The following is a 46,068-nucleotide window of genomic DNA, read 5'->3' on the forward strand; positions in this document are numbered from 1 at the left end:
ATTATATAATATGCACAAACCCATACAGAAATTGCTTTGTCAAAAATGTTCCACCGGAACGTTTTTGAGGGTAAATGTGTTTGAGCGCTTTACAAGGGGAGGCGGTCGTGTCCGCCTCCCCTCGAAATGCTGTCGCATTTCTCACCCCTTGCTCCGTTTTGAAGGATAAAAGGAGATTTCGCCCTCTGCGGAGGGCGACCAAAGGGCGCCGCCCTTTGGAAACCTGCAAGCCTTTGGAAAAGGCTTGAGCGAAACTTTTAGTGTTATGGTTATTTGTGCAACTTTTTTCATTTCTCCACTTTATCGACAAGCTGAAAGGACGGTTCGCTTTGAACCGTCCTTTTTTGCGGCTGCCGACCCGCAGCAGTCACGCTTAGGCAGTTCGCTTATTGTGGCACGTTAACTTTTATCCGGCTGATACAGCAAAAAATGTCTCACTATGCCTGTGGCAGAGTGAGACATTTTCATAATTTACTTGCGTGATCTGATATAGCTGTGAATAAGGTCTGCGGCGGCTTCAAAGGGCAGCCTGTCGCTTTGTATGCACAGCTCGTAGCTGTCGGAGGAGCCCCATTTTGTCTCGGCGTGATAGTTGTGATAGGAGGCTCTTGCCTTGTCAACTCTGGCAATCTTTGCATAAGCGTCCTTTTCGGAAATACCGTCCATTTCCATTACTCTTGCGGCTCTGAACTCCTTTGAAGCGGTAATGAACACGCTTACAACATCGTAATCGTCCTTGAGAATGTAATCGGCGCAGCGTCCCACAATAACGCAGGGACCCTTAGCGGCTGCAGCTCTGACGGCGTTTATCTGCGCCTCGTATGCCACAAGCTCAATGGGCTTTCCCATATAAAAGCCGCCCTGCTGAGCGTTCATTACAAGGGAATACAGCAGGCTGGCGGTGGGAGTTTCCTCGAAATTCTCCATAAATTTGTCGCACAGTCCGCTCTGCTTTGCAGCTTCGGTGATAAGCTCCTTGTCGTAAAAGGGCAGTCCAAGCTTCTCTGCAAGGGTTTTTCCTATTATCCTGCCGCCGCTTCCGCAGCGCCTGCCGATGGTGATTATCTGTGTTTTTTCCATATGATATGCCTCCTCCCCGAAAGGTAAAACGGGTATTTATACTATAATTATAGCATATTGCTTTGGAAAAATCAATAAGAAATAATGTTTCTGAGTGCAGTTTTTGTCGCTATTGTACATATAAGAGGGCTATTTTCTTTTTATGGTAATATTCCCAAGAGAAAATCCCGATGAGTCCGAGGTGTTATAGGTAACGTGGGAACGGCTGCGGAAGGCGCTCATCTTTTCGCTGTCGCTCATATACCGCATTATTTCGGCGGTGTTGCGGGCGTCGGCAAGGGCGCCGTGCTCTGTGCCGTCAAAGTAGATGTTCAGCGTTCCCAGAGCGTTTGTGAGACCCATTGACTTGAAAAAGCCCATCTGCCGCTGATATATTTTCTGCAGGTCTATCCAGTGGACGAAAAACATATCATAAGCTCCGTCCTCGGGGCATTTGTAGTCGATCTCGTCAAGCATTACGTCCATATCCGAAAGACTCCAGGAATAAAAGGAGCAGGGGGCGTCTCCTATCCACTCCATAAATTTGTGCATTACTTCGTCAAAGCCGTTGCAGGGGGCAAGCTGCTCGTTTGTGATACCCGTAAGGCTTGAAATTTTCTCCTCCACCGTATTATACTGCGGCTTGATGTATTCGTCGAAGGAGCTTATTTCCTTGAGAGAATCGTCCAGCTTTACTGCGCCTATCTCGATTATTTCGTGGCGCATTTTTTCACGTATTTCCGGGACTCTTACGGGGTTAAATTCCAGGTCAAGAATAATTTTGCTGTGATCATTTGGCATTTATCTCATTCCTTTTCTGTGTGTTATCCGAAAGCACTCTGTCAAGCGTTTCCTTGAAAAGCCTTGTGAAAAATTTAACGCAGACTCCTGTGAACAGAGCAGCAATTACCGTACCCTCTCTCAGCCCCACTATTTTAAAATCGAACAATGCAAGAGAAAGTACCGCTGCAAATGTCACGTTTGATATGTCGAAAATTATCTTCACGTTTCCGAATTCCTTCCCCGAAACGTCCGACACCGCCTTCACAAAGGCTTCGCCCGAGTTCATTATGACGTTTGCCGCAACTGACAGGGATATGCCGAAGCCCAGTATCACCGTGCCGCAGACCACTGCCATAAGCCTTGATATGTAGCCCGAAACGGGGAGAAGGCTTGCAATCCGCATTCCAATATCTGTGAACCACCCGAACAGAAAGGACAAGGGCGCCTGCAAAAGCTGTATCAGCTTGAAATTTTTTCTCAGCAGGGCTATCTGACCTGCTATGAGTATTAAGTTCCAGATAATGAGCCAGCTGCTCAGAGACAGGGCGGTAAATTTCATACTCATCACATTCGCCGCCGAGGATATGGGTGACACTCCCAGCTCGCCTCTTTTGGTGACAGCCACACCCAGCGCCGAAATAAACAGGCTTATTATAAACAGCCCATACCGCTTTAAAAGTTCTCTGCGGCTCATTTTTTCTCCCATAAAAGACCTCGCAAAAAGGGCGGACAGAAAAAACTGACCGCCCGTTATATTATTTTGTATTGGTGAATTTCCAGCGGAATGTGGAAATTCGCTGAGCCTTTGTGTTATCATAGGAAATGTTGCTGCAGGCAATGCTAAGATCGTTGTATCGGTAATCTGTTTTTGCTGCCTTTGAGCCGAACAGCGCCGCAGCACCTTTAACTGCATCAGAGCCGTAATTTCGGGACATTACTGCGCCGATCTTATGGTCGTTCCGGAGAGTTTCCACGATCTCCTTTGCCTGAATGGGTTTGGAGTCGCATACGTTATATACTCCCGGGTATGAGATCCCCGCAGGACAGGTGAGTATGCCGTTTATGAAATCTACGATATTGTAAAGGCAGGTGAAGGTATAGCCATAATCACCATAGCCGTAAACAAATGCACAGCCGTCCTTGGGGTCGTATACCTTTGCCTTGAGGTTATCGGTGAAATCCTTTGTATAAATGGGGCAGACACGCATTATTACACCTTTGGTGGAAGCCTTCTTCAAAGCTGCCGCCAGCGCCTTTTCCGAGTCGGCCTTGAGCTTTGCATATATGGTGGTGGGCTTTTCGGTCATAGTCTCTCTTATAGGCTCTCTTGTTTTCTGAGGAGCATATATCTGATGGGTGCTTATCATTATGATATCTGACAGGTTAGCGCCAACAGCCGCTTTGTACAGATATTTATCAACGGCGGCGCTTTCTTTTTCTTCATCGGAGGAAAGAACCGACGGGAAATCATTGTCAACGGTACAAGCCAGATGTATCAGAATGTCCACCTTGCTTCCGTTTAATATACCCGTTATTTTGTCCTTGTCGCTTATGGGACACTGGATATAGCTTAAATTGTCGTTTCCGCCGAAAGGATCGGGAGCTTTATCCGTTGCTATTACGTTATAACCCTTTGAGAGCAGCATTTCTACAACTGCCTTGCCGATCATACCTGCGGCGCCGGTTACAAGTATAGTTTTCATCAAAATTCTCCTTTCCGACGCAATATAGTGAAGCGGGCATAAATATGCACACTTCGTTACTTATAATAATTATACCACACCCTCAGAAAAAATCAATAGTATTTTTAAATACATTTATTAAATTTATACTAACAGAGTGATAAATCATACCCGGTACTGCACTATTTTTTATGAACAAACTGTTTACGTACCCGGAATATTCCCAGATATCCTAAATAAAGCCATATTTTTGGGATATTTTCATCAAAAAGACGATTGACATTTTGTAAAAAATGTTATAAAATAAAATATGTAATGCATTTCTTGCCGTAGGGCATTTTTGGGGGGCCGTAAAGCGGACGAGATCGGCATTAAGCGTGATATCAGAAAGGAAAGATATTAAAATGAATAAGCTTTTTAAAGCTCTGACAGCTTCGGCGGCAGGCTTGTTTGCGGCGGCGGCTCTGACGATTACCGTCTGTGCGGAGGATTACACATTTGAGATCTCCGAGCCCGTTCAGACGAACGGAGACTGGTCTCAGTCCTTTGTTTATTACACCGCCAATGACGAGGGTCATCCCGGAAATTTCGACGCCACCTGGATGACTTCCGACTCAGAGGTCATTGTAGAATATACATATGAGGGCGACAGCTCCTCAAGGGCTCCTCTCGAGCTTATCTGGCAGACCTGGGAAAACGGTCCTGTGGAACCTAATCCCGATGTAAAGAGAAGCTGGAACAAGATCACTCCTTATGAATACGACGAGACCACAGCAAAATTCTCCTTTGAGGATATTGCTGCTAAGTACGGCACCGACGATTTTGCTACCGTATATGCCATTAACGTAGGCGACACGGGCGTTAAGCTCACCGTAACGGGCGTTACCATAACAAACTGCGATATTCCCGAGGAAGAAGCAGAGGCGGAGACTGAGGTCGGTGAGGAAGATACTGAAGCCGAGTCTGAGGAAGAGGCTGCCGAAGAAGAAACCGAGACTGAAAAGGTGACCGAAAAGGAAACCGAAGCCACTACTACCGTTAAGGAGACCAAAGCTCCCGAGACTGAGGCGACTACGACCGAAGCAACCACAAATATCGCCGATAATGCTCCGAAGGAGGGCGGCGGCGGTGCTGTTGCGGTAACTGTTATCATAATCGTTATCGTTGTAGCGGCTGTTGTTGTGGGAATTTACTTTATGATAAAGAAAAATAAGGGCAAGTATTATTGATACAGAAAAAAATGTGACCCGCTCTCAGTAAATGAGAACGGGTCTTATTTTTTGCCGTATCACTCGCCGTCGGTTTCCTTTGTGAGACGGACTCTGTTCTTTTTAAATTCCTGCTTGAGCTGGCGGGGGAGGAAAAGCTCCATACCGTCAAGTATCTTTTCGTTGGGAGTAAAGATGAGGCGGACATTGCCCTCGGTCTTATGGACAAAATCGGCATAATAATCCTGCCCCGAGCCGCTGGAGGCGAGAACGGTGGTCCCGCTGAAGTCGGGAGCTTCACTTAAAAGTCCGAAAGCGGTAAAATCCCCTATGGAAGCGCTTACGAGACGCTTTCTCTTTCTCTTGCCGATTATCTTGTCAATATCGAAATCGCCGTTGGTGAGGATATACTCGTATTCGGCGTCAATGCCGGTCATTAGGTAATATGCCCCGTAGAATACGCCTGCGATGATGAACAGGCTTATGGGGAAGAATATAAACCAGAACGCCGCAGCCGCAAGAACAGCGGTGCCAAGCCCTATAAGCACTCTTTTGACCATATCGCCTCCTGTGGGTGCTTTGCTTACGAGACATTCTGCATAAAAATCATTGTTCATTTTTGTATCGTCCTTTCGATTATCATTGCCCCATAAATTTTATTATAGCATATTACATCAAGTATTTCAAGCACAAATTATAAACACTTTCAAAAGCCGAAAAAATGTTTTGAAAAAGCTTGACAAATTGATACAAATGTGCTATAATATATACAAAGAAAAAACCCGAAAGATTTTTCTTTCGGGCAGGCTTTTCTTTTCGGTACTGATCACTGATTGTCCTCGATGTACTTAACGATATCGCCGACGGTCTTGATGTCCTTGACTGCTTCGTCGGGGATCTCTACGTCGAACTCTTCCTCAAGGGACATTACCAGGTCAACTACGTCCAGAGAATCTGCACCCAGGTCGTCCTGAATGTTTGCCTCTGCTACTACCTTCTCAGCATCAACGTCAAGCTGATCTGCGATGAGCTCCTTAACCTTATCGAATACCATTTGTTTTTCCTCCTTGTGATTGTGTATCATAAAGACTATTGTCCTTACTTTGTGGTTTTTATCGGCGGTTTATTCCTCTGCGGATGCATTTTCTGCGAACACACCGATTTTTCTAAATTTATTATATCGTTCATTCAGCAAAACGTCAATATCTTTTTTCATTTTACTGTTCAGCGATTTCACCAAAAAATCAGAGATATTTTCGGCAGTTGTTTCGGGATCGTTGTGTGCGCCTCCCTCAGGCTCGGGGATTATTGCCTCCGCAATGCCTAAATTAACGGCGTCTTCGGCGGTCACACGCATTATATTGCAGGCTTCACGCTCTTTTGAAGCGTCTTTCCATAAAATGGAAGCAAAGCCTCTTGGTGAAATTACCGAATAAATTGAGTTCTCAAGCATTGCAAGTTCGTCGCATACTCCGAGAGCAAGTGCGCCGCCGCTTCCGCCTTCGCCTAAGACTACTGAGATAACGGGAGTCTTTAGAACCATAAACTCCGCAAGATTTCGGGCAATTGCTTCGCCCTGTCCTCTTTTTTCCGCTGCCACTCCGCAGAATGCGCCGGGAGTGTCGATAAAGCATATGACCGGGCGGTGGAATTTCTCCGCCTGATGGGCAAGTCTTAATGCCTTGCGGTAGCCCTCGGGGTGGGGCATTGCAAAGTTTGAAGCCTTGTTTTCAAAGATATCTCTGCCCTTGACCTCGGCTATGACGGTGACGGGGATATTGCCAAGTCTGCCGATACCGCCGAGAATTGCTCCGTCGTCACCGAAAAGACGGTCGCCGTGAAGCTCGAAGAAGTCATTGAAGATAAGGGGGAGATAGTCCCTGATAGTGGGACGCTTTTTGTTCCTGATTATCTCAAGGCGCTCATAGGGCGTGATCACGCCGCTTGTAATATTTTCCTCAGACACGGATATCCACCTCCTTATAGGGCTTATGGAGACGGATAAGGTGGGCTATGGTGCGGCGGAGGTTTTTGCGCTCCACGATCATATCCGCAAATCCGTTTTCAAGTGTAAATTCCGCAGACTGGAAATCCTCGGGGAGCCTTTGCTTTATGGTTCCCTCAATAACTCGTCTGCCTGCAAAGCCCACCAGCACCTTCGGCTCGGCGATTATGATATCGCCAAGTGAGGCAAATGACGCTGTTACGCCGCCTGTGGTGGGGTCGGTGAGGACGGTTATGTAAAGTCCTCCCGCCTGGGAAAGCTTTGCCGCTGCGCCGCTGGTCTTTGCCATCTGCATAAGGGAGACAAGTCCCTCCTGCATTCTTGCTCCCCCCGATGCGGTGAAAAGCACCAGCGGCAGCTTCTTCTCTGCGGCGGCTTCAAAGGCTCTTGTGACCTTTTCGCCTACCACGCTGCCCATTGACGCCATCATAAAGTGGGAGTCCATTATGCCGATAATGCAGCGCTCGCCCTTTATCGTACATTCGCCTGTGATCACTGCTTCGGTAAGTCCCGTTTTTTCCCTGAGTCCTGCGATCTTTTCCTCGTAGTCGGGGAAATCTATGGGATTAAGGCTTGTCATATCCTTGTCGTATTCAACGAAGCTGTCCTTATCTGCGGTTATGGAAAGACGTTCCCTTGCGCTTATCCTGCTGTGATAGCCGCAGGAGGGGCATACCCATTTGTTGTTCTCAAGCTCGTCGGCGGTGCAGCTCTCGGAGCAGCGGGGACATTTGAACTGCTTTTCGGCAGGGGTATCGGGTGCTTTTGCGCTGTCGTCCACGTTAAAGCGGGCGGTGACGACCTTGAACAGATCCTCTAACAATCTTTTCGCCTCAATTCGTTAGCTTATTTTCCCTTGACAGCTTTCTGCCCAGATAGCCGATATCGTATGTTCCGCTTTCAAATGCGCTGTCTCTGATAAGGGAGAGCTGGAAATCTATGTTGGTATCCACTCCCTCGACGATGAACTCCGCCAATGCCCATTTCATTTTGGCAATGGCTTCCTCTCTTGTGGGGGCGTGGACTATGAGCTTGGCTATCATACTGTCGTAGTAGGGGGGAATGGTGTAGCCCTGATATACGGAGCTGTCCACACGTATGCCGGGTCCTCCCGGAATGTGGAGCGCAGTTATCTGTCCGGGACTTGGGCGGAAATTGAAATCGGGATTTTCCGCATTTATACGGCACTCGATGGAATGGCCTGTGATGGAGATATCCTTTTGTGTAAAGGGAAGTCTTGCACCGTCGGCTATCTTTATCTGGTGCTTGACCAGGTCTATGCCTGTTACGGCTTCGGTTATGGGGTGCTCCACCTGGATACGGGTGTTCATTTCCATAAAGTAGAAGCGTCTGCCCGAGTCCACAAGGAACTCGATGGTGCCTGCGTTGGTGTAGCCGCATACTCTTGCCGCTGTCACCGCCGCACGTCCCATTTTTTCACGAAGCTCGGGAGTCATAATGGGGGAGGGGGTCTCCTCCAGCACCTTCTGATTTCTCCTTTGCATTGAGCAGTCACGCTCACCTAAGTACACGGTATTTCCGAATTTGTCGGCGAGTATCTGCACCTCGATATGCTTGGGATTTACGATAAATTTCTCCATATAGATGCTGTCGTCGCCGAAGAAATTCTTCGCTTCCTGCTTTGCGGCGATTATGGCGTCCTCAAGATCCTCGGGGCGTTCAACGAGACGTATGCCACGTCCGCCGCCGCCTGCGGAAGCCTTTACCATAAGGGGACAGCCGATCTCGGCGCAGAGCCTTTTGGCGGTCTCCATATCGGGGACTGCTCCGTCGGAGCCGGGGATAACGGGTACTCCCGCCGCTTTCATTGCCTTTTTTGCAGCCGCCTTATCGCCAAGCATACTGATAGACTTGGGACGGGGGCCTATGAAAACTATGTTATTTTCCTCGCACATACGGGCAAAATCCGCATTCTCGGAGAGAAAGCCGAAGCCCGGGTGGATAGCCTCCGCTCCTGTCATTTTGCAGGCTTCTATGAGGGCTGCGGCGTTTAAATAGCTGTCCTTGGTGGCAGGGGGACCTATGCATACGCTTTCGTCGGCGATCTGAGCGTGGAGAGCGTGCTTGTCGGCGGTGGAATAGACGGTGACGGTGTGTATTCCAAGCTCCCTGCAAGCTCTGATTATTCTGACGGCGATCTCGCCTCGGTTAGCTATAAGAACTTTTTTAAACATTTTTACTCAGAGCCTTTCGGGTTTACTTTATGGCAAAGGTGATCTCGGCGGTAACTGCTTTTTCGCCGTTTACGGTGCATATTCCCTTTCCTACGCCGATGGGTCCCTTGACCTTGATTATCTCAACTTCGATCTTGAGCCTGTCCCCGGGGACTACCTGTCTGCGGAATTTCGCTTCCTTTATTCCGCCGAAAAAGCCTATCTTGCCCTTGCTTTCGGGGAGGGTGAGCATTGCCGCACAGCCTGCCTGCGCCATCATCTCTACCATAAGCACGCCCGGTACTACGGGATAATCGGGGAAATGTCCCTTGAACCAGAATTCCTCGGGGGTCATATTTTTATATGCCACCACACGCTTGCCCGGCTCCAGCTCCTCTATCTCGTCAATGAGGAGAAAGGGGTCACGGTGGGGGATAAGTTCCTTTATCTGTTCCTTGTTGTAAAGCATTGCACGTCCTCCTTAACCGATTATCATTACAGGCTGGTCAAACTCCACAGCCTCGCCGTTTTTCACAAGAAGCTTCTTGACGGTGCCGTCAACGGGGCAGGGTATCTCGTTCATTATCTTCATAGACTCGATTATCATTACGATATCTCCACGTTTTACCTTCTGTCCCACCTGGACGAAGGGGGGCTTGTCGGGGGCGGGGGAGGAGTAATATGTGCCTACTATGGGGGCTTTTACAGTCTCGCCTTCGGCTGCCTGCTCGGAGGGCTTAGCTTCCGATTTGGCAGGAGCTGCTTCGGCTGCCTGAGCTGCCATAGGTGCGGCAAAGACGGGCTGTGCAGGGGGCGGGGGAGGAGGGAGAGGACGTCCCTTGATAACGAGCTTTGCGCCGATATCCTCGTCCTCAAGGCGTATCTCGCCCAGATCTTTTTCTTTTATGATGTCCGCAAGAGCGGCAATATCCTCTATTTCAAGGTCAAAGGGCAATGTACCCATTTCTTTTCAGTCCTTTCGGGTTTCGCTTATTCTGCGTATTTCTTGAAGCAAAGTGTGGCGTTGTGTCCGCCGAAGCCAAGGTTATTGGTGAGGGCGGCGTTTACCGTCATATTTCTGTTTCCGTCGGTGCAGTTGTCAAGGTCGCACTCGGGGTCGGGCACTTTAAAGCCTACGGTCTTATGCACAAAGTCCTCCTTGCAGGAGAGGGCAGTTACTATTGCTTCTACTGCGCCTGCGGCTCCTAAAAGGTGACCTGTCATTGACTTGGTGGAGTTTACCACTACCTTCTTTGCGGCGTCGCCCAGAGCAAGCTTTATTGCTGTTGTTTCGCAGAGGTCGTTTAAATGTGTGGAGGTGCCGTGAGCGTTGATATAGTCGATATCCTCGGGGGCAAGTCCTGCTTCTTCATATGCCTGTCTGATAGCTGCTGCGGCTGCTTCGCCTGCAGGGTCGGGAGAGGTCATATGGTATGCGTCGCAGGTTGCGCCGTAGCCTGCTATTTCGGCGTATATCTTTGCGCCTCTTGCCTTGGCGTGCTCCATTTCCTCGAGAATGAGCATACCGCTTCCCTCACCCAGAACAAAGCCGTTTCTTTCGGCGTCAAAGGGAATGGAGCATCTCTCAAGGTCGGTGGAACGGGAGAGGGCTTTCATATTATTGAAGCCTGCAAGGGCAAACTCGTTTACGCAGGCTTCTGCTCCGCCTGCTATGCACACGTCAAGATAGCCGTCCTTTATTCGTCTGAAGGCTTCGCCCACAGCGTGGGTGGAGGAGGCGCAGGCGGTGGTGGTGCAGTAGTTTGCACCCTTGAATTTGGTCTTCATCGAAATTGTGCCTGCTGCCATATTTGCGATCATTGCGGGGATATAGAACACGGAAACTCTTCCGGGACCCTTTTCCATATACTTTGCATATTCCTGCATTGTAAGGTCAAGTCCGCCTATGCCTACGCCTGCGATAACGCCCGCTCTGTAGGGGTCGATATCCTCAAACTTGGTGCCTGCGTCCGACAATGCCTCAAGTGCGGCATAGACTGCAAACTGGGTAAATCTGTCAAGCCTTTTGGCTTCCTTCTTGTCAACATATTTTTCAATGGAAAATTCCTTTACGGGAGCGCCGATACGTACCTCGAAGCCCTCGCTTATCATATCGTCAAGAAAGCTGAAGCCCAGCTTGTTTGCCTTGATATTGCTCCAGAATTCTTCAAGGGAGTTTCCTAAGGGGGATACGACTCCCATTCCTGTGACTGCAACTCTTCTCATACATCCGATCCTTTCGTGGTTGATTTTACGTGTATACGGCAGCTGTTACATTGAAATGCCGCCGGAAATTTCGATGACCTGTCCTGTTACATAGGAGGCGTCATCGGAGGCGAGGAAGGATACAACTCCTGCGATCTCTTCGGGCTCGCCGTAACGCTTCATTGCTATCTGGGCAAGCATTGCGGCTTTCTGCTCCTCGGTGAGCTTATCGGTCATGGGGGTGTGGATAAAGCCGGGTGCTACGGCGTTGCAGGTGACATTTCTTGCGCCCAGCTCCTTGGCTACTGTCTTTGTCATACCGATTATAGCGGCTTTGGAGGCACTATAGTTTATTTGTCCGGGGTTGCCGTAAAGTCCTGCTACGGAAGCGAGGTTGATGATACGTCCGCTTCTCTGGCGCATCATTACATTGCCGACAAATTTGGTCATATTGAACACGCTCTTCTGGTTTACGGCGATGACCATATCGTACTGTTCCTCCGGCATTCTTGCCATAAGTCCGTCTCTGGTGATGCCTGCGTTGTTTACGAGGACGTCAATTGTGCCGAAACGCTCCTTGACTGCCTTTACCATTGCTTCGCACTGGTCGAACTTTGACACGTCTGCGCAGAATATCTCCGCTTCTACTCCGAGAGCCTTTACCTTGTCAACGATATCATTGTTTTCAAACATTGTCATATTGAGGTCGTTGAATGCGATGTTCATTCCGTCTTTTGCAAGTCTCAGAGCAATGGCTGCGCCTATTCCTCTGGACGAGCCTGTGATTATAGCTGTTTTTGCCATTTTTGATCCTTCCTTTCTTGAGAGTTTTGTGGTTTCCGTAAGGAAATCTTTGTCGTCAGACAAAGAAACAAAACTCGGATTGAAAATCTTTGATTTTCAATCATTCCTCCGTATATAGAAGTGTTGTTATTGTATTTATTGACAGAAAATGGGTGTGTCAATCAGAAATCTACGCCGAGAAGCTTGCCTGCCTGCTGGGAAAGCTCGGTCATTATCTGCTTTACGGGCTTTACCTCGTTTATCATTCCTGCGATAAGTCCGCAGAGCATTGAGCCTTCGTCGGTGTTGCCGTCAACAACTGCCTTTCTGAGAGAGCCTACGGTGAGTGCTTCGAAATCCTCGGGGGGAGCAGCTTTCTTTTCCATTTCCTGGAGCTGCTTTGTGTACTTGCTCTTTATGCAGCGGCAGGGGCTTCCCGAATAGAAGCCTGTGATGGCGTTGTCGGTGTCCTTTGCCTTGATAACGGCGTTTTTGTAGTTCTCGTGTATCTGACATTCGTCGGAGGCAAGGAAGCGTGTGCCTATCTGAACGCCCTCTGCGCCAAGCATAAAGGATGCGGCAATTCCTCTGCCGTCCGCAATTCCGCCTGCGGCGATAACTGGCACGCTTACTGCGTCGACTACCTGGGGAACAAGGCACATTGTGGTATTCTGACCGATATGTCCGCCCGACTCGGTGCCCTCTGCGATAACTGCGTCTGCGCCGATGCGCTCAAGTCTTTTTGCAAGGGCTACGGAGGGTACTACGGGAATTACCTTGATGCCTGCCTCTTTCCAGGCTGCGATGTACTGTCCGGGGTTTCCTGCGCCTGTGGTGACGAAGGACACGCCCTCTTCAATTACCAGCTTTGCAAGCTCCTCTGCGTTGGGGGACATAAGCATTATGTTTACGCCGAAGGGCTTGTCTGTAAGCTCCTTGCACTTTCTTATCTCGCTTCTCAGGTAGTCAATGGGTGCGCTGCCGCCTGCGATTATGCCTGCGCCGCCTGCGTTAGATACTGCGGAGGCAAGCTTGCTTTCTGCTATCCACGCCATTCCGCCCTGGATTATGGGCTTTTCAATTCCGAGAAGCTCGGTCACTCTGTTTTTCATATGTGATGTTCCTTTCTGAGTTTATTTCTTCTTTCCTTTAAAATGCCGTATCAGCAAAACTGCGGCGGTTATAACTCCAATAACAAGAATTATGGGCAGGAGAGATCCCGAAGTGTCCATTTCAATTACAGGGTCGTCTACAACGTCCGCAAATCGTGTGTAATATATGCCGTTCATACGCTTTCCTTTCTCAATACTCGATTATTACCGAGCCGAGTGTCAGTCCTGCGCCGAAGCCTACGAGACATACCTTCATTCCACGTTTCAGCACGCCCTTTTCGACTGCCTCGTTGAGGGCGATGGGAATGGAGGCGCTGGAGGTGTTGCCGTGCATATCAATATTCGTGAAGAATTTATCCATCGAAACGCCCAGATTTTTTGCGGCGGTCTCGATAATTCTGATATTCGCCTGGTGGGGAATGAAAAGGTCGATATCCGAAATGTCAAGGCTTATCTTGTCCGCTGCGTTCTTTGCGGCGGTGGGGAGCGCCTTGGTGGCGAATTTATATACTTCCTTGCCGTCCTGGATAAGAAGTCTGTGGTCAACGGAGGGGTCGGTCTCGTCGTCAACGGTGAAATGATCTTCGGTGGTGAAGGGGCTGTGGGGATACTGGTTCTTGGCGTAGAGGAATTTTGCACCCGTTCCGTCAGCTCCCAGCCAGCTTGTGAAAAGCTTGTCAGATCTTTCCAGTATCACCGCTGCTGCTCCGTCTCCGAAAAGCACGCAGGAGGAACGGTCGGCAAAGTTTGTGATATAGGAAAGGTTCTCGTTGGCGGACACAAGCACATATTTAAGGTTCTCGTCCGTTGCAAGGAAACGGCAGGCGGTATCTACCGCATACACAAAACCCGAGCAGGCTGCTCCAAGGTCAAATGCCGCTGCATTTACCGCACCTGTTTCACGCTGGATAAGGCAGGAGGCGGAGGGGGTCACAAAATCGTTTGTGATGGTGGAGGAGATTATAAGACCGATATCTTTGGGGTCTATACCTGCTCTTTCTATCGCCTGCTTTGATGCCATTGCTCCCATATACCAGGTAGGCTCGCAGTTGGACATTCTTCTCTGTCCGATGCCTGTTCGTGTTCTGATCCACTCGTCGTTTGTTTCAACGATCTTTGCCATATCGTCGTTGGTTACTGCAAGCAGGGGAGCGTAGCCGCCTGTTGACACAATATTTATTCCGCTCATCTGACTTATCAATCCTTTCGGGTCACTTGCCCGGAGCTATGGAAATCTGATTTTCCGGGCGTTATACTATTGTAATTTATGATAAAATATGTTATTATAATTAGTGTGGCGAATATCTCCCCACACACAGTACAATACATTATATATTGTAATATATTTTAACGGCTCTTGTCAACTGATATTTTGGTAATTTTGAAAAAATTTACTGATGAATGTTCAAGTGATACAAAGAATTTGGCCGAAATTTGTCACTATCGGCATTTTTTATACGTGGCGTAAAATTATATTATAATAATACTTATTGTGATATCAATAAAATTTTCGGAGGTTTTGCAGATGACAGCGGAAAAAACAGTTTTTTTATTTTCGGGACAGGGTTCTCAGTATGCGGGTATGGGCGTTTCTCTTATTGAAAAATATCCCGAGCTTAGAGGCATTTTTGACGAGGCAAGCGATATTTTAGGCTTCGACCTTTTTGACAAGTGTGCAAATGCGCCCGAGGAGGAGCTTGCAAGGACGGTAGTTTCTCAGCCCGGTATTATGGCGGTGTCCCTTTGCGCTGCCGAGGCTCTTAAAATAAACGGCATCAACGCTTCTGCGGCGGCGGGTCATTCGCTGGGCGAGTATGCGGCGATGGTTTATACGGGAATGGTTTCACGTGCCGACGGTTTCAGGCTCATCAAGGCGAGAAGTGAGGCTATGCAGAAGGCTGCCGAAGCAAACAAGGGCGCTATGTATGCCATTATCGGCAAGAGTGTAGAGGAAATTGAAAAGGTTTGCTCCGAGACAGAGGGCTATGTTCTTCCCGTAAACTACAATTCCTCCGTTCAGACGGTAATTGCAGGCGAGGAGGACGCTGCAAAGGCGGCTGCGGACGCTCTGGCAGCTATGGGCGCAAGGGCTATAAAGCTTAATGTGGCTTCTGCGTTCCACTCAAAGCTTATGCAGAGTGCGGCTGATGAGTTCAAGCCTGCGGCGGAGAAAATTGTATTTTCTGAGCCGAAGATAAAGATGTTCTCCAATATTACGGGCAAAGTGCTTGATGATATTTCCGATATGCCGGGACGACTTGCAAAGCACATCGTTTCTCCCGTAAGATTTACGGACGAGCTTGCAGCTCTCAGCGAGATGGGTTATGACACATTTATTGAGTGCGGTCCAAACAAGGTGCTTGCGGGTCTTGTGAAGAAAACTCTCAAGGGCGTTGATATTTATAATGTTCAGGACGCTGACAGCCTTGCTAAGGTTATTGGATAAATACCATATATAGTAAATTTTTACAGGTATACTATTATATATAGTATTTCACTGAAAGAAAGGATCGAAAAAATATGAAGCATTACGGTCTGCTGGGATTTCCTCTGAAGCACACTATGTCTCCCCCAATTCATCAGAGACTTTTTGAGCTTGAGGGCGTTTCCGATTTTGATTACACTTTAAAGGAATACTCTCCCGAGGAGCTTGAGGGCAAAATTTCCGATGTTCTGGCTCTTGACGGATTTAACATCACCATTCCCCACAAGGTGGAGATCATCAAGTACATTGACGAGCTTGCAGACTCTGCCAAGAGATATAATTCCGTTAACTGCGTTGCACGAAAGGACGGAAAATATATCGGCTATAACACCGACTGCGACGGTTTCCTCCGTTCTCTCGAGGCTGCGGGGGCAAGACTTGATGGAAAAGTCCTCCAATGCGGCTGCGGCGGAGTGGGCAGAATGATAGCTATTGAAGCTGTGCGGCACGGCGCTGAGCTTACTGTGTCCGTTCCCGAGGGCTTTGAGGACACGGTGGAGCCTGTTAAGGAATATGCGAGAGCTAACGGATTTTCCGATGATATAAAGGTTGTCCACCCGGGTGAGATAAGCGGAAAGTTTGACCTGCTCATAAATGCTTCCCCTGTGGGAATGTTTCCCAAGGTGGAAAATTGCCCCGTTTCTGAGGACGTTATCAAAAACTGCGGCTTTGTTTTTGATGTTATCTACAATCCCGAGCGCACAAAGCTTATGCAGACTGCCGAAAGCTTTGGCATAAAGACCTGCGGCGGTATGGCTATGCTTGTATGGCAGGCGGTGGTGGCTCACGAGATATGGAGCGGCGCAAAATACAATGACAGCGATATTGCAAAGCTTATTTCCGATATGCATAAGCTGATGGCGGAAAAGGAATAATATGGGCAGGAAATTCTTCAAGGGCGGAGCGCTTATTGCTCCCGTTCCTGCGGCTCTTGTGACCTGCGGAAGCGAGGACGGGAAGAGAAATGTGTTCACCGCCGCCTGGACGGGCATTGTGAACACCCGTCCGCCTATGGCTTATGTATCTATCCGTCCCGAGAGGCATTCCCACGCTATAATTATGGAGACGGGGGAATTTGTCATAAATCTCACCACCTCCAAAATGGCGAAGGAAGTTGACTTCTGCGGAATGAAAAGCGGAAGCAAATTAGACAAATTCGCAAAATGCGGCTTTGAGACTGTGAAGGGCGAGACTGTTTCCTGTCCCGTTATCCTTGCGTCTCCCTTATCCCTTGAGTGCAAGGTGAGAAGCTTTGAGGAGCTTGGGAGCCACACTATGTTCATTGCTGACATTACGGGTGTGACGGCGGACGAGAGGTATATTGACAGCAAGGGAAAGATAAATCTCCAGCAGGCGGGGCTTATGGCTTATGCTCACGGGGAATATTTCGCTCTTGGACGCAAGCTTGGGGATTTCGGCTTTTCGGTTAGTAAGAAAGGAGCGGGAAAATGAGGATAATCGACTCTCACGCTCATTACGATGACAGCGCATTTGATAATGACCGCTATGACATTCTTGATGAGCTGTTTTCCGGGGATATATGCAAACTCATAAATGTGGGCTGCTCGGTGAAAAGTTCTTATTCGTCAATTGCTCTTGCGGAAAAATACCCCGGGATATATGCGGCGGTGGGGCTTCACCCCGATTCGGCGGACGAGATCGACCGAATTGATGAGATACGGCAGTTATGCGGAAGAGAAAAAGCTGTGGCTGTGGGCGAGATAGGGCTTGATTACCATTATGAAAATCACAGCAGAGAGGTCCAGAAGCGGGCTTTCCGGGAGCAGCTTGAGCTTGCGGCAGAGCTTCATATGCCTGTGATAATCCATTCCCGTGACGCTTGGGAAGATACTATGGATATTCTGCGGAAATACCGTCCCAAGGGCGTTATGCATTGCTTTTCGGGGTCTGCCGAAATCGCACGGGAAATAGTGGATATGGGTATGTACGTGGGCTTTACGGGAGTGGTCACCTTCAAAAATGCCAAAAAGGCTCTGAAAGCGCTGGAGGTCATTCACGAAGACCGGCTCCTCGTTGAGACCGACTGCCCCTATATGGCTCCCGAGCCGAACCGAGGCAAGCGGAATTTCAGCGGATATCTTCCCCATACGATCGCTGCTATGGCGGCTGTCAAGGGGGTATCTCCCGAGAAAATGGCGGAAATTACAGCAGAAAATGCCGAAAAGCTTTTTAATATTTAATGAAAGGAAAGAAAAAATGATCAAATTTCATATTGCAGAATCTTCAAAATCGGTAAGCCTTAACGTGTCGCTGGCAGATATGATGCGGCTCGACCCCAAATATTTCAGAGAGGACACCAAGATCGCTTCTTACTTCGGCAGTCCTGCGGTAAAGTGGAACGGCGGAAGAATGCTCCTGGGTCAATATTATCCCGACAGAGCAAAGGCTATTCTGGACGGATATAATTCAAGAGGTATCCCTTACAGATTTACATTCACAAATCCTTCTCTGACGGAAGAGGATCTTTACGACAAGGACTGCAACGAGCTTCTGAATATGGCTGACAACGGTCTGAACGAGGTCATTGTCAATTCTCCGCTCCTTGAAGAATATATCCGAAAGACCCATCCCAATATGAAAATGACATCATCTACCTGCAAATGTATACGCACTATCGAAGAGGTAAAGGCGGAGCTTGCAAAGCCCTACAGCCTTGTAGTGCTCGATTTTAATTTCAACAATGATTTTGAGGCCCTCGAACAGCTTACTCCCGAAGAGAGAAAGCGCTGCGAGATACTTGTTAATGCACATTGTGTCCCCAACTGCCCCAGAAGAAAAGAGCATTACAAATATATCGGAGATATTCAGAGACAGATAAACGAGATAAGAATGATGCCGCCGCAGAAGAGAGCGGAGATAAAGGAATGGGACTGTGAATACAGAAAGTTTAATCCTTTTGAAGAAGAGCCGACTAAGCTGCAGATATCACCCGATGATATTTTCGGAAAATATGCCGAAATGGGATTTGAAAACTTCAAAATAGAAGGCAGAGCAGCTAATCCGGTGGTGCTCTGCGAGCAGGTGGTAAGATATCTGGCAAAACCCGAGTGGGTCGATGCGGCAAGATATGTGCTGATGCTCAATGTAGTTGATATGGCGTATCTGAATTTCTGATAAGCCGGCAATGCCAAAATTCAGGTGAAAATCATATGAAAATTTGTGCATAAAATCAATTGAAATTAAGTTTAAAATGAGGTATAGTTATAGCATACCACAGAAGAAAACCGCTTTTCGGAGCGCTGAAGCACTCCGAAAACGAGGTTTTTGGGCAAAAAGTGTGCATAAAGGATAAAAAGAATAATTTAAATTTGTTGTTTATGTACATTGACATATCTGCCTGCAGGTGGTACAATAATATCGTGATACAACGTGAGCAGAAGCACAGTATCACAACTATATTTGATTTCCATACATATTTGGAAATAAATAAAGAAAACCAAAACAAAACAAGGAGGAATTTTTCATGAACATGAAAAAGTCAATTGCCGGCGTAATGGCTGGCGCAATGGCCGTATCTGCAATGGCTACTGTTGTATCCGCTGACCAGGATGCAATTTCTCTCACCTATGACCTCAAGACTTATGTTCTCAACAACAACAAGACCAAGGCTAAGGTAACAGTTGTAGCTAGCTACGAGGGCTCCCTCATTTCTGATGATTCCGTTAAGGCAAAGATTATCACTTTTGGCGTTAACAACGGATACATCACAGGCTCTGATACCGTTTCTTACGACTGGGATGGCGATGGAGTTAAGGAAACATCCTACAACATCCTTCGTGATATCTACAACAAGAACGGCGCAAAGATTGGCGATGCTTATGTGTCCAAGATGAAGGAATTCGAGTTCACAGCTCGTCCTTACAAGGATCTCACAAGCGACGTTGAGGAGAAGTACCAGACATTCAAGGCAACAGGCGACGCTAACAATACTGACGGTGCTTACTACGACAAGCGGCTTGTAGACGGCGTTGTTGAGTACGATATGGGTATTGCTTTCGACGACTACACCAGCGGTAAGTTCGACCTCAGAAAGTATGATCTCAATGCTCTCGGTTATTCTACCGGTGAGGCTGCAGCTGCTATCGGCTACAAGGACTACACAAATGGCTTCTCTGCAGGCACATACGGCGTAAGAGATGCTGTTGCAAAGATGACATATGAGGTTCCCAATGTTGTTAACCTCAACAGAGCTAACGGCTGGGGCTGGAATGCAAGCGTTAATGAGACTCAGATCGACGGTGTAAGCAAGGAGTACTTCTATGATACTCTTTACGGCGATGTTACAATGACAGCTGAAGTATTCTCCGGCGGTTTCTTCACAAGCGAAGGCACTAAGAAGGGTATGAAGACATACAACGCTTATACTTGGGTTTGGGATTCCAGCCGCGACAATGGATTCGGCGTTTATATGCCTACAGCGCTTGTTTCCGATCCTACAACAGTTGCCGTTGGCGCATTCAAGGAAGGCGGAGCTGAAGAGGCTGTATGGCCCTTCAAGACCACTCTCAAGCCCTCTTTAACAACAGACAAGATTCCTTCCGGCTACGTTAAGAACACAAAGAACAATGAGAACGATGTAATTGCTGCTCTCGAGTCCAGAAAGGCTGGCGGCAACCACTACACAAGACCCATTGCAGTTCTCAACGATGCTATCGCTAACCACGACAACGTTGTATTCACATTCACTTCTTACAACGGCTACGTTGGTACTGAGAAGTCCCACCTCATCAACCAGTGGGTAAATGTTGACCAGGGTTACACCTCCGAGACATCCGGTAAGGGTTATGACTGGTACAATCCTACATTTGGTCAGCACCTCTACACCAATGTTCAGGATAAGTACAGCCTCTTCGATACTACTGAGTACGATCACTACGGTTCCTACAGCTCTGCTTGGGGCATCAACCTCTTCACAGGTGCTGTTGTAGTTAACAGCGGCCTCACAATGCAGCTCTCCGATACTGATACATTCAACTGGGGCAACAACACCCTCTCCTTCGACTGGTTTGATATCACTGATGAGGGCAAGATTACAGACGCTAAGACATTCCTTAAGTCTATGCTCCTCTACACACCTGTTGATTGGTACTGGGATAGCCTTACTGTAGTAGTTTCTGACGATGAGGACGAGTCCGTTGACGCAAGCACAGGTCTTGACGGCGAAGGCGACGTTATCGAAGACGAAGAGCCCGCTGACGTTGAGATCGAGGAAGAGCCCGAGGTTGAGGAAGAGCCCGAGGTTGTTGAGACTGAGGCTGCTCCCGTTGAGACTGCTCCTTCTCCTGCAACCGGCAACGCTCCTGTAGCTCTCGCAGTTATCCCTGTAGCTCTTGCTGCAGCTGCTGTAGTAGCTAAGAAGAGAGGCTAATCTCTTAACGAGATGATCCGAACTTCGGCGTAAGCTAAATAAGTTCAGCCGCCATCTGAGTAATCAGATGGCGGCTTTTTTATTTCTGAAGGTGTATTTCATAAGAAAGATCAAGTTTCCGGAATAATTTAATTCGGGAGTTTTTTATACAGTTTGAATAATTTTGCCCCTCGAAATATGAGCAAAAAAATATACTAAAAGTAAATTTCGCCAATAACTTAATCGTTTAATTGTGCGAAATTGCCAAAAAAGCAGGGGCAAATTATATACAAAAATCTGCATACTATCTTGACAACAGTTAGTGAAATTGTTATAATTATTATACGGGTCCATAGTTTTTCATTGTTCTCACTGAATATTTTTGTAAAATTACCATAAAGCTGTCACTTTGGGTAAAATAGCAAGTCCGTTGGTAGTCGTTTACATAACGATCCATAGCTCTCGGTGATGATATGATAAAAATATCAAGAGTCCCTATTCTATACGAAAGGTGGTCAATCTTTTGTCAAGGAAATCAAGTCTAAAAAGGCTGCTGTCCGGTCTCACGGCTTTGATAATGTGCGCAACGGCGTTCCCTGCAACCGTTTTTGCCGAGAACGATGTGCTCAAAGAAGCTTCGGAAGCATATGAAACTCCCGTTATTACATACGAGAAGCAGACGACCTACAGCGAGTATTTCAACGAGCATTCCGACAAGGCAAGACCCAGAGACGAGGTACCTCTCGAATATGTGTCCTGCTCAGATGGAGCTGAGGTCGAGGTCGGCAGCTACGAGGGCAAAGACGACGTAATTATCTGGTCAAACGAAGACGGCTCCCTTGATTTCAGCGTTAATGTTGAAAAAGCAGGAGCATATAATGTGGAGGTCTGCTATTATCCTATCACAGGCGGCAATACTACCTCCGAGATGTCCGTACTTATCGACGGAGAAAGCCCTTTTGACACCGCAACCCGCATCAGTTTCCCCAGAACCTGGAAGTCCGCTTACGCCATCACACCGAATGAGCGTGACAACGAGACCCGCCCCCCTCAGATCGAGACTCCTATGTGGATAACAACTCCGTTCAACGACTCTGACGGTCTGTTTAACGAGCCTCTTTATTTCTATTTTGATGAGGGCGAACATAAGGTAACTCTTACCTCCGAGAAGGCTTCTGTTGCTATTGCTTACATCAAGCTCTATCAGTATGAGCCTGCTCCCGCATACACGGCTCCCACAGAGGACGAGCTTAAAGCAAATGCAGGCGCAGAACCTATACGTCTCCAGGGTGAGAATTACATTTATACGAATTCTCAGACTATTTTCCCTACCTACGACAGAGGAACATACCTCACCGAGGACCACACCGGCAACCAGTCCCACCCCGTTAAGGAACGCTATAACACCGTTGGTGACGGCACCTGGGACACTTCGGGTCAGAAGGTGACCTGGGAGATGGACGTACCTGCTGACGGATATTACAAGATCGGCATCAAGGGCAGACAGGACGTTATGAGAGGTCTTTACTCCAACCGCCGTATTTATATCGACGATGAAGTGCCCTCCGAGCCTTTTGAGCAGGTAAAGTTCCCCTACGATACCAACTGGATAATGGTTTCACCTACCGACAGCACAGGTGAGGACGCTTATGTTTACCTCACCGCAGGCAAGCATACTATTACTCTTGAGGCTATCCCCGGCGAGATCGGTGACTCTATGCGCCGTCTTGATGATATTGTTTATACAGCAAACCAGTACTATATGAAGATACTTATGATAACAGGTCCTAACCCTGATAAGTATACCGATTATTATGTACATAAGGAGATACCCGAGCTTCTCGGCGTATGCGCCGACCTTTCCGAACGTCTCAAGGAAGAGCAGACAACCATCGAGACCCTTTCTCAGCAGACAGGTTCCGAGGCTACTGCACTTGCAAGACTTGCAGATGTTTTTGACCGCTGCATTGAAAAGCCCAACAAGATCCCCACATATATTTCCAACTCCTCCATAAAGGATAACATTACATCTGTTTCCTCCTGGATGAGAGAGTACAGAGACCAGCCCCTTGAGATAGATTTCATTGAACTTATCCCCAAGTACGACGCCAGCGGCAAGGAAAATGAGTTCACCAGCGTCAAGGAGAATTTCTTCAAGGCTATGGGATTTGGTATAAAGGGATTTGTAGGTTCCTTCTTCGAGGATTACACAGTTCTTTCCGACTCAACTTCCGAGTCAATCGTTGTATGGTGCGGTCTCGGACGTGATCAGACAACTGTTGTAAAGCAGCTCACCGAGTCCGAATTTACTCCCGAAACAGGCGTTGACGTTTCTATCAACCTGGTTCAGGGTACTATTATGGAAGCCGTTCTCGCAGGCAAGGGCCCCGACGTGGCAATGTTTGTCGGCGGTGAATTCCCCGTTAACCTTGCTATCAGAGACCTTCTCGTTCCTCTGGACGATATGGAGGGCTTTGACGAGGTGGCAAGCCGTTTCCAGGAAACTGCTCTCGTTCATTATCAGTACGACGGCAAGACCTACGGTATTCCCATTCAGCGTACATTCCCAATGATGTTCTACAGAAAGGACACTCTTGCTGAGCTTGGCATTGACAGTCCTCCCGAGACCTGGGACGACCTTATTGATATGCTTCCCGCTCTCCAGCGTAAGTATATGCAGCCCGGTCTTATCCTTCCCGGAAACGTAAACGGTACTGCTGTTGCTCCTTCCACAGAGGTAGGACATACATTTGCAATGCTTATGCTCCAGTCGGGTCTTAACTACTATACTCCCGACCAGACAGCCACCAATTTTGACACAGTTGAAGCCGTTGACGCATTCGATATGTGGACAAAGTTCTATACTACTTATAATTTCGACCAGACCTACGACGCTTTCACACGTTTCAGAACAGGTGAGGCTCCTATCGTTATCCAGAACTACTGCAGCTTCTACAATCAGCTGAACGTAGCGGCTCCCGAGATCAAGGGCGCCTGGGATTTCTGCCCCGTTCCAGGAACAAGACGTGAGGACGGCACCGTTTCCCACGCTGCAAACTCCTCAGGTTCAGGCTTTATCGTTCTCAAGGACTGCAAGAATGTAGAAGGCGCTTGGAAGTACATCGACTGGTTCACTTCCACCGATACAATGGTTGAATACGGTCAGAATGTTGAGGGCGTAATGGGTCCTCTCGGAAGATTTGAGTCTGCAAACGTTGAGGCTCTCCAGAAGCTCAACTGGTCCAAGTCTGACCTTGCAAAGATCAACGCTCAGCTTGCAGAGCTGGATGAAATACCCATAATTCCCTCGTCCTATGTTGTGACCCGAAGCATTATGAATGCATTCCGTACAGTTGTCAACGACAACGACAACGCTCGTGAGACGCTGCGTTGGTACAATAAGGACATCAACGCTGAGATCACACGTAAGCGTAAAAATCTCGGCCTTGACGATTAAAATGAAGGAGGGCAATTACTTTGGCTGAAAATACCGTTAAAAAAGAAATTCTGCTCCCTTCGGAGAGGAAAATGTCAAGAAAAGAAAAGTGGCATTACACCCTGCACGAGATGAAGCGCAACTATATGTGCTACATAATGCTTGCGCCCTTTATGCTCCTTTTCCTTGTATTTACTGTTATACCTGTTGTAATGTCGCTGCCTATGGGCTTTACCGACTTCAATATGGCAAGTCTCCCCAGGTGGGTAGGTTTCCAGAATTTCTACACAATGTTCCTTGAGGACGATGTTTTCATTCAGTCCATCAGAACAACGCTTATCTTCGCAATATTCACAGGTCCCCTCAGCTATGCAATGAGCTTCCTGCTTGCGTGGCTCATCAACGAGCTTCACCCTACGCTGAAGACCCTTTTCACGCTGGTATTCTACGCACCTTCAATGGCGGGAAATATCTACTTCGTATGGCAGCTCATTTTCTCGGGCGACCAGTACGGATACCTTAACGCTTTCCTTATGGAGCTTGGAATTACCTCCAGCGCTATCCAGTGGCTCACCGACGCAAACTACGTTCTTCCCTGCGTTATCGTGGTTCAGCTGTGGGTATCTATGGGCGCAGGCTTCCTTGCGATGCGTGCAGGTTTCCAGGGCATCGACAAGTCGATGTACGAGGCAGGCGCTATCGAGGGTATAAAGAACCGTTGGCAGGAGCTTATCTACATCACCATTCCCGCAATGGGTCCCTCCCTTATGTTCGCAGCAGTAATGCAGATCGTATCCGCATTTACCGTTGATATCGTTGGACGTATGCTGGCAGGCTTCCCCTCCACCGACTATAAGGTACATACTATTATGACTCACGCCTTTGACTACGGCTGGGTACGATATGAAATGGGATATTCGTCCGCCGTATGCTTCGTTTTGTTTGTTGTAATGCTTGTCTGCAATAAGCTCGTCGGCAAGCTGCTCGGCAAATATGTAGACTGAGTAAAGGGGTGAGCTGAAATTGAAGAAAAACAAGAAAAATCTTAAGCCCTCAGAGCTTGCCGCTTTGCAGGCGGAGGAAAACGCCGCCGCCCTTGAAGCGCTGAGAAAGCGCCGTGAAAAAGAGCATAAGAAAATGCTCAGATCCAAGGGCTCAAACAAGCGTGTAGGCAAGTCGTGGAAAAACGATATCGGAATTTTCCTCCTGCTTACATTTATGGGACTGTTTATGATATTCCCTATCTATCTGGCAGTCGTAAACTCCATCAAGCCGGTTCAGGAAGTATTCCTTATGCCTCCTAAGCTCTATGCAATGGATCCTACTCTTAACAACTTCCAGGATCTGTTCAAGATCGCAAACAATTCCTGGGTACCTTTCTCAAGAAACGTGTTCAACAGTATTATGGTAACAGTAGTCGCTACTGTTCTCCACGTGCTGTTTGCTTCCACAGCGGCATTTGTGCTTTCCAAGTGCAAGTTCCCCGGAAATGCGATGCTCAATGAAATTGTTGTAGTAGCCCTGCTGTTCAACTCTACCGTACTCTATATTATGCAGTATATGGTAATGGCAACTCTGGGTATGATCAACACCTATTCCGCACTTATCCTGCCCATAATCGCAACGTCAATGGGTCTCTACCTTATGCGTCAGAGTATGACTACCATTCCCGACGCAATGATAGAAGCAGCCAAGGTTGACGGCGCAGGACTTATGCGTATATGCTGGGGCATTGTAATGCCTAACTGTAAGCCTGCTCTTATGACCATCATCATCTTTGAGTTCCAGACTTCCTGGAACCAGGCGGGAGGCGGTCTTGTATACGACGAGGCTCTCAAGACTATCCCTGTCGTAGTTCAGCAGATCGCCGCAGCAGGTATCGCTCGTCAGGGCGCAATAGCGGCTTCCGCAGTCGTACTGATGATCCCTCCCCTGCTGGTATTCGTTCTGGCACAGAGAAACGTTATGGAAACAATGGCTCACGCAGGTATGAAAGACTGATTTCATACTGCCACAACTTAAAGAAAAGGGTGATGATATGAAAAGCTTGAAAAAGCTGATCGCCGCAGCAGGCGCAGGCGTGATCCTTGCGTCAACACTTGCGGCAAATGTGACCGCTATGGAAAGCTACGACCCTTACAGCTATGACAGATGGGGCGACGCAGTCGCTTCACAGGTTGGATATACCGCAGAGAAATTTGTGGACGGACAGTCCATAAAGGGTCTTACCGACTATGTGTCCTCAATGGAGGGCTTTGAAGCGGGCAAAGCGGACTGGAAGGACAAAATGGGGCTTAAAGAGCCTGCCGACCTTTATCTTGTGGAGGACACAGGCTTCCTTTACAAGGAAAATTCCGAGAAAAACCCCGGGATCTATATGTTCATAGCCGACAAGGGCAACGACAGAATAATCGTGACAGACCTTGATTTCAATATGGTAAAGTATTTCGACAAATTTACCTACAACGGCGAGGAGCTTACCCTGAAAAAGCCCGAGGGCGTTTTCGTGGATAAGTACACAGGCTATATTTACGTCTGCGACACCGAAAACAGCCGTGTTTTAAAGACTGACATCGACGGAAATGTGGACTATATCTTTGAAAAGCCTACTTCCGAGGTCTATTCCCAGGACCTTACCTACAATCCCCGCAAGGTGGCTGTTGATAAGGCAGGAAATGTTTACGTAGTTGTAAAGTCCGTTACCAAGGGCGCAGTAATGTATGATATTCACGGCGATTTTCTCGGCTTCTACGGCGCAAACCGAGTAGAGGCGACCTCCGAGATCATTATGAACGCTTTCTGGAACACTATCGCAACCGAGGAGCAGAGAGCACGTTCCACAAAAACAACGCCTATCGGCTTCTCAAACTTCGATATTGACGATGACGGCTTTATCTACACCGTTACCGAGTCCACCGAGGTTAAGACCGATACAGTCAAGAAGCTGAACCCCAGAGGAACCAATATCCTCTCCTCTATTACAGCTGGCGAGGTAACATTCGGAGATATCTCTCCCGCATACTACTCCATCTACACCAAAGAGTCCACTCTTACAGATATCGACATCGGACCCAACGGCGAGCTGAATATCCTTGACTTTGCCCACGGAAGAATATTCCAGTACGATAAGCTTGCAAACCTTATGTTCGTTCTCGGCGGTACAGGCGAGCAGCTGGGAACCTTCCGAAGTGTTTCCGCTATCGAGAGCTATGACAATATGCTCTACGTTCTCGATTCCAGAAAGAACAGCATTACCGTATTCAGACGCACCGCATTCGGCGAGATCGTTACCGAGGCTACAAACCTCTATAACGCAGGTTATTATGAGGAATCCGAAGAGCCTTGGAGAAACGTTATCAAGTACGACGGAAATTACCGCCGTGCATACATCGGTATAGGCAACGCCCTTCTCAATAAGGAAGAGTACAAGGAGGCAATGAAGTATTTCAAGATCTCCATCAGCCGAAACCGCTACAACAAGGCATATGAGGGCTACAGAGACCAGATCCTTCAGAAGTATTTCACTCCTGCGATAATCATTATCCTTGTTATAATTGTTGCGTGGACGGTGCTCAAAAAGCTTAATCAGAAGGGGATAATCACATTCCCCTGGCAGAGAAGGAGAGGTGCGTAAAGTATGTTGGATCTTACCCAGGGACAGTTTGTCAAGCACGTAGTTATGCACCCCTTTGAGGGCTTCGAGGATCTGAGATGGAAAAAAGCAGGCTCTATGAAGATCGCCATCGGCATTGTCTGCCTGCTGTTTATCCAGTCGCTGGCATACAGCAGACTGTACGGTTTCCAGTATTATTCGGATTACGACAAGATTTTCAACATTGTTCCTTATATATTCCAGAGTTTCGGAATATTCCTGCTCTACGTGGTCTGCAACTGGGCTATGTGTACCCTGTTCGACGGCGAAGGCTCTATGAAAAATATTTTTATAGTCACGGCATATTCGCTGATACCGTATATTGCAGGCTATCTGATAGGAACGGTCCTTTCCCATTTTCTCATCAGAGACGAGTATATCTTCATACAGTGCTTTGAGATAATCGGAACGGCGTGGACGGTGGTGCTGTTCATATCGGCAATGAAAGCCGTTCATCAGTTCTCCTTCGGAAAGACCATAGCGCTTATCCTGCTCACAGTAGTGGCGATGGTGCTGGTAATTTTCCTGCTGGTGCTTCTTCTTACTCTTTTCCAGCAGGTAATAATCTTCATCTTTACTATCTATACTGAGCTTTCCTACAGATTGAGAGTATAAAATTCATAAGGAAAAGTGGTGAAAACAATGCATTCAAAGCTTAAAAAATCTCTTGCGTTTCTGCTCTGTTTTTCAATGCTTCTGACAACGGGAGCCGCAAGCGTGTTCTGTGAGGACGCCCCCGAGGAGGAGGCTGCTGCTTCCGAAGAAGCGGAAAGCTCCGACGACAAGGAGGACAAGGAGGAGGAGAAAGCTCCCCGAACAGAGGAAGAAGCATTTGAGCTTATGGAAGAGGTCGACTCCAACGAAAACCTCAAGCTCTATATGAATACGAAAGAGAATACCATAATGCTGGAGGATCTTAAAACAGGAGAGAAATGGTGGTCAAACCCCGTAGATCTCCAGACCTCCAACGCAAAGAAAGGTCAGAAGGACGAGCTTGCCTCGGGAATGACTCTGACCTACGCTTCCCCTGCCGACCGTGCAACTACGATCCTTAACAGCAAGGGCAAGGGCAAGACAAAAATGAAGAAGTCGGGCAAGAATATCGAGATAACCTATACCTTCTCCGACCCCGGCATTACCGTTCCCGTTACCATATCCCTTGAAAAGGATTATATGAAGCTGTATGTGGATACATCCGCCATAGTTGAGGAAAATCCCTCCACAGTCAGCGGAAAGCTTACAAGCGACCTTGCGTTTATGACAACATTCGGCGCAGCAGGCCTTGAGGAAGAGGGATATTTCGTGATTCCCGACGGCAGCGGTGCAATAATCAACTTCAATAACGGCAAAACGGGACTCAAGACCTATGCAGGTAAGGTCTACGGCAGGGACATAACCGCCGTAAAGACCCAGAAGCAGGCAACAACACAGAAGGTAAACCTGCCAATGTACGGCATTGTTAAAGGAAACAGCGCAATGATGGTAGTAGCCGATAAGGGCGATACCTGTGCAACTATCAACAGCTATGTTTCCAACCAGAACAATACCGATTACAACTCCACTTACTTCGATTTCGAGCTTAGAACTCAGGACGAATACCTGATGGGCGGTGAATCCAGCCCCCTCAAGGTATTTGAAAAGAGAGGAATACTTATCCCCGAGATCGAGCTTCGCTACTATCCCATTTCAAAGGACGACCAAAGCGAGGTGGACTACACCGATATCGCAGAGCGATACAGAGATTACCTTGTAAATGAAAAGGGCGTCGAGGATAAGGACCTTACCGATAAAAACTCCCTTTATCTTGACATCTACGGCGCAACTCTGAAAAAGGAGTCCATCGCAGGTCTTCCTGTGACCGTAAAGCAGCCTGTTACCACATTTGCCACTACCAAGTACATTCTTGAGTGCTTAAACGGTATGGGTGTAGACGATATGGTCGTAGCTTACAACAACTATAACGACGACAATATCGGCGAGAAGATCGCAGATTCCTTCAATCCCTCTTCAAAGCTGGGCGGCAAGAGCAAATACAATGCTCTGAGCGAATATGCATCTGCAAATAATATTGCACTCTTCCCCGTTGTGGACAATCAGCAGTTCAAAACAGGAAACGGCTACTGGAATATGACAAATACTTCCATCAGAGTGTCCAATGCATATGCACAGATACCCGTGTTCGACCTTGCTCACGGAATTGAGAACAAGTACTACAAGTCACTTTCCCTCTTTACCCCCGCTTCCTATGACAGGGCGTTCGGCAAGCTCATCAAGAGCTATAACAAGAAGAATGTTACAAACTTCTCCTTCGGCTCCCTTTCAAATACCATATACGGCGACTACGGCAAAAAGGCTGTTTCCCGTGAGAATGCAAAGGGAATCGTTCAGGGAATATACAGCAGCGCAAAGCAGACAGGCTCCGTACTTTCGGATAATCCTGCGGCATACGTTCTTCCCTACACCGACTACATAACGAACGTTCCTCTCTGCTCCAGCAAATTCGACATTTTCGACGCAGATATTCCTCTCTATCAGATGGTGCTTCACGGCGTGACTCCTTACTCCTGCACCGCAGTAAACGGCGATGCAGACCTTGATATCGCTTCCCTTATGGCAATAGCCTCGGGCAGCAATATCGGCTTTGATATGGTGGGCACGGAAGCCAGCGAGCTGAAGGATACCAAGCTTGACAAATACTTCTACGGCTACTATGCAAACTGGGTAAATGAAGCCGCAGGACTTTACAGGCTTGCAGACGATGTCCTCTCACCCGCAGCGGATTCTTCCATCGTTTCCTACACAGTTTCGGAGGACGAAAACGAGATCACAACGGTTTACGATAACGGCTATACCACCGTTGTTGACCTTGACGCACGCACCATAAAAGCAGACGGCAAGACCTATAAGCTTACCGACTATATCGGAGAGGAGGTAATCGGCGAATGAGACTGAATTTATCCTATGAGAAGAAAAAGGGACTTTACGGCTACGGCTTCATAGCCCTCTGGTTCATCGGTTCCCTGATGTTCTTCATCGTTCCCGTTATCAAGTCCTTTATTTACTCGTTCTACGATGTAAAGCCCGACGTAGGAGCCCTTGTAATGAGCCCTGTTGGTCTTGACAACTACAAGAGAGCCTTTATGGTAGACCCCGACTTCCGCAAAAACCTTATGGAAGTGCTGGGAGCGACCCTCTGGCAGACGCCTATCATCATCATCTTCTCTCTCTTCGTTGCGATAATCATCAATCAGAAGTTCAGAGGACGTACCTTTGCAAGAGCGGTATTCTTCCTTCCCGTAATCATCGCAACAGGTCCTGTATACGCTATCATCACCAACAACCTGGACACCAGCGGAACAGCGGACGCAGACCAGTTCTCCACAATGTTCTCCGCAGATATGGTAGACCAGCTGCTTGAGTTCGTGGGAATTTACGGCTTTAACGACCAGCTGACGGATATGCTGTCCACAATGACATCGGATATCCTGAACCTTGTATGGAAGTGCGGTATCCAGATAATCATCTTCCTTTCAGCCCTCCAGGGAATACCCACATCGGCAAAGGAAGCGGCAGCCATCGAGGGAGCGACCTCCTGGGAATTTTTCTGGAAGATAACGCTTCCCTACGTATCCCCTATGATCCTCGTAAACCTTGTTTACACCATCATCGACACATTCACAGACCCCACCAACGTGGTAATGGAGCAGGTGCTGTCGGTACAGGACGACTGGAAATACGGCTTCTCGGCAGCAATGGCTTGGAGCTACTTCGCCATAGTTCTTGCGGCGGTAGGAGTTATATTCCTCATTATGAACAAGATAGTTTACTACGATGACTAAGTTAAGGAGTTGGAAAAAATGGCAGAAAATACAATAAAAGCAACAGCTTCCGACTTCCTTAAAAAGGTCAAGCCGGAGAAGCCTCCCAAAGAGGTAAAGCGTTCCCGCAAAGAGGAGCGTGAGCGCTTCAAGAAGCGTCTTTCCACCCTGACCCCTGCAGAGCAGAAATATCTCAAAAGGAAAAGAGCCTTTGAGACACTCTGGCCCATCTGCCGAGGACTGCTGGTGTTCGGACTCTGCTTCGTAATCATCTATCCTCTCATCTATATGATAACAGCGGCGTTCCGTCCCCGTGCGGAGATGAACGACCCCACTATCATCTGGATATCAAGGACGCATACACTCCAGAACATCAAGGACGTTATCCGAGTAATGGATTTCTGGCACACATTAGGCAATACCCTGTTTATAAACATCGGCTGCTCCATAGTGCAGGTCATCACCTGTGCCATCACAGGTTACGGTTTCGCAAGATTTAACTTCAAGGGCAAGAATATCCTCTTCGGCGTGGTCATTCTTATGATCCTTATGCCTGCGCAGATCATTCTTATCCCTCAGTATATGTTCTTCCGCTACTTTAACCCCCTTGGCATATGGCACGCCATTACAGGCGATTACATCAACCTCATCGACAACGCCCTGACAATGTATATGCCCGCACTTATGGCAAACGGACTTCGTGCAGGTCTGTTTATCTTCCTTTTCCGTCAGTCCTTCAGAGGACTGCCCAAGGAGCTGGAGGACGCCGCATATCTGGACGGCTGCTCGCCTCTGGGCACATTCATCAAGGTAATGATACCCAACGCAGGCTCCACATTCCTCACCGTATTCCTGCTTTCCGTTGTATGGTACTGGAACGATTACTACATTTCAACATCGTTCTTCACCAACAACAGCACCATTGCTCTCCAGCTTAAAAACCTGAACGCATCTCTTACACGAGTTCTGTTCAATAACGGTACCGTAAAGGTAAACGCAAGAGAGCTTATCGTATGGATGGAATCGGGCTGTCTGCTTTCCATCACGCCTATCCTTGTAATGTATATCTTCTTACAGAAGTACTTTACCGAGGGTATCGCCCGTTCGGGTCTCACAGGTATGTAATACTCCCCGAGTTGAAAACGGCGTATAGTTAATTTGCTTCAATACCAATTCTTCGGCAGCAATTGCTGCCGAAGAATTGTATACTTTTCGCTTTGACGTTTGCAGCAGCGAAAAGTATAAAAGTGAATAAAAAAGAAGTGCCGATTTAACCGTTATTTATTTATGCGATTAAACCGGCAGTTCTTTTTTATCCGCATAATTAATAAAATTCCATAAATACTATCTTTCCGGAGGTAAAATATGAAAATTGAGAAGAGTTCATTAAGCCCCTCAGCCGACCTTTGGTACACCCGCCCCGCCGCAAACTGGGACGAAGCGCTCCCCGTAGGAAACGGACGAATGGGAGCAATGATATTCGGAAAGCCCTCGGACGAGCTTCTGCAGCTGAATGAAGACTCCATATGGTCGGGTAATTTCCGAAACAGAAACAACCCCAAGGCATACGATAACCTTGAGAAAATACGTCAGCTTATAAACGAGGAAAAGACCACCGAAGCGGAAGAACTCTGCTCCGACGCTTTTTACGGCACCAATGAAAACCAGCGTCACTATCAGCCTTTAGGCGACCTGCACATCTGGCAGAACGCACCCGACTGCAGCGAATATAAAAGAGGACTTTCACTTGAGAAAGCCGTATCGTGGACTAACTTTACATCAAACGGGGTAAAATATACCCGTGAAGTGTTCGCCTCCCACCCCGACGAATGTATCATCGTCCATTTCACCGCCGATAAAAAAGGCAGCATATCCTTTACCGCCGCCATAGACGGCAGAGATGACAACTACGATAAAAATGAAGCCTATGATGATAAGACAGTCCTGTTCACCGTTTCCGACGGCATACCCTATGCCTGCGCCATAACCGTGACTGCTGTGGGCGGAGAGTGGGGCACAGACGCAAACCGCCTTGTCTGCAAAAATGCCGACGAAGCAATGCTCATAATAGCCGCTCAGACCTCATACCGCACAGGCGATTACGAAAAGCTCTGCATATCTCAGGCAAAAAGAGCCGCACGAATGAACGCAAACCGCCTTTTGAAGCGGCATATGGAGGATTATTCCAAACTTTTTGACCGCTGCTCATTTTTCCTTTACCCGGGGGACGGAGCAAATTCCGCTCTCCCCACCGACGAGCGCCTTAAAGCCGTAAAAGAGGAAAATGCTATAGACAATGAGCTTGCTGCCCTTTATTTCAATTTCTCCCGATACCTTATGATATCCGGCTCAAGAGAGGGAACATTACCGCTTAACCTCCAAGGCATATGGAATAAGGATATGTGGCCTGCCTGGGGCGGCAAATACACCGTCAATATAAATACCGAGATGAACTACTGGGGAGCCGAGATACAGAACCTTTCCGAATGTCACACACCTCTTTTCGACCATATCGAGCGAATGAGAGAAAACGGCAGAGTCACCGCCCGTACAATGTATCACTGCGGCGGAACTGTCTGCCACCACAACACCGACATCTGGGGAGACACCGCCCCCCAGGACAAATGGCTCCCGGGCACTCTCTGGCCAATGGGAATGGCGTGGCTCTGCACCCATATATGGGAGCATTATCTTTTCACAGGAGACAAGGATTTTCTTGAGGAGAAATTCGACACCCTCTGCGAAGCAGCAGAATTTTTCGCCGATTTCCTCACCGAGGACGAAAAGGGCAGACTGGTAACAAATCCCTCCGTTTCTCCCGAGAATACCTACTACGCAAAGAACGGCAGAACGGGAACCCTCTGCAAAGGCCCCTCAATGGACAGTCAGATACTCTATGTCCTCTTCACCGCCGTAATATCCTCCTCGGAGATACTGGGCGAAAGGCAGGACTTTGCGGAGAAAATACGCAGTATGAGAGACCGTCTCCCCAAGCCCGAGATAGGCAAGTACGGTCAGATAATGGAATGGGCGGAGGACTATGACGAGGTCGAGCCGGGACACCGCCATATCTCTCAGCTATATGCCCTCTATCCTGCAGATATAATAACCCCTGCCGATACCCCCGAGCTTGCAAAGGCTGCAAGAGCCACCCTTGAGCGCAGACTTTCCCACGGCGGCGGACATACAGGCTGGTCGAGAGCGTGGATAATCAATATGTGGGCAAGACTTCTTGACGGCGAAAAGGTGGGCGAAAACGTTCAGGCGCTGCTCGCACATTCCACAAGCATTAATATGTTCGATATGCACCCCCCTTTCCAGATAGACGGAAATTTCGGCGGCGGCGCAGGCATTGCCGAAGCGGTAATGCAGAGCCGCTGTGAGGCCGTATCGGGAAAAGCGGAAATAAGCCTGCTCCCCGCACTTCCACCCGCCTGGAAACACGGCAGCGTGAGGGGAATGAAAGCCCGTGGCAGCTTCACAGTCAATTTCGACTGGTCAGACGGCAGAATTACCAAAGCCGAGCTGCTCTCCGACTGCGGAAACAGGGTCTCCCTGCGTGTAAAGGGAGATATCATCGTCACCTGCGGCGGAGAAGAGATACGGCTTACTGAAAATAAAGGCGCACTTGAATTTGATACAGAGGCCGGAAAGCGCTACGGCATTTCGGCAAAATGATTTTCGGAGAATATTATGATAGAATTTTACAAGCCCGACAGGCACACAGCTCCTGCTCCCGAAGGGGAGCGGAAAACAAAAACAGTATATGCGGAACCCGAAGATATCCGCATAGTTGTGGATAACGAAACGCCCCCGAGAGAAGCGGATACCTTCGGTAAGACGGGAGCACAGACCCGACAGGGCAGCATACCCTCCCCCGCCTCGGCGCAGCAGAACTTTTCAACTTTGGACGATATAGCCGATACCGCCAAGGCATACGGCGAGAAAATAATGGAGGAGATAAACCCGGGAGCAGGGGGCTTTAACAGGAAGCTCAAAAACAGAAATATATCCATATTACTCTGCGTCTTGTTCGGGATATTCGGAGCTCACAGATTTTACGAGGGGAAAATTGCAACCGGAATACTTTGGGCTTGTACGATAGGAGGCTTTTTTGGTATAGGCTGTTTAATCGACCTGATAATCCTTATCAATAAGCCGAAGTATTACGAACCCTGAAAAAAATAAGGAAAGGACGGTCTGAAAAATGGCTCTTAACAGCTTTGCGGATTTCGGAGAAATGCAAAGATCCGTTTTACAGGAAATATGCAATATGGGAGCAGGCAATGCCGCCACCGCCCTGTCCGAGATGATATCCTCGGCAACGGATATCTCCACACCCCAGGTCAAGGTGCTGCCCACAGCGGAGGCAGGAAAAATAGCGGACCTTCTCAGCAGGGGAACGGAAGCCTTTCTGATAAAGCTAAGCTGCGATATGCAGGGAGCGGTGCTTTTCATCTTCCCCTACGCATTTATCGAGCGGCTTGCAGGGACATATTTCCCGGGGGTGTCGGTGAAAGGCAAGGGGGACGTGAACGAGATGGTCTCCTCTGTGGTAAGGGAAACGGTAAACATCTGCGCCGCATCTTATGCTAACAATTTCTCCATAATGTCGGGAATGACGGTGGACATATCCGTCCCCGAGAGCGTGAGCGCCCCCTCGGGAGAGATAACGGCAGTAAATCCGGGAGCGGTCAATACCTGCTTTGTGAACAACTCCATAACCATAAACGACAGCGGCAAGTCATTTAATATCCTCTTTTTCCCCGAGCTGAAAACCATTCAGGATTTTATGGGCAGAATAGGAGTAGAGTGTTAAACTTCTTTGTGGGCTTGATAATATTATAGCACAAATGTGCCAAAATGTCAATAGTGAAACCGGAAAATATGTGCCGAATTATAGAAAATAAATTTGTCGAAAATGCCAAACCGACCGCAGGATAGGAGAATAGCGTTGAAACATTATATTATTGTTAAATTCAAAGAACAAATAAACGCAGGCTCATTGACAGCCCCTGTTACAGAGCTGTTTCGGAAGCTTACGGCTATGGACGGGATATATGACATAAATATTCATACGTCCTGCATAGACCGACCCAACAGATATGACATTATGATCGAGATAAATATGGATAAAGATGCCCTCGACCGCTATGACCGATCTGACGTTCATAAAGAATGGAAGCGGACATATTCGGATATGATAGAGAGCAAAGCGATCTTTGACTGCGAATAAATTTTTCACAGCCGCAAAAGGAAAACAGCTATGAAGCACAACAATAAAATTCTCGAAGCCCTGCTTGAAGAAAGCGTTAAAATATTTCCCGAACATTATGCTCGTATAGAAGAAAAAGCCCGGTCGCTTTATCTTGAATTCTGTAAGCAGGAAGAGGGAAAGCCAAAAGAGATAACAATGCATACGGTAAGGCAGATATACCCCTGCATTGCCTTTTACAAAGCGGTCATCGCTGAGACCGGTCAGCAGGAAGCGGCATATAAAATAATAGACGGATATTTTCAAAAAAAAGCCGCAGCCACCGCAGAAAAAATGCGTAAAATATTAAAGCTGCCTTTTGTGTATAATTTTATCCCGAAAATTATGACCGCAGTTATCCGCAAAATATTCGGCAGAAGATCGGGCTTTGAAATGACGGAGCACAAAACAGATGGAAAAGTATGCCATATAGATATGCTCAGATGTCCGTATTTTCAGACTTGTTCTGCCTGCGGCTGTCCCGAGCTTACCGCAGCTTTCTGCAACTCGGACGACACAGCATACGGAAATTTGCACCCGAAGCTTTCCTGGGAGCGAAAGAAAACTCTCGGCAGAGGCGATGACTGCTGTGATTTTATTTTAAGGGTCAAGTAGGCAGGCGGCTCGGTAACGATACAAAAAGCTGTCCCAAAATTATGATTTGCGGAGGTCATCAAAATGAATGAGCAGGTTAAGGAATATATAGAAAAATATCCAAGTGATATCATTGATATGTTCAATGATTTGCGTAAGACAATTTTTGACAGCGTTTCAACCGAGCCGCAGGAAACCTTATGGGCGAAATTACCAAGCTATTATGTTGGTGAGACTTTCGTGAGGCTCATTCCCTTCAAAGACCATATCAACATTGAAGCGCAGGCAGTGAACGGCCATATAGAGGAACTCTCAGGCTATAAGCTCACTCCCAAGGGAATGCTGCAAATTTATTTAAAGCAGGATATACCATATGAAGCCTTGAAACAGATATTTGCAGAAACCTTAGCAGGCTGAGCCTGCAGCCACTCGTTCTATAATTTATGCGGGCGGCAAACAGGCGGCTCGGTAACGGTAGAAATATGTATTCGATGCGATTGCTTTACCCAACCGGAGCAGAAAATTGAAAGGAAGAATAGATATGAAGCTTCTTGCAATAGACGGAAACAGTATAATGAACCGTGCGTTTTACGGCATAAAAGCCCTTTCAAATAAAAAGGGCGTGTTCACCAATGCGCTTACGGGCTTTATGAACATCTATCTTAAAACCGCCGCAGAGCTGTCTCCCGAGGGCTGTGCGGTGGCGTTTGATTTGAGAGAGCCAACCTTCCGCCACAAGGCAAACGCCGCATATAAAGCCACAAGACACGGTATGCCCGAGGAGCTTGCAATGCAGATGCCCCTTATCAAGAAGCTTCTTACCGCTCTTGGCATTAAAATTCTCGAGTGTCCCGGTTTCGAGGCTGACGATATCCTCGGCACACTCTCCACCTTCGGAAACGAGACCGACCACGTTTATATCCTGACAGGGGACAGGGACAGCCTGCAGCTTATAAATGAAAATGTCACCGTCCTGCTCCACACCACAAAGGAGCTTATCACCTGCACTCCCGAGAAATTTTCCGAGATGTACGAGGGACTTTCACCCCTTCAGCTTATCGACCTGAAAGCCCTTATGGGCGACAGCTCGGATAACATAAGCGGCGTTAAGGGCATAGGTGAGAAAACAGCCCTCTCTCTTATCAAGGAGTATTCCTCCGTTGAAACGCTTTACGAAAAGCTTGCCGCAGGAGAAGTTACCGCCACAAAATCCGTCCTTGCAAAGCTTACCGCAGGCGAGGGGGACGCAAAGGAAAGCAAATGGCTTGCCACCATTGTAAAAAATGCGCCTATATCCCTTTCAATGGGCGATTACGCATACGGCGAGCGTGACGAAGCCGCATTGTCCCGTCTCCTTACCGAGCTTGAAATGACAAAGCTTATGGAAAGGCTTAATGTAAAGCCTTCCGCCGCATTAAAGGCAATTCCCGAAGCAGAGAAGGAAAAGGCTGTTGATTATAAGATAGCTCCCGGAAGCGTTTCGGACATCAAGGGCGGCTTTGCCTTTATCTTAAAGCGCACCGAAACGGGAGCGGCGCTGTACACCGCCTATGAGGACAAGCTGAGTGTGTTTGAGAATGAGAGCGATATCATCTCCCTCCTGTCCTCGGAATATGAAAAGCAGACCTTCGGCGCAAAGCCTGCCTACCGCTATATGCTTGAAAAAGGCTCCGAGCTTAAAAATATCGTATCGGACGCAGACATTTCGGGATATCTTCTCAATGCCTCCGCTTCGGAATACACCATCAAGGGACTTTGCGCCGAGTACGGCTGTCCCGATTATGAAAATCTGGGAGAATATTCGGACATTGCGGCAATAAGCGGACTCTGCCGCCGCCTTGACAGGGAGCTTTCGGAAACGGGAGCGGAGAAGCTGTGCAGGGATATCGAGCTGCCCCTTACCGAGGTGCTTGCTTCAATGGAACACTTTGGCGTAAAAGCCGACACAGAGGGCATAAGGAAATTCGGTGAGACTCTTTCGGAAGAGATAGCCGGACTTGAACAGCAGATATATTTCCGTGCAGGAAAGCAGTTCAACATTTCTTCTCCCAAGCAGCTTGGCGTTATACTTTTTGAGGAAATGGGACTGCCCTCGGGCAAAAAGACCAAAACGGGCTATTCCACAGGCGCAGAGGTGCTTGAGGAGCTTCGTGACAAGGACCCCATCATAGATATGATACTCACCTACCGTCAGTACACAAAGCTACAGTCCACCTATGTAGAAGGGCTGTTAAAGACGGTGGGGGGCGACGGACGTATCCACTCTGTATTCAAGCAGACCGAAACAAGGACGGGAAGGATCTCCTCCACCGAGCCGAATTTGCAGAATATCCCCGTCCGCACCGAGCTTGGACGGAATATGAGAAAATTCTTCGTCAGCGAGGAAGGACGGGTGCTTATCGACGCCGACTACAGCCAGATAGAGCTTCGTATACTTGCACATCTGAGCGGCGACAAAAATATGCAGGCGATCTTCAACAGCGGCGGCGATATCCACACCTCAACGGCGGCGCAGGTATTCGGAATGCCCGAGGATATGGTGACCCCCGAAATGCGCCGTGCGGCAAAGGCTGTTAATTTCGGCATTGTTTACGGCATAAGCGCATTTTCACTTTCAAAGGACATTGACGTTTCCGTTGCAAAGGCGGACAGGTATATAAAGAGCTATCTCACCAATTTCAGCGGTGTAGCGGCATTTATGGACAAGGCTGTGACCGATGCCGCGGAAAAGGGCTATTCGGAAACCATCTTCGGCAGGAGACGTTATATCCCCGAGCTTGCGGCGAAAAACAAGAACATTCAGAGCTTCGGCAAGCGTGCGGCAATGAATGCCCCAGTTCAGGGAGCGGCGGCGGACATCATCAAAATTGCTATGGTGAAGGTCTACCGCAGGCTCAAGGAAGAAAATCTTGACGCACAGCTTATTTTGCAGATACACGACGAGCTTATAATCGAGGCATCGGAAAAGGACGCTGCAAGGGCAGCAAAGGTGCTGGGAGAGGAAATGCGGGGTGCCGTACAGCTTGACGTTCCTCTCACCGCCGATGTTGAGACGGGCAAAAGCTGGTTTGAATGCCACTGAGAAATTTCAGATATTCAGAGGCAAGACTGTGGTGTATGCAAATAACGAGAATTCAAAGGTGATGAATTGTACTCCCCTTTGAAATATGGCAGAAAATATTGATTACTATAAGGACGGTAACAAAAATGGAAATAAGATTTCATATCCCCGATTTTATGAGGCATTTCAAGCTCAATCTCACCTTAGTGGACTATATGAACAAATATCCCGAGAAATTTCGTGATAATGTAAAGATAGGCTCTGTTTACGGAGCATTTCCCAATATGACATGGAACGGCGGACGTTACTTCCGTGGAAAGTGCGATTCACGCATACTCAAGGAGATCGTCAATCAGTTTAATAAGCGAGGCATACCCTGTCGATTTACTCTTACAAATCCTGTACTTACACCTCAGCATCTTTCCGATGCGCTGTGCAACGCCGTGCTTAAGGCGGTAAACAACGGACTGAACGAAGCCATCGTATGCTCCCCTCTGCTTGAGGACTATATAAGGGATAAATTCCCGGGTATCCCCATTACCAGCTCTACCTGCAAACAGATCGAGGATTTTGACGAGCTTTGCGCCGAGCTGGAAAAGGATTATTCCCTTGTGGTGCTTGACTATAATTTTAACAATAATTTTGATGTTCTCGAAAAGCTCCCCCACAAGGAAAAGGCAGAGCTGCTCATAAATCCCTGCTGTGACCCCGCCTGCAAGCGCAGGGGAGAGCATTACCGCTCCATTGGCAGGAGTCAGATCGCTCTTACAGAACATATGATGAAAAAGACAGATGCGTCATACACCCCCGAACCCTTTGAGTGTGCTTGTATGATGAGAAATCTGTATCAGACAGTGAATTCGCCTCTGCACGTTTCTCCTGTGGATATTTATGAAAAGTACGTACCTATGGGCTTCTGCAATTTCAAGATAGAAGGCAGAAGCGTACCCGATGTGAATATTCTGGAAAATTATGTATATTATATGGTAAAGCCTGAATTAAAGGACGAGGTGCGTCTTGAGCTGCTTACACTGCTTACCAAAAACATCAAGTATTTCAGCTGATGAAAATCAATGCCTTCTACTTTGATGAAAATGAATAGAATTTTGAATTTTTGGGAAATTTACGATATTATTTTGTTAAATTTACAATCTGTTAATGATATATATGATAAAAATTTATAAACTGTGCCGATTTTTATTATATAATAGAGGTATATTATGTTGGAATATTTCGGACATTTTTTGCAGACGTATTGTGTGCAGAATTCCGAGAATTTAAAACGGGAGGAATTTTGATATGTCACTTGGTAAGGTTCTTGTTGTTGACGACGATAATAACATCTGCGAGCTTCTGAAATTATATCTGGAAAAGGAAGGCTACGGCGTTATGGTCTCCCACGACGGCGATGAGGCTGTTGTTAAGTTCAATGCGCTGAAGCCCGACATCGTTCTGCTTGATATTATGCTTCCCGGTCTTGACGGCTGGCAGGTTTGCCGTGAGATCAGAAAGAAATCCAATGTGCCCATCATTATGATAACTGCCAAGAGCGAGACATTTGACAAGGTGCTTGGTCTTGAGCTGGGCGCTGACGACTATGTTGTAAAGCCCTTTGACACCAAGGAGGTAATTGCCCGTATCAAGGCAGTTTCCAGAAGAATTGGTCAGTCCTCTTCCGAGTCCGAGATCAGAGAGGTAAAGTACGACAAGCTGGTCGTTAATATGACAAGATATGAGCTGAGAGTGGACGGCAAGGTAATGGATACCCCTCCCAAGGAGCTGGAGCTTCTTTTCTACCTCGCTTCCAACCCCAACAGAGTTTATACCAGAGATCAGCTTCTTGACGAGGTATGGGGCTTTGAGTATTACGGAGATTCCCGTACCATTGACGTTCACATCAAGCGCCTCAGAGAAAAGCTCGAGGGCGTTTCGGACAAGTGGGCGCTCAAGACAGTCTGGGGCGTAGGCTACAAGTTCGAGGCTGAAGAGGAAAATGCGTAAAAGCATTGCCGCAGAGTATTTCAGCTTATCGGCAGCGCTGGTTGCGGCGTCGCTCATATTTATGTCGGCGCTTATAATCAGTTTTTCCGTATCCACCTATAAAAGCGACCGCAAAATTCTGCTGGAACGGCTGACCGAAGAGGTTCGTGTCAGCGTTTCCGCATATCTGACCGGCGGCTCCGATGGGGCTGCTGCCCTTCGTGAGATTTTGCCCTCGGTCTCTGCAAGCACGGGTGCGGACTATATTTTGTTTGACAGTGAGGGTGATGTTTTGGCTTGTTCCGAGGCATCACCTTGTTCACATACGGGGACTTTGAGCGCTCAGTCTATGAGCAGGGCTATCCCGCAGGGGGCTTTCGCTATGGACAGTATGGACGGCTTCTATCCCGTTTCCTGTCTCAATATGCTCTATTCCCTGAACTGCGGCAGGGAGGAATATTATCTTGCGGCAAGCCTCAGCGCAAAGGGATTTACGGATTATCTCAAAGCTATGGTGGTGCTGTTTCTTGTGGCGTTCGCAGTCATTATGCTGGCGGTCTTTCCCCTGCTCAAGTACACCATCAACCGTATCCTTACTCCTCTCAAGGAGATGACGCTGGCGGCAAAGCGGTTCGGTGAGGGAGACTTTTCCGAAAAGGTATGCGTTTCCGACCAGAACGAAATGGGCTTTCTTGCCAACACCTTAAACGATATGGCAAGCTCTCTTGAGGCTATCGAGGAGAACAGAAAAAGCTTTATTTCCAATGTTTCCCACGAGCTGAGAACGCCTATGACCACTATCGGCGGATTTGTGGACGGAATACTTGACGGCACTATTCCCGAGAACAGGCACAGGGAATATCTGAGGACGGTCTCCGAGGAGATAAACCGTCTTGCGAGACTTGTGCGCTCTATGCTCAACATCTCCAAGTATGAGGCAGGAGAAATGGAGCTGCAGACAGAGGACTTTGATATCACCGAGCTTACGGTCAAAACTGTTCTCCTTTTTGAAAAGCGGATCGAGGGCAAGAACATTGACATAAGAGGACTTGACACGGACAGACTTTTTGTCAATGCGGATATGGACCTTGTTCAGCAGGTAATTTACAATCTTACCGAAAATGCGGTCAAGTTTGTGAACGAGGGCGGATATATCTCCTACAGCTTCCGTGAGGAGGACGGCGCTGCTGCGGTCGTTATCCGAAACAGCGGCGAGGGTCTGAAGAAAAACGAGATCAACAAGGTCTTTGACAGATTTTACAAAACCGACGAGTCAAGGGGTAAGGACAAGACGGGCGTGGGTCTCGGTCTGTCCATTGTTCGCTCGATCATCAAGCTGCATAACGGTTCGGTGCTTGTCCGCAGCAAAACGGGGGAATACACCGAGTTTGAATTCACACTGCCGCTGGGCAGCCGCCCTTGATCGGCATATACCTTACGGAGGTCGGTATGGAAATGTATGAAAACGGGTCGTCACCCGAAAACAATAACGAGAACAATAAGCCTGTCAATCCCGATCTGAACAGAGGCGGAGGCGTTTTTGCGGAGGAGGAGCTTTCGGAGAATATCCCGAATAATGATTATCCCCCCTATCAGCCTTATGGTGCACCTGTCGGGAACGGTTATCCGCAGAACGGGTACCCTGCGGGCAATACATCGCCTGCGGACGCTGCTTACAGGCAGATGTATTCGGGCGGAGCTGCGCCCGATGATCGTGGGTATTACGGCAATGCTCCGCAGCAGACGGATAATTCGGTATACAGCAGCCCTGCCGGCAGGGACGATCCTGCAAACCAAGGTTTTTCACAGAATTATGCTGCGGCAGATAACGGTGCGGGATATGTCCCGCCTCAGAACGGCAATGCAGGAGGCAATGTACCGCCTTACGGCGGATATTATTATCAGCCGCAGGTGGGGGCGATGTCTGCTCCTGCGCCCGAGCCCGAACTGAAAAGATCCTCAAAGGGCTGGATAGCTGCGGTGGTCATTATTGTTGTGCTTATGTTCTCTGCAGTTATGCTGCTGCTGGCTTACAGTCATAAAGACGAGGGTCCGGCTGAGGGTGCGGGTGAAACGGCTGATAAGGTTCAGAGCGTTTCATCGGAGGGTTCAGGCTCTGATGGCGTGACGGTGAATATAAACGTGGCTCCCAAGCCTGTGGAGAATGAGGAGTTTTACCGGAACAAGGAAACGGGTCTCCTGACTCCTGCAGGTGCGGCAAATCAGGTGCTTCCGTCTATTGTTAATCTTTACGGCTATACAAGTACCACCGTTCAGCCTTATAACGAGGCTTCGGGCATTATCATCTCCGAGGACGGGTATATTATCACAAACGCCCACGCCACAGAGGATATTACCCGTTTCAAGGCAAAGCTCAATGATGAACGTGAATTTGAGGCAAAGCTCATCGGTGCGGACACACGTACAGACCTGGCAGTCCTGAAAATCGAGGCTGACGGGCTTACTCCTGCGGTCCTCGGCAGCTCGTCGGATATGATACAGGGTGAAGAAGTCATTGCCATCGGAAATGCAGGCGGATTTAACGACACGGTCACGGTGGGAAATGTTTCCTATGTTGACCGTGAGATAAAGAGCTATACCGGATATCCCATAAAGTGCATACAGACCGATGCGGCGCTCAATTTCGGCAATTCGGGAGGTGCGCTGGTCAATCTGTACGGTCAGGTCGTGGGAATTGTTGTGAGCAAGTACAGCTCCACAGGCAGCGAGAATATCGGCTTTGCCATTTCTACGGATTTTGCGGTGCCCATTATTGAGGACATTATGGAAAAGGGCTATGTTACAGGCAGGGCGAGAATTGGAATTATTTATAAATTTATTTCGCCTGACAAAGCTGAGAGCCTTGGAGTAAAGCCCGGGCTTCTGGTGGCTGAGATAGCTGAGGAATGCGATGTTTCCAACACAGAGCTGCAGACGGACGATATCATTACGGAGATAGACGGTATCCAGATGCTGACCGAGAACAGCGTAAAGGAGTTTCAGAATACCCACAAGGCGGGAGAGGTCGTTACCGCTAAGGTGTACAGGCTGGGATTTGACGGCGAAGAAAGAGAATTTGAAATAACCTTTACCCTTGAAGAACAGAAGTGATCGGAGCGGACGGTGCGGCAAGCGCTGTCCGCTTTTTTATGCTGAATAATAAGGTGAATTTGTACATTGAGAAGCCTCTTAAACTGATTTGAATGAGCATAATGTACAAACTTATAAAAGATACTGAAAAAGGCTTGACATTTAGAAATGGATGTGGTAAGATAATAAAGCTGTCGGTGATGAAAAGAAAAAATCACCGAGAGATACACTCAAAAAAATTGAAAAAAGATTTGAAAAAGGTCTTGACAAATCGAAAAGAGTGTGATATAATAAAAAAGTTCTCTCCCGAGAGGAAAGA

43 protein-coding genes are annotated in these 46,068 nt (G+C 48.0%); 27 read left to right on the forward strand and 16 right to left on the reverse strand.

Translation table 11 applies throughout. The features are described from left to right. Window positions 1–471 precede the first annotated feature (471 nt). The 4 genes from ACR0QN_RS08695 to ACR0QN_RS08710 all read right to left on the reverse strand — a co-directional run bounded on the left by ACR0QN_RS08695 (window position 472) and on the right by ACR0QN_RS08710 (window position 3,545). Window positions 472–1,080: an AAA family ATPase gene (locus ACR0QN_RS08695; protein WP_432650817.1), complete on the reverse strand. Its 609-nt coding sequence runs from the start codon at window positions 1,078–1,080 to the stop codon at window positions 472–474. 129 nt (window positions 1,081–1,209) lie between these two features. Next, on the reverse strand, window positions 1,210–1,860 hold the full coding sequence (locus ACR0QN_RS08700) for an exonuclease domain-containing protein (RefSeq protein ID WP_432650818.1): 651 nt from the start codon (window positions 1,858–1,860) through the stop codon (window positions 1,210–1,212). Beyond that, window positions 1,850–2,548 carry a YczE/YyaS/YitT family protein gene (locus ACR0QN_RS08705; RefSeq protein ID WP_432650819.1) on the reverse strand — a complete coding sequence of 233 codons (699 nt, stop codon included), beginning with the start codon at window positions 2,546–2,548 and terminating at the stop codon, window positions 1,850–1,852. The genes ACR0QN_RS08700 and ACR0QN_RS08705 overlap by 11 nt, the downstream gene beginning before the upstream one ends. A 49-nt stretch (window positions 2,549–2,597) precedes the next feature. Beyond that, window positions 2,598–3,545, reverse strand: a complete 948-nt coding sequence (locus ACR0QN_RS08710; RefSeq protein ID WP_432650820.1) for an NAD-dependent epimerase/dehydratase family protein — start codon at window positions 3,543–3,545, stop codon at window positions 2,598–2,600. A gap of 383 nt (window positions 3,546–3,928) precedes the next feature. Between ACR0QN_RS08710 and ACR0QN_RS08715 the strand changes: the two genes are divergently transcribed. Beyond that, complete coding sequence (locus ACR0QN_RS08715; protein ID WP_432650821.1) at window positions 3,929–4,753, forward strand: hypothetical protein; 825 nt, start codon at window positions 3,929–3,931, stop codon at window positions 4,751–4,753. A 59-nt stretch (window positions 4,754–4,812) separates the two neighbouring features. On the opposite strand, the gene ACR0QN_RS08720 is transcribed toward ACR0QN_RS08715, so the two are convergent. From ACR0QN_RS08720 to ACR0QN_RS08775, 12 genes are all read right to left on the reverse strand, one after another. Next, window positions 4,813–5,349, reverse strand: a complete 537-nt coding sequence (locus tag ACR0QN_RS08720) for a DUF6106 family protein (RefSeq protein WP_432650822.1) — start codon at window positions 5,347–5,349, stop codon at window positions 4,813–4,815. A 209-nt stretch (window positions 5,350–5,558) separates the two neighbouring features. Then, window positions 5,559–5,786: an acyl carrier protein gene (locus ACR0QN_RS08725; protein ID WP_432650823.1), complete on the reverse strand. Its 228-nt coding sequence runs from the start codon at window positions 5,784–5,786 to the stop codon at window positions 5,559–5,561. Between the two features lie 69 nt (window positions 5,787–5,855). Next, entirely contained in the window at window positions 5,856–6,698 is an 843-nt protein-coding gene (locus tag ACR0QN_RS08730) for an acetyl-CoA carboxylase carboxyltransferase subunit alpha (RefSeq protein ID WP_432650824.1), read from the reverse strand. Beyond that, window positions 6,691–7,560 carry an acetyl-CoA carboxylase, carboxyltransferase subunit beta gene (accD, locus tag ACR0QN_RS08735; protein ID WP_432650825.1) on the reverse strand — a complete coding sequence of 290 codons (870 nt, stop codon included), beginning with the start codon at window positions 7,558–7,560 and terminating at the stop codon, window positions 6,691–6,693. The genes ACR0QN_RS08730 and accD overlap by 8 nt, the downstream gene beginning before the upstream one ends. A 10-nt stretch (window positions 7,561–7,570) precedes the next feature. After that, window positions 7,571–8,932 carry an acetyl-CoA carboxylase biotin carboxylase subunit gene (locus ACR0QN_RS08740; RefSeq protein WP_432650826.1) on the reverse strand — a complete coding sequence of 454 codons (1,362 nt, stop codon included), beginning with the start codon at window positions 8,930–8,932 and terminating at the stop codon, window positions 7,571–7,573. A 22-nt stretch (window positions 8,933–8,954) separates the two neighbouring features. Continuing rightward, window positions 8,955–9,380 carry a 3-hydroxyacyl-ACP dehydratase FabZ gene (gene fabZ / locus ACR0QN_RS08745; RefSeq protein ID WP_432650827.1) on the reverse strand — a complete coding sequence of 142 codons (426 nt, stop codon included), beginning with the start codon at window positions 9,378–9,380 and terminating at the stop codon, window positions 8,955–8,957. A gap of 12 nt (window positions 9,381–9,392) precedes the next feature. Next, window positions 9,393–9,875, reverse strand: coding sequence for an acetyl-CoA carboxylase biotin carboxyl carrier protein (accB, locus tag ACR0QN_RS08750; RefSeq protein WP_432650828.1), 483 nt, complete (start codon window positions 9,873–9,875; stop codon window positions 9,393–9,395). A gap of 26 nt (window positions 9,876–9,901) precedes the next feature. Continuing rightward, window positions 9,902–11,137: a beta-ketoacyl-ACP synthase II gene (gene fabF, locus ACR0QN_RS08755; protein ID WP_432650829.1), complete on the reverse strand. Its 1,236-nt coding sequence runs from the start codon at window positions 11,135–11,137 to the stop codon at window positions 9,902–9,904. Between the two features lie 45 nt (window positions 11,138–11,182). After that, window positions 11,183–11,920, reverse strand: a complete 738-nt coding sequence (gene fabG, locus ACR0QN_RS08760; protein WP_432650830.1) for a 3-oxoacyl-[acyl-carrier-protein] reductase — start codon at window positions 11,918–11,920, stop codon at window positions 11,183–11,185. A gap of 161 nt (window positions 11,921–12,081) precedes the next feature. Further along, on the reverse strand, window positions 12,082–13,011 hold the full coding sequence (gene fabK, locus ACR0QN_RS08765; protein ID WP_432650831.1) for an enoyl-[acyl-carrier-protein] reductase FabK: 930 nt from the start codon (window positions 13,009–13,011) through the stop codon (window positions 12,082–12,084). 21 nt (window positions 13,012–13,032) lie between these two features. Further along, window positions 13,033–13,188: a hypothetical protein gene (locus tag ACR0QN_RS08770; protein ID WP_432650832.1), complete on the reverse strand. Its 156-nt coding sequence runs from the start codon at window positions 13,186–13,188 to the stop codon at window positions 13,033–13,035. A gap of 13 nt (window positions 13,189–13,201) precedes the next feature. Continuing rightward, entirely contained in the window at window positions 13,202–14,200 is a 999-nt protein-coding gene (locus tag ACR0QN_RS08775; RefSeq protein WP_432650833.1) for a beta-ketoacyl-ACP synthase III, read from the reverse strand. A gap of 336 nt (window positions 14,201–14,536) precedes the next feature. On the opposite strand from ACR0QN_RS08775, the gene ACR0QN_RS08780 reads away from it, so the two are divergent. From ACR0QN_RS08780 to ACR0QN_RS08905, 26 genes are all read left to right on the forward strand, one after another. After that, the gene (locus ACR0QN_RS08780; RefSeq protein ID WP_432650834.1) at window positions 14,537–15,457 is read left to right on the forward strand and encodes an ACP S-malonyltransferase; all 921 of its coding nucleotides are present in this window, start codon (window positions 14,537–14,539) and stop codon (window positions 15,455–15,457) included. Window positions 15,458–15,531: 74 nt separating this feature from the next. Next, window positions 15,532–16,371, forward strand: a complete 840-nt coding sequence (locus tag ACR0QN_RS08785) for a shikimate dehydrogenase family protein (protein ID WP_432650835.1) — start codon at window positions 15,532–15,534, stop codon at window positions 16,369–16,371. 1 nt (window position 16,372) lies between these two features. Continuing rightward, on the forward strand, window positions 16,373–16,948 hold the full coding sequence (locus ACR0QN_RS08790) for a flavin reductase family protein (RefSeq protein ID WP_432650836.1): 576 nt from the start codon (window positions 16,373–16,375) through the stop codon (window positions 16,946–16,948). Continuing rightward, window positions 16,945–17,697 carry a TatD family hydrolase gene (locus ACR0QN_RS08795; RefSeq protein WP_432650837.1) on the forward strand — a complete coding sequence of 251 codons (753 nt, stop codon included), beginning with the start codon at window positions 16,945–16,947 and terminating at the stop codon, window positions 17,695–17,697. The genes ACR0QN_RS08790 and ACR0QN_RS08795 overlap by 4 nt, the downstream gene beginning before the upstream one ends. A 16-nt stretch (window positions 17,698–17,713) precedes the next feature. Continuing rightward, window positions 17,714–18,631: a hypothetical protein gene (locus ACR0QN_RS08800; RefSeq protein ID WP_432650838.1), complete on the forward strand. Its 918-nt coding sequence runs from the start codon at window positions 17,714–17,716 to the stop codon at window positions 18,629–18,631. 379 nt (window positions 18,632–19,010) lie between these two features. Next, window positions 19,011–20,885: a hypothetical protein gene (locus tag ACR0QN_RS08805; protein ID WP_432650839.1), complete on the forward strand. Its 1,875-nt coding sequence runs from the start codon at window positions 19,011–19,013 to the stop codon at window positions 20,883–20,885. 502 nt (window positions 20,886–21,387) lie between these two features. Further along, the gene (locus ACR0QN_RS08810; protein WP_432650840.1) at window positions 21,388–24,321 is read left to right on the forward strand and encodes an extracellular solute-binding protein; all 2,934 of its coding nucleotides are present in this window, start codon (window positions 21,388–21,390) and stop codon (window positions 24,319–24,321) included. Window positions 24,322–24,341: 20 nt separating this feature from the next. Next, a complete protein-coding gene (locus ACR0QN_RS08815; RefSeq protein ID WP_432650841.1) occupies window positions 24,342–25,304 on the forward strand; it encodes a carbohydrate ABC transporter permease in 963 nt (320 codons plus the stop codon). A gap of 19 nt (window positions 25,305–25,323) precedes the next feature. Beyond that, window positions 25,324–26,301 carry a carbohydrate ABC transporter permease gene (locus tag ACR0QN_RS08820; protein WP_432650842.1) on the forward strand — a complete coding sequence of 326 codons (978 nt, stop codon included), beginning with the start codon at window positions 25,324–25,326 and terminating at the stop codon, window positions 26,299–26,301. A 37-nt stretch (window positions 26,302–26,338) separates the two neighbouring features. Continuing rightward, window positions 26,339–27,934: a hypothetical protein gene (locus ACR0QN_RS08825; protein ID WP_432650843.1), complete on the forward strand. Its 1,596-nt coding sequence runs from the start codon at window positions 26,339–26,341 to the stop codon at window positions 27,932–27,934. 3 nt (window positions 27,935–27,937) lie between these two features. After that, a complete protein-coding gene (locus ACR0QN_RS08830) occupies window positions 27,938–28,567 on the forward strand; it encodes a Yip1 family protein (protein WP_432650844.1) in 630 nt (209 codons plus the stop codon). A gap of 27 nt (window positions 28,568–28,594) precedes the next feature. After that, window positions 28,595–30,898, forward strand: coding sequence for a DUF5696 domain-containing protein (locus ACR0QN_RS08835; protein ID WP_432650858.1), 2,304 nt, complete (start codon window positions 28,595–28,597; stop codon window positions 30,896–30,898). Further along, window positions 30,895–31,791, forward strand: a complete 897-nt coding sequence (locus tag ACR0QN_RS08840; protein WP_432650845.1) for a carbohydrate ABC transporter permease — start codon at window positions 30,895–30,897, stop codon at window positions 31,789–31,791. The genes ACR0QN_RS08835 and ACR0QN_RS08840 overlap by 4 nt, the downstream gene beginning before the upstream one ends. A gap of 18 nt (window positions 31,792–31,809) precedes the next feature. Then, window positions 31,810–32,895: a carbohydrate ABC transporter permease gene (locus ACR0QN_RS08845; protein ID WP_432650846.1), complete on the forward strand. Its 1,086-nt coding sequence runs from the start codon at window positions 31,810–31,812 to the stop codon at window positions 32,893–32,895. A 240-nt stretch (window positions 32,896–33,135) separates the two neighbouring features. Beyond that, window positions 33,136–35,448: a glycoside hydrolase family 95 protein gene (locus ACR0QN_RS08850; RefSeq protein WP_432650847.1), complete on the forward strand. Its 2,313-nt coding sequence runs from the start codon at window positions 33,136–33,138 to the stop codon at window positions 35,446–35,448. 15 nt (window positions 35,449–35,463) lie between these two features. Beyond that, a complete protein-coding gene (locus ACR0QN_RS08855; protein ID WP_432650848.1) occupies window positions 35,464–35,949 on the forward strand; it encodes a TM2 domain-containing protein in 486 nt (161 codons plus the stop codon). 28 nt (window positions 35,950–35,977) lie between these two features. Beyond that, entirely contained in the window at window positions 35,978–36,589 is a 612-nt protein-coding gene (locus ACR0QN_RS08860; protein WP_432650849.1) for a chemotaxis protein CheC, read from the forward strand. A gap of 135 nt (window positions 36,590–36,724) precedes the next feature. Beyond that, window positions 36,725–37,006, forward strand: coding sequence for a hypothetical protein (locus tag ACR0QN_RS08865; protein WP_432650850.1), 282 nt, complete (start codon window positions 36,725–36,727; stop codon window positions 37,004–37,006). A 30-nt stretch (window positions 37,007–37,036) separates the two neighbouring features. Then, window positions 37,037–37,639, forward strand: coding sequence for an L-2-amino-thiazoline-4-carboxylic acid hydrolase (locus ACR0QN_RS08870; protein ID WP_432650851.1), 603 nt, complete (start codon window positions 37,037–37,039; stop codon window positions 37,637–37,639). A gap of 63 nt (window positions 37,640–37,702) precedes the next feature. Further along, window positions 37,703–38,035, forward strand: coding sequence for a DUF1801 domain-containing protein (locus tag ACR0QN_RS08875; protein WP_432650852.1), 333 nt, complete (start codon window positions 37,703–37,705; stop codon window positions 38,033–38,035). Window positions 38,036–38,159: 124 nt separating this feature from the next. Further along, complete coding sequence (gene polA, locus ACR0QN_RS08880) at window positions 38,160–40,700, forward strand: DNA polymerase I (RefSeq protein WP_432650853.1); 2,541 nt, start codon at window positions 38,160–38,162, stop codon at window positions 40,698–40,700. Between the two features lie 125 nt (window positions 40,701–40,825). Continuing rightward, the gene (locus ACR0QN_RS08885; RefSeq protein WP_432650854.1) at window positions 40,826–41,743 is read left to right on the forward strand and encodes a hypothetical protein; all 918 of its coding nucleotides are present in this window, start codon (window positions 40,826–40,828) and stop codon (window positions 41,741–41,743) included. Window positions 41,744–41,978: 235 nt separating this feature from the next. Further along, complete coding sequence (locus ACR0QN_RS08890; protein WP_178726962.1) at window positions 41,979–42,680, forward strand: response regulator; 702 nt, start codon at window positions 41,979–41,981, stop codon at window positions 42,678–42,680. Then, on the forward strand, window positions 42,673–44,082 hold the full coding sequence (locus ACR0QN_RS08895; RefSeq protein ID WP_432650855.1) for a HAMP domain-containing sensor histidine kinase: 1,410 nt from the start codon (window positions 42,673–42,675) through the stop codon (window positions 44,080–44,082). Before ACR0QN_RS08890 ends, ACR0QN_RS08895 begins: the two co-directional genes overlap by 8 nt. A 26-nt stretch (window positions 44,083–44,108) precedes the next feature. Further along, entirely contained in the window at window positions 44,109–45,770 is a 1,662-nt protein-coding gene (locus ACR0QN_RS08900; RefSeq protein WP_432650856.1) for a S1C family serine protease, read from the forward strand. Window positions 45,771–45,871: 101 nt separating this feature from the next. Continuing rightward, window positions 45,872–46,068, forward strand: a 197-nt coding sequence (locus tag ACR0QN_RS08905) for a hypothetical protein (RefSeq protein ID WP_432650857.1), incomplete at its 3' end; no start/stop codon positions are given.

It is taken from the genome of Huintestinicola sp., assembly GCF_050874005.1.
Classification (GTDB): domain Bacteria; phylum Bacillota; class Clostridia; order Oscillospirales; family Ruminococcaceae; genus Huintestinicola.

Coding starts and splice junctions, on each gene's coding strand:
- ACR0QN_RS08705 (WP_432650819.1), bottom strand. CDS start 2,548: ATGGGAGAAAAAATGAGCCGCAGAGAACTTTTAAAGCGGTATGGGCTG.
- ACR0QN_RS08900 (WP_432650856.1), top strand. CDS start 44,109: ATGGAAATGTATGAAAACGGGTCGTCACCCGAAAACAATAACGAGAAC.
- ACR0QN_RS08845 (WP_432650846.1), top strand. CDS start 31,810: ATGGCAGAAAATACAATAAAAGCAACAGCTTCCGACTTCCTTAAAAAG.
- ACR0QN_RS08715 (WP_432650821.1), top strand. CDS start 3,929: ATGAATAAGCTTTTTAAAGCTCTGACAGCTTCGGCGGCAGGCTTGTTT.
- ACR0QN_RS08850 (WP_432650847.1), top strand. CDS start 33,136: ATGAAAATTGAGAAGAGTTCATTAAGCCCCTCAGCCGACCTTTGGTAC.
- accB (WP_432650828.1), bottom strand. CDS start 9,875: ATGGGTACATTGCCCTTTGACCTTGAAATAGAGGATATTGCCGCTCTT.
- ACR0QN_RS08805 (WP_432650839.1), top strand. CDS start 19,011: ATGGCTGGCGCAATGGCCGTATCTGCAATGGCTACTGTTGTATCCGCT.
- ACR0QN_RS08830 (WP_432650844.1), top strand. CDS start 27,938: ATGTTGGATCTTACCCAGGGACAGTTTGTCAAGCACGTAGTTATGCAC.
- ACR0QN_RS08725 (WP_432650823.1), bottom strand. CDS start 5,786: ATGGTATTCGATAAGGTTAAGGAGCTCATCGCAGATCAGCTTGACGTT.
- ACR0QN_RS08895 (WP_432650855.1), top strand. CDS start 42,673: ATGCGTAAAAGCATTGCCGCAGAGTATTTCAGCTTATCGGCAGCGCTG.
- ACR0QN_RS08795 (WP_432650837.1), top strand. CDS start 16,945: ATGAGGATAATCGACTCTCACGCTCATTACGATGACAGCGCATTTGAT.
- ACR0QN_RS08890 (WP_178726962.1), top strand. CDS start 41,979: ATGTCACTTGGTAAGGTTCTTGTTGTTGACGACGATAATAACATCTGC.
- ACR0QN_RS08790 (WP_432650836.1), top strand. CDS start 16,373: ATGGGCAGGAAATTCTTCAAGGGCGGAGCGCTTATTGCTCCCGTTCCT.
- ACR0QN_RS08800 (WP_432650838.1), top strand. CDS start 17,714: ATGATCAAATTTCATATTGCAGAATCTTCAAAATCGGTAAGCCTTAAC.
- ACR0QN_RS08825 (WP_432650843.1), top strand. CDS start 26,339: ATGAAAAGCTTGAAAAAGCTGATCGCCGCAGCAGGCGCAGGCGTGATC.
- ACR0QN_RS08775 (WP_432650833.1), bottom strand. CDS start 14,200: ATGAGCGGAATAAATATTGTGTCAACAGGCGGCTACGCTCCCCTGCTT.
- ACR0QN_RS08785 (WP_432650835.1), top strand. CDS start 15,532: ATGAAGCATTACGGTCTGCTGGGATTTCCTCTGAAGCACACTATGTCT.
- ACR0QN_RS08870 (WP_432650851.1), top strand. CDS start 37,037: ATGAAGCACAACAATAAAATTCTCGAAGCCCTGCTTGAAGAAAGCGTT.
- fabF (WP_432650829.1), bottom strand. CDS start 11,137: ATGAGAAGAGTTGCAGTCACAGGAATGGGAGTCGTATCCCCCTTAGGA.
- ACR0QN_RS08835 (WP_432650858.1), top strand. CDS start 28,595: ATGCATTCAAAGCTTAAAAAATCTCTTGCGTTTCTGCTCTGTTTTTCA.
- ACR0QN_RS08875 (WP_432650852.1), top strand. CDS start 37,703: ATGAATGAGCAGGTTAAGGAATATATAGAAAAATATCCAAGTGATATC.
- ACR0QN_RS08840 (WP_432650845.1), top strand. CDS start 30,895: ATGAGACTGAATTTATCCTATGAGAAGAAAAAGGGACTTTACGGCTAC.
- ACR0QN_RS08700 (WP_432650818.1), bottom strand. CDS start 1,860: ATGCCAAATGATCACAGCAAAATTATTCTTGACCTGGAATTTAACCCC.
- ACR0QN_RS08770 (WP_432650832.1), bottom strand. CDS start 13,188: ATGAACGGCATATATTACACACGATTTGCGGACGTTGTAGACGACCCT.
- ACR0QN_RS08695 (WP_432650817.1), bottom strand. CDS start 1,080: ATGGAAAAAACACAGATAATCACCATCGGCAGGCGCTGCGGAAGCGGC.
- ACR0QN_RS08860 (WP_432650849.1), top strand. CDS start 35,978: ATGGCTCTTAACAGCTTTGCGGATTTCGGAGAAATGCAAAGATCCGTT.
- ACR0QN_RS08720 (WP_432650822.1), bottom strand. CDS start 5,349: ATGAACAATGATTTTTATGCAGAATGTCTCGTAAGCAAAGCACCCACA.
- ACR0QN_RS08855 (WP_432650848.1), top strand. CDS start 35,464: ATGATAGAATTTTACAAGCCCGACAGGCACACAGCTCCTGCTCCCGAA.
- fabK (WP_432650831.1), bottom strand. CDS start 13,011: ATGAAAAACAGAGTGACCGAGCTTCTCGGAATTGAAAAGCCCATAATC.
- ACR0QN_RS08710 (WP_432650820.1), bottom strand. CDS start 3,545: ATGAAAACTATACTTGTAACCGGCGCCGCAGGTATGATCGGCAAGGCA.
- ACR0QN_RS08885 (WP_432650854.1), top strand. CDS start 40,826: ATGGAAATAAGATTTCATATCCCCGATTTTATGAGGCATTTCAAGCTC.
- fabZ (WP_432650827.1), bottom strand. CDS start 9,380: ATGCTTTACAACAAGGAACAGATAAAGGAACTTATCCCCCACCGTGAC.
- polA (WP_432650853.1), top strand. CDS start 38,160: ATGAAGCTTCTTGCAATAGACGGAAACAGTATAATGAACCGTGCGTTT.
- fabG (WP_432650830.1), bottom strand. CDS start 11,920: ATGGCAAAAACAGCTATAATCACAGGCTCGTCCAGAGGAATAGGCGCA.
- ACR0QN_RS08780 (WP_432650834.1), top strand. CDS start 14,537: ATGACAGCGGAAAAAACAGTTTTTTTATTTTCGGGACAGGGTTCTCAG.
- ACR0QN_RS08740 (WP_432650826.1), bottom strand. CDS start 8,932: ATGTTTAAAAAAGTTCTTATAGCTAACCGAGGCGAGATCGCCGTCAGA.